General features: G+C 44.2%; 49 protein-coding genes and 3 pseudogenes. 21 read left to right on the top strand and 31 right to left on the bottom strand.

All coding sequences use genetic code 11. The features are described from left to right. Nucleotides 1-900: 900 nt before the first annotated feature. Together AB4180_RS15935 and AB4180_RS15930 are read right to left on the bottom strand one after the other, a co-directional pair. Nucleotides 901-2,529 (bottom strand): ABC transporter ATP-binding protein, encoded by a 1,629-nt coding sequence (locus AB4180_RS15935; protein ID WP_102249927.1) that lies wholly within the window; start codon nucleotides 2,527-2,529, stop codon nucleotides 901-903. Nucleotides 2,530-2,541: 12 nt separating this feature from the next. Beyond that, complete coding sequence (locus tag AB4180_RS15930; RefSeq protein ID WP_009846166.1) at nucleotides 2,542-3,036, bottom strand: hypothetical protein; 495 nt, start codon at nucleotides 3,034-3,036, stop codon at nucleotides 2,542-2,544. 240 nt (nucleotides 3,037-3,276) lie between these two features. Between AB4180_RS15930 and AB4180_RS15925 the strand changes: the two genes are divergently transcribed. Then, nucleotides 3,277-5,637: a Lon protease family protein gene (locus tag AB4180_RS15925; protein ID WP_009846167.1), complete on the top strand. Its 2,361-nt coding sequence runs from the start codon at nucleotides 3,277-3,279 to the stop codon at nucleotides 5,635-5,637. 187 nt (nucleotides 5,638-5,824) lie between these two features. On the opposite strand, the gene AB4180_RS15920 is transcribed toward AB4180_RS15925, so the two are convergent. Continuing rightward, entirely contained in the window at nucleotides 5,825-6,571 is a 747-nt protein-coding gene (locus AB4180_RS15920; protein ID WP_009846168.1) for a flagellar brake protein, read from the bottom strand. A gap of 315 nt (nucleotides 6,572-6,886) precedes the next feature. Here AB4180_RS15920 and AB4180_RS15915 point away from each other — a divergent pair, with 315 nt between their 5' ends. From AB4180_RS15915 to AB4180_RS15905, 3 genes are read left to right on the top strand one after another with little or no spacing between them, the layout of a single operon-like run. Next, nucleotides 6,887-7,171, top strand: a complete 285-nt coding sequence (locus tag AB4180_RS15915; RefSeq protein WP_029223001.1) for a GNAT family N-acetyltransferase — start codon at nucleotides 6,887-6,889, stop codon at nucleotides 7,169-7,171. A gap of 10 nt (nucleotides 7,172-7,181) precedes the next feature. Continuing rightward, complete coding sequence (locus AB4180_RS15910) at nucleotides 7,182-8,357, top strand: phosphotransferase (RefSeq protein WP_102249926.1); 1,176 nt, start codon at nucleotides 7,182-7,184, stop codon at nucleotides 8,355-8,357. Next, on the top strand, nucleotides 8,347-9,528 hold the full coding sequence (locus tag AB4180_RS15905; protein ID WP_009846171.1) for an MFS transporter: 1,182 nt from the start codon (nucleotides 8,347-8,349) through the stop codon (nucleotides 9,526-9,528). The genes AB4180_RS15910 and AB4180_RS15905 overlap by 11 nt, the downstream gene beginning before the upstream one ends. A gap of 108 nt (nucleotides 9,529-9,636) precedes the next feature. Here the strand turns inward: AB4180_RS15905 and AB4180_RS15900 are convergent, their stop codons facing one another. Next, the gene (locus AB4180_RS15900) at nucleotides 9,637-10,551 is read right to left on the bottom strand and encodes a DMT family transporter (protein ID WP_102249925.1); all 915 of its coding nucleotides are present in this window, start codon (nucleotides 10,549-10,551) and stop codon (nucleotides 9,637-9,639) included. A 350-nt stretch (nucleotides 10,552-10,901) separates the two neighbouring features. After that, the gene (locus AB4180_RS15895; protein WP_102249924.1) at nucleotides 10,902-11,792 is read right to left on the bottom strand and encodes a DMT family transporter; all 891 of its coding nucleotides are present in this window, start codon (nucleotides 11,790-11,792) and stop codon (nucleotides 10,902-10,904) included. Between the two features lie 123 nt (nucleotides 11,793-11,915). On the opposite strand from AB4180_RS15895, the gene AB4180_RS15890 reads away from it, so the two are divergent. The 3 genes from AB4180_RS15890 (at nucleotide 11,916) to AB4180_RS15880 (ending at nucleotide 13,700) form a co-directional block, all read left to right on the top strand. Beyond that, nucleotides 11,916-12,398 carry a MarR family winged helix-turn-helix transcriptional regulator gene (locus AB4180_RS15890; protein WP_017099130.1) on the top strand — a complete coding sequence of 161 codons (483 nt, stop codon included), beginning with the start codon at nucleotides 11,916-11,918 and terminating at the stop codon, nucleotides 12,396-12,398. A gap of 28 nt (nucleotides 12,399-12,426) precedes the next feature. Next, entirely contained in the window at nucleotides 12,427-12,828 is a 402-nt protein-coding gene (locus AB4180_RS15885; protein WP_009846182.1) for a hypothetical protein, read from the top strand. 353 nt (nucleotides 12,829-13,181) lie between these two features. Further along, nucleotides 13,182-13,700: a hypothetical protein gene (locus tag AB4180_RS15880; protein WP_029224076.1), complete on the top strand. Its 519-nt coding sequence runs from the start codon at nucleotides 13,182-13,184 to the stop codon at nucleotides 13,698-13,700. 199 nt (nucleotides 13,701-13,899) lie between these two features. On the opposite strand, the gene AB4180_RS15875 is transcribed toward AB4180_RS15880, so the two are convergent. The 6 genes from AB4180_RS15875 to AB4180_RS15850 all read right to left on the bottom strand — a co-directional run bounded on the left by AB4180_RS15875 (nucleotide 13,900) and on the right by AB4180_RS15850 (nucleotide 19,093). Further along, on the bottom strand, nucleotides 13,900-14,427 hold the full coding sequence (locus AB4180_RS15875; protein ID WP_232281801.1) for a hypothetical protein: 528 nt from the start codon (nucleotides 14,425-14,427) through the stop codon (nucleotides 13,900-13,902). 629 nt (nucleotides 14,428-15,056) lie between these two features. Next, on the bottom strand, nucleotides 15,057-15,938 hold the full coding sequence (locus AB4180_RS15870) for an AEC family transporter (RefSeq protein ID WP_102249923.1): 882 nt from the start codon (nucleotides 15,936-15,938) through the stop codon (nucleotides 15,057-15,059). A gap of 258 nt (nucleotides 15,939-16,196) precedes the next feature. After that, nucleotides 16,197-16,883 carry a DNA-3-methyladenine glycosylase I gene (locus AB4180_RS15865; protein WP_102249922.1) on the bottom strand — a complete coding sequence of 229 codons (687 nt, stop codon included), beginning with the start codon at nucleotides 16,881-16,883 and terminating at the stop codon, nucleotides 16,197-16,199. Nucleotides 16,884-17,038: 155 nt separating this feature from the next. Next, nucleotides 17,039-17,554, bottom strand: a complete 516-nt coding sequence (locus AB4180_RS15860; RefSeq protein WP_102249921.1) for an N-acetyltransferase — start codon at nucleotides 17,552-17,554, stop codon at nucleotides 17,039-17,041. Between the two features lie 42 nt (nucleotides 17,555-17,596). Next, nucleotides 17,597-18,223, bottom strand: coding sequence for an HD domain-containing protein (locus AB4180_RS15855; protein ID WP_102249920.1), 627 nt, complete (start codon nucleotides 18,221-18,223; stop codon nucleotides 17,597-17,599). Between the two features lie 210 nt (nucleotides 18,224-18,433). Beyond that, a complete protein-coding gene (locus tag AB4180_RS15850) occupies nucleotides 18,434-19,093 on the bottom strand; it encodes an HAD family phosphatase (RefSeq protein WP_012601146.1) in 660 nt (219 codons plus the stop codon). 410 nt (nucleotides 19,094-19,503) lie between these two features. Between AB4180_RS15850 and AB4180_RS15845 the strand changes: the two genes are divergently transcribed. Beyond that, a complete protein-coding gene (locus tag AB4180_RS15845; protein WP_004732879.1) occupies nucleotides 19,504-20,832 on the top strand; it encodes an anaerobic C4-dicarboxylate transporter in 1,329 nt (442 codons plus the stop codon). A gap of 663 nt (nucleotides 20,833-21,495) precedes the next feature. Here the strand turns inward: AB4180_RS15845 and AB4180_RS15840 are convergent. The 4 genes and pseudogenes from AB4180_RS15840 to AB4180_RS15825 all read right to left on the bottom strand — a co-directional run. After that, nucleotides 21,496-24,687: pseudogene (locus AB4180_RS15840) on the bottom strand (type I restriction endonuclease subunit R); the annotation flags it as partial. Next, nucleotides 24,684-25,919 carry a restriction endonuclease subunit S gene (locus AB4180_RS15835; RefSeq protein ID WP_102249918.1) on the bottom strand — a complete coding sequence of 412 codons (1,236 nt, stop codon included), beginning with the start codon at nucleotides 25,917-25,919 and terminating at the stop codon, nucleotides 24,684-24,686. The pseudogene AB4180_RS15840 and the gene AB4180_RS15835, both read right to left, overlap by 4 nt. Then, nucleotides 25,909-27,615: a type I restriction-modification system subunit M gene (locus tag AB4180_RS15830; RefSeq protein ID WP_102249917.1), complete on the bottom strand. Its 1,707-nt coding sequence runs from the start codon at nucleotides 27,613-27,615 to the stop codon at nucleotides 25,909-25,911. The genes AB4180_RS15835 and AB4180_RS15830 overlap by 11 nt, the downstream gene beginning before the upstream one ends. Nucleotides 27,616-27,691: 76 nt before the next feature. Beyond that, on the bottom strand, nucleotides 27,692-29,419 hold the full coding sequence (locus AB4180_RS15825; RefSeq protein WP_102249916.1) for an N-6 DNA methylase: 1,728 nt from the start codon (nucleotides 29,417-29,419) through the stop codon (nucleotides 27,692-27,694). A gap of 278 nt (nucleotides 29,420-29,697) precedes the next feature. Here AB4180_RS15825 and AB4180_RS15820 point away from each other — a divergent pair, with 278 nt between their 5' ends. The 3 genes from AB4180_RS15820 to AB4180_RS15810 are packed head-to-tail and all read left to right on the top strand — an operon-like array spanning nucleotide 29,698 to nucleotide 31,345. After that, on the top strand, nucleotides 29,698-30,012 hold the full coding sequence (locus AB4180_RS15820; RefSeq protein ID WP_102249915.1) for a helix-turn-helix transcriptional regulator: 315 nt from the start codon (nucleotides 29,698-29,700) through the stop codon (nucleotides 30,010-30,012). Further along, nucleotides 29,997-30,308: a HipA N-terminal domain-containing protein gene (locus AB4180_RS15815; RefSeq protein WP_102249914.1), complete on the top strand. Its 312-nt coding sequence runs from the start codon at nucleotides 29,997-29,999 to the stop codon at nucleotides 30,306-30,308. Before AB4180_RS15820 ends, AB4180_RS15815 begins: the two co-directional genes overlap by 16 nt. After that, on the top strand, nucleotides 30,308-31,345 hold the full coding sequence (locus AB4180_RS15810; RefSeq protein ID WP_102249913.1) for a type II toxin-antitoxin system HipA family toxin: 1,038 nt from the start codon (nucleotides 30,308-30,310) through the stop codon (nucleotides 31,343-31,345). The genes AB4180_RS15815 and AB4180_RS15810 overlap by 1 nt, the downstream gene beginning before the upstream one ends. 79 nt (nucleotides 31,346-31,424) lie before the next feature. Here AB4180_RS15810 and AB4180_RS15805 read toward each other — a convergent pair whose 3' ends face one another. From AB4180_RS15805 to AB4180_RS15795, 3 genes are all read right to left on the bottom strand, one after another. Next, entirely contained in the window at nucleotides 31,425-31,748 is a 324-nt protein-coding gene (locus AB4180_RS15805) for a DUF4144 domain-containing protein (protein WP_017099124.1), read from the bottom strand. Between the two features lie 92 nt (nucleotides 31,749-31,840). After that, nucleotides 31,841-32,632: a CLCA_X family protein gene (locus tag AB4180_RS15800; RefSeq protein ID WP_102249912.1), complete on the bottom strand. Its 792-nt coding sequence runs from the start codon at nucleotides 32,630-32,632 to the stop codon at nucleotides 31,841-31,843. An 85-nt stretch (nucleotides 32,633-32,717) separates the two neighbouring features. After that, nucleotides 32,718-33,419 (bottom strand): flavin reductase family protein, encoded by a 702-nt coding sequence (locus AB4180_RS15795; RefSeq protein WP_102249911.1) that lies wholly within the window; start codon nucleotides 33,417-33,419, stop codon nucleotides 32,718-32,720. Between the two features lie 236 nt (nucleotides 33,420-33,655). Here AB4180_RS15795 and AB4180_RS15790 point away from each other — a divergent pair, with 236 nt between their 5' ends. Further along, complete coding sequence (locus AB4180_RS15790; RefSeq protein WP_026012354.1) at nucleotides 33,656-34,063, top strand: hypothetical protein; 408 nt, start codon at nucleotides 33,656-33,658, stop codon at nucleotides 34,061-34,063. A gap of 208 nt (nucleotides 34,064-34,271) precedes the next feature. On the opposite strand, the gene AB4180_RS15785 is transcribed toward AB4180_RS15790, so the two are convergent. Beyond that, nucleotides 34,272-35,714 carry an N-acylglucosamine 2-epimerase gene (locus tag AB4180_RS15785; protein ID WP_102249910.1) on the bottom strand — a complete coding sequence of 481 codons (1,443 nt, stop codon included), beginning with the start codon at nucleotides 35,712-35,714 and terminating at the stop codon, nucleotides 34,272-34,274. Between the two features lie 233 nt (nucleotides 35,715-35,947). Between AB4180_RS15785 and AB4180_RS15780 the strand changes: the two genes are divergently transcribed. After that, nucleotides 35,948-36,511, top strand: a complete 564-nt coding sequence (locus AB4180_RS15780) for a DUF2975 domain-containing protein (RefSeq protein ID WP_009846208.1) — start codon at nucleotides 35,948-35,950, stop codon at nucleotides 36,509-36,511. Nucleotides 36,512-36,521: 10 nt separating this feature from the next. Further along, on the top strand, nucleotides 36,522-36,755 hold the full coding sequence (locus AB4180_RS15775; protein ID WP_009846209.1) for a helix-turn-helix transcriptional regulator: 234 nt from the start codon (nucleotides 36,522-36,524) through the stop codon (nucleotides 36,753-36,755). A 77-nt stretch (nucleotides 36,756-36,832) separates the two neighbouring features. Here AB4180_RS15775 and AB4180_RS15770 read toward each other — a convergent pair whose 3' ends face one another. Further along, nucleotides 36,833-37,480 (bottom strand): glutathione S-transferase family protein, encoded by a 648-nt coding sequence (locus AB4180_RS15770; protein WP_102249909.1) that lies wholly within the window; start codon nucleotides 37,478-37,480, stop codon nucleotides 36,833-36,835. A 138-nt stretch (nucleotides 37,481-37,618) separates the two neighbouring features. On the opposite strand from AB4180_RS15770, the gene AB4180_RS15765 reads away from it, so the two are divergent. Then, on the top strand, nucleotides 37,619-38,470 hold the full coding sequence (locus tag AB4180_RS15765) for a LysR family transcriptional regulator (RefSeq protein ID WP_102249908.1): 852 nt from the start codon (nucleotides 37,619-37,621) through the stop codon (nucleotides 38,468-38,470). 137 nt (nucleotides 38,471-38,607) lie between these two features. On the opposite strand, the pseudogene AB4180_RS15760 reads toward AB4180_RS15765, so the two are convergent. From AB4180_RS15760 to AB4180_RS15750, 3 genes and pseudogenes are all read right to left on the bottom strand, one after another. Next, nucleotides 38,608-40,314, bottom strand: a pseudogene (locus AB4180_RS15760) (methyl-accepting chemotaxis protein); the annotation flags it as partial. Between the two features lie 144 nt (nucleotides 40,315-40,458). Further along, a pseudogene (locus tag AB4180_RS15755) lies at nucleotides 40,459-40,848 on the bottom strand (methyl-accepting chemotaxis protein); the annotation flags it as partial. A 407-nt stretch (nucleotides 40,849-41,255) separates the two neighbouring features. Further along, nucleotides 41,256-43,043 (bottom strand): sigma-54-dependent Fis family transcriptional regulator, encoded by a 1,788-nt coding sequence (locus tag AB4180_RS15750; protein WP_102249906.1) that lies wholly within the window; start codon nucleotides 43,041-43,043, stop codon nucleotides 41,256-41,258. Nucleotides 43,044-43,370: 327 nt separating this feature from the next. Between AB4180_RS15750 and AB4180_RS15745 the strand changes: the two genes are divergently transcribed. Next, nucleotides 43,371-44,891: an aldehyde dehydrogenase family protein gene (locus tag AB4180_RS15745; RefSeq protein WP_102249905.1), complete on the top strand. Its 1,521-nt coding sequence runs from the start codon at nucleotides 43,371-43,373 to the stop codon at nucleotides 44,889-44,891. A gap of 143 nt (nucleotides 44,892-45,034) precedes the next feature. Here AB4180_RS15745 and AB4180_RS15740 read toward each other — a convergent pair whose 3' ends face one another. The 8 genes from AB4180_RS15740 to AB4180_RS15705 form a co-directional block, all read right to left on the bottom strand. Next, a complete protein-coding gene (locus AB4180_RS15740) occupies nucleotides 45,035-45,772 on the bottom strand; it encodes an NUDIX domain-containing protein (protein WP_102249904.1) in 738 nt (245 codons plus the stop codon). Nucleotides 45,773-46,008: 236 nt separating this feature from the next. Further along, a complete protein-coding gene (locus tag AB4180_RS15735; protein ID WP_102249903.1) occupies nucleotides 46,009-46,410 on the bottom strand; it encodes a hypothetical protein in 402 nt (133 codons plus the stop codon). Between the two features lie 144 nt (nucleotides 46,411-46,554). Continuing rightward, nucleotides 46,555-46,887: a multidrug efflux SMR transporter gene (locus AB4180_RS15730; protein ID WP_012601126.1), complete on the bottom strand. Its 333-nt coding sequence runs from the start codon at nucleotides 46,885-46,887 to the stop codon at nucleotides 46,555-46,557. 161 nt (nucleotides 46,888-47,048) lie between these two features. Beyond that, on the bottom strand, nucleotides 47,049-47,888 hold the full coding sequence (gene fghA, locus AB4180_RS15725; RefSeq protein WP_102249902.1) for an S-formylglutathione hydrolase: 840 nt from the start codon (nucleotides 47,886-47,888) through the stop codon (nucleotides 47,049-47,051). Nucleotides 47,889-48,042: 154 nt separating this feature from the next. Further along, nucleotides 48,043-49,191 (bottom strand): S-(hydroxymethyl)glutathione dehydrogenase/class III alcohol dehydrogenase, encoded by a 1,149-nt coding sequence (locus AB4180_RS15720; protein ID WP_017099110.1) that lies wholly within the window; start codon nucleotides 49,189-49,191, stop codon nucleotides 48,043-48,045. A 557-nt stretch (nucleotides 49,192-49,748) separates the two neighbouring features. After that, nucleotides 49,749-50,927 (bottom strand): diaminopropionate ammonia-lyase, encoded by a 1,179-nt coding sequence (dpaL, locus tag AB4180_RS15715; protein WP_017099109.1) that lies wholly within the window; start codon nucleotides 50,925-50,927, stop codon nucleotides 49,749-49,751. 126 nt (nucleotides 50,928-51,053) lie between these two features. Next, the gene (locus AB4180_RS15710; protein WP_017095788.1) at nucleotides 51,054-51,437 is read right to left on the bottom strand and encodes a RidA family protein; all 384 of its coding nucleotides are present in this window, start codon (nucleotides 51,435-51,437) and stop codon (nucleotides 51,054-51,056) included. A 22-nt stretch (nucleotides 51,438-51,459) separates the two neighbouring features. Next, nucleotides 51,460-52,137 (bottom strand): transcriptional regulator, encoded by a 678-nt coding sequence (locus AB4180_RS15705; protein WP_004732387.1) that lies wholly within the window; start codon nucleotides 52,135-52,137, stop codon nucleotides 51,460-51,462. A gap of 342 nt (nucleotides 52,138-52,479) precedes the next feature. On the opposite strand from AB4180_RS15705, the gene AB4180_RS15700 reads away from it, so the two are divergent. From AB4180_RS15700 to AB4180_RS15680, 5 genes are all read left to right on the top strand, one after another. Beyond that, nucleotides 52,480-53,643, top strand: coding sequence for a Xaa-Pro peptidase family protein (locus tag AB4180_RS15700; protein WP_017099108.1), 1,164 nt, complete (start codon nucleotides 52,480-52,482; stop codon nucleotides 53,641-53,643). A gap of 141 nt (nucleotides 53,644-53,784) precedes the next feature. Beyond that, entirely contained in the window at nucleotides 53,785-54,780 is a 996-nt protein-coding gene (locus AB4180_RS15695; protein WP_017099107.1) for a DMT family transporter, read from the top strand. A gap of 3 nt (nucleotides 54,781-54,783) precedes the next feature. Further along, nucleotides 54,784-55,005: a hypothetical protein gene (locus tag AB4180_RS15690; protein WP_017099106.1), complete on the top strand. Its 222-nt coding sequence runs from the start codon at nucleotides 54,784-54,786 to the stop codon at nucleotides 55,003-55,005. Continuing rightward, nucleotides 54,999-55,517, top strand: a complete 519-nt coding sequence (locus AB4180_RS15685; protein WP_017099105.1) for a DMT family transporter — start codon at nucleotides 54,999-55,001, stop codon at nucleotides 55,515-55,517. The genes AB4180_RS15690 and AB4180_RS15685 overlap by 7 nt, the downstream gene beginning before the upstream one ends. A gap of 24 nt (nucleotides 55,518-55,541) precedes the next feature. Beyond that, complete coding sequence (locus AB4180_RS15680) at nucleotides 55,542-56,690, top strand: M20 aminoacylase family protein (protein WP_102249901.1); 1,149 nt, start codon at nucleotides 55,542-55,544, stop codon at nucleotides 56,688-56,690. Nucleotides 56,691-56,896: the final 206 nt, after the last annotated feature.

The following is a 56,896-nucleotide window of genomic DNA, read 5'->3' as shown; positions in this document are numbered from 1 at the left end:
TGTTTGAAGATCACCGTACCTGCGAATGCCAAAATTGACTACACAGGTCGTAAATGGGTTTGTAATAGTGGTTACCGACAAGAAGGTGATCAGTGTATAGACTATTAAATGGCCAATCGAGCTTGTTCCATGGAAAGTAGTGAACAAATTTCAGCGCTAATATTTTAGCGCAATTTATGATCAAACTTTATCACTCTGAGTGTTGTATATGACCCGTTTCAGGGGCATTTATGATCAAGCTATATTATCCACTGACAGCTTCTACGACTCTAAACGGACAGGCATTGCCAGCTGGGGGAACCATGTGGCTTGCAGGGACAAACTGCAGGATATGCTTAGTGGATATTATCTGAGCAAGGAAACGACTGGATTGATGGGTTTTTAGGCTAATTTCTGATCAAGATACAGGTGCTAACCATCTATCCAGTTGGAAGCTCCAAACCATCATGTGTATTTTAACCTCTTTCCAGTCTTCCAGAGTGACTCAGCACTCGGTCATTTTCGATAATGCATATAAAGCCTGTTTTAATGTAATCAGGCAAAGTATGCACTGTACGAAGGTATATTAATTGGCAAATTTGCCTTATAAAAAGTTATTCATGAATAACTAATATTAGAATTCCTGAAACTCTTTTCTGTCCAAAAACGAGTTGAATGAAGCCGCTCTGCGACTATTACCCGACTACCAGCTACCCCTGTTTAAAGTCCGTCAATTATAGCAAACCTTCATAATCACTGAGTTGATTTTTCATATTCGCCAGAAACGAAAAATGCCGCATCCATGCGACATTTTTCTTTTGGCGGCCAAACCAGTTTTGCTATATCCATTCTAGATTTCAATCCATTAGGAGATTATTCAGAATGTACTTATAAGACGCTGTTAATCTTGATTAGTTCCCTTTACGCGGCATTTTTTTTCGATTTATTTTCTAAGTCGAATGACGCTGCGATTAATTTCTTGGTGTAGTCATTTTTCGGTGCATTGAAAATCTCTTCTGCAGACCCTTCTTCCATCACTTCACCTTTCTGCATCACCAATACACGATCCGATAAGGCTTTGACTACCGAAAGGTCGTGGCTGATGAATAGGAAGCCGATATTGTGCTTGGCTTGAATGTCTTTTAGCAGGTCAATCACCGTCAGTTGTACTGAGCGATCGAGTGCTGAAGTCGGTTCATCCAATAGAATGAAAGATGGTTCAAGAATCAACGCGCGAGCAATCGCAATACGTTGTCTTTGTCCGCCAGAGAACTCATGCGGATAACGGTTTATTGAATTCGGCTCTAAGCGAACTTCAATCAATGCTTTGCGCGCTCTTTCTAAACGTTCTTGCTTGGATAGATGAGGTTGATGCACCGTTAAACCTTCAGTGATGATTTCCCCAACGGTCATGCGTGGTGATAAAGAACCATAAGGGTCTTGGAATACCATCTGTACATCTTTCTTGAGCTTGTGACGTTCTTTATCGGTTAACAAACTCACATCTTGGCCTTTGTAAACAATACGTCCGGTACTTGGCAGTAAGCCGATCAGTGCGCGTCCTAGTGTTGACTTACCTGATCCGGATTCACCAACAATACCCAAGGTTTCGCCCTGTTTAAGATTCAACGAAATGCCTTTTACGGCTTCGAAGTACTGACTTTTACTCTTGATGAAATGTGATTTAACCAAGAATTGAACTCGGATATCGTCAGCAGACAATAGCTCTGGGGCTGACGCCTCAACAGGAACCTTAGCGCCTTTAGGAATCGAGTTAATCAGCATGCGTGTGTAATCGTGTCTTGGATTCTCGAATAAGGCTTGAGTCATCCCTTCTTCAACTAGCTCACCTTTGCACATCACCAGAACACGGTCGGCAAAGTGTTTCACTACACCGAGATCATGGGTAATGAACAAAATCGCCATGCCCATCTTGCTTTGAATTTCTTTGATAAGAGAAAGCACTTCAGCCTGAACCGTTACATCTAAAGCCGTAGTTGGTTCGTCTGCAATCAGAATGTCTGGTTCATTGATCAGAGCCATTGCGATCATGATGCGTTGCAACTGGCCGCCTGAAAACTCATGTGGGTATTTTTTGTATGCTTGTTCTGGCATTGGCAGATGCACAAGGTTGAAAAGCTCAAGCACACGCTGCTTCGCTTGAGATTTCGATACATTACGATGACACATAATGGCTTCAGCCACTTGTGTGCCCACGCGCAGGTATGGGTTGAGAGAGGTCATTGGTTCTTGAAAGATCATTCCGATCCTGTCACCACGAATTGACTGCATCTCTCGTTCAGTCTTTTTGAGTATCGACTGACCTTCAAATTCGATTTCCGATTGAGCATCAATAATGGCGTTGTCAGGAAGCAAACGCATCAAAGCGTTGGAAGAGACAGATTTACCAGAACCCGATTCGCCAACAATGGCCAAGGTTTCACTAGAATTAAGAGTAAAGTTAATCTTTTTTACCGCATCAATGATTCCATCATTGGTTATGAATTTAACGGAGAGATTATTAACTTTAAGAATGGCCCGGTCCGACATGATATATCCTTATCAATTTAAGACATTAGGTGAAGATTGAACTTCTGAAGTGGTTTTAAGTTGCCCAAAATGGTGATGAGCGCGTTGAATTTGTTCTAGCTCGAGCATCCAATGTGAGCTGCGCTGAGCACTGCAAAATGCGATCAGGTGATTGAGTAAATCTTCGCTCTGCTTTTCCAATAACCTAAAGGTACGTTGAATCAACTCTGTACCTTCAAGAGAGATAAATTGCATCAATGCATAAGATTGGTTCAAGGTGTCGAAGGCTTGTTGCTGTTGCCCTAAACGATTGAGAATCTCTGATTGAGCGACACTGGCGTCTCTAAGGCCTGAAATTAAGCAAGCAAACTGGCAGGGTTTGATGTCACTTTGGTATGCCGCGTTTTGGATGTGATGAGGAAGAGAGGTGAGAACATCATTATAGAGGCGCTGTGCTTCGGGCCAATGACCTTGTTCCATTAACTGTTCAGCTTTTAGGTAGTGCATCCAGCAGCGTTCAATTTCCATGTCCACATCCTTAATTTTAAATATCCTAAAATGTTAATGATATTTATTATCAATTGCAAATTAAAATCATTCACATGCTAAGTTGGTGAATTAAATCTCTCGTTATTGCTAAAAACGGGGTAAATTGTGTGTTATTTGTTCAGTTGAACAGCTGTGCAGCGTAAGTCACTAAATTTATAGGTAATTACATCTACACTGATTTTATCTACACCCAAGTAATGAAGGACTAAGGAGGCGGCGATGGCGATGCAAAGACTCAATACAGAACAGCTGTATAAGGTAGCGGAACTCGATAAGCTACCATGTAAGTCGACCAAAGAACTGGCTCCAATTGACGAAATCGTCGGGCAAGAACGTGCACAAAAGGCCGTTGAGTTCGCGATGTCAATTAAGGAAAAGGGTTACAACATTTATGCGATAGGTCGAAATGGTCTGGGTAAACGCACCATGATCTTGCGCTACCTAAACCGACACCCTCAAGAAGTACAGGAGCTTTTTGATTGGTGCTATATCGCGAATTTTGAAGACATTCGTACACCTAAGGTGCTGAAATTGCCTCGTGGTGTTGGCAGCAGCTTGAAGCAAGATATTGAAAAGCTGATGCGTAAGCTTCTTAAAGCAATGCCACTCGCATTTGATAACGAGATGTACTTTAACCGCGCTGACCGATTAAAAAATCAGTTGGCCGCTAAGCAACAAGCGGCGTTAGAAGCGATCAGTCAAGAAGCAAAAGATAAGGGCATCAACCTGACGATCACGACTCAGGGTGACTACCAATTTGTCGCGATGAATGGCGATGATCTTCATACCGAAGAGAGCTTCGACTTACTCACGCCAGAAGAGCAAGATCAATTCGATAAAACCATTGATGGATTGGAAGTCGGGTTGCGCACCATTTCTCGTGAACTGACTGAGCTTGAAGAGACGTACACAGAGAAAGTTCAAAAGTTGAATGATGATACGGCGCGAGACGTTATTACCCACTTCATCAAGCAGTTGAAGCAAGATTACAGCCAATATCCTGATATTAAAAAGTACCTGACAGCACTGCGTAAAGACATTGTCGACAACGCAGATATTTTCTTAGAAGAGAGTACAGAGCAAGCAGAAGTTGCGACCGCCTCTTTGGATAAGAAAATGCCACGTCGCTACAAGGTGAACGTGATTGTGAGCCAGAAGGAGGAGACTCTGCCGATCGTGGTGGAAGAGAATCCAAATTATCACTCTCTGTTTGGTTATGTCGAGACGGCAACGTTCAAAGGCACCGTATTTACGGACTTCTCTTTGATTCGCGCAGGTAGCTTACATAGAGCCAATGGCGGCGTCTTGCTGATGGATGCGGTCAAAGTACTTGAACAACCTTATGTATGGGAAGGCTTGAAGCGCGCGCTGCGTTCGCGTCAATTGAGCTTCACGTCATTAGAAAAAGAGGTCACGTTAACGGGGGCGGTATCACTTGATCCTGAGCCTATTCCATTGGACGTTAAGATCATCCTGTTTGGTGATTATCGAACTTATCAACTACTGCAACATTACGATGCGGAGTTTGGTGAATTGTTCCGTGTGACGGCCGATTTTGAAGATGAGATGAAGCGTACTGCGGATTCTGAAATGCATTACGCACGCTTCATTTCAAGCATCGTGCACGACAACAACATGCTGCATTGTGATCGCAAAGCGATTGCTCGCATCATTGAGCACAGTTCTCGTCAGGCGGGTGACCAAAGTAAGTTGTCGTTGCACTCGGCACACATTGCCAACCTGCTTCGTGAGTCAAACTACGTGGCGAAAGGGGCGAAGTCGAACCTGATTCGTGCTACGCATGTCGACCAAGCGCTATCTAACCAACAGATGCGTGTCGGGCGACTGCAAGACAGCGTCATGGAAACCTTCACCAACGGTACAACACTGATTCATGTGGATGGTCAGGCGGTTGGGCAGGTCAATGCGCTGTCTGTACTCAGTACGACTGATCATATGTTTGGCGCACCGAACCGGATCACGGCAACCACGGCTTATGGTGACGGTGAAGTGATTGATATAGAGAGAAACGTAGACCTAGGTGGCAGTATTCACTCGAAAGGGGTGATGATCTTATCGGCTTACCTTTCTTCGGTATTTGGTAAGACAGCAAAAGTACCGCTTACTACCAATATCACTTTCGAACAATCGTATGGTGGCGTCGATGGTGATAGCGCGAGTATGGCCGAGTTCTGTGCGGTAGTGTCTGCATTCTCTAAGCAGCCGAACCGTCAAGACATCGCGATTACCGGCTCGATGAACCAGTTCGGTGAGTCCCAGCCTATTGGTGGTGTGAATGAGAAAATTGAAGGCTTCTTTGATGTGTGCGAAATCAAAGGACGTTCAAATGAGCAAGGGGTGATCATCCCACGTTCAAATGTTCACAACCTGATGCTGCGTAATGACATCGTAAAAGCGGTTGAAAAGGGCGAGTTTAATATTTGGGCTATTGACCATGTGACCGAAGCGATTGAGCTGTTTACAGGCAAAGCCGCCGGTGAGGCGAGTGACGAGGGGAGCTATCCAATCGATACTATCTTTGGTATCGCTCAAGCTAAACTGAACGCACTGCGTAAATAGTCTAATATCTATAGACCCAGCTAGCTTTTTAATTAGATAAGTATTTGAAAGTTAGACAGATAGACAAAACTAAAAAGCCATCGACATAAAAATCGATGGCTTTTTTTGATTGCGACTTTGCTCGCTATTGAGTCGTCTGCATCTGGTCTGCTTACGGTATTCGGTGAAAGCAATGTGCTAAATGACTTTACCTATTTCGCAAACAGAGCTTGGTGCCATCGAACTTCAGCTTCGCCAACAAGTGCTTGGCATTAGAGCGGCCAATATCATCAAATTCTACCCCGTATCGAGCGTAGTGCGTTGATTTTTGGAGATTACAGATGATGCCTTTCAATGGCGGTATAAGTGGGCCATTGTAGTTCTCAGGTGTAACTTCAATAGATACTCGATCGGCAATTTGAATCGCACGAGAAGTCGGTGAGGTAACAAAACGACAACCACTTTTCGATAAGTCTCTAATCTCACAGTTTGCTCGTTGATCGTTGAAGATGATTCTGGAAGCTAAGTTCACCTCGTAGCGTGTCTCTTTACGCAGTTGGGTTACTTGCATCGAGCTTGGTGTTGAAAGCACAAGTATAGGGAAAGGATCTCCGATCCTATGGTGAATTTGGCTTTTAAAGTGGATAAGAGCGCCTTCTCCTCGCAGAGAGTATGCACGGGCTGTCATCCAAAAACCTTCTTGAAAGAAAAAGCTCAGATCATCGTTGGATACGTCGGGAACCTCAACCACAATGCAGTTATCACTGTGTGTACCGATAAATTTGGTGGTGGCGAGAAACTTAGTACCAACTGGAGTCGATACATTTAATGTCAGTTCACTGCCGTGCTCTATCATGGCCAGTGCATCGGTGCTATTTAACGTAGAAACGGTGCGGTTACGAGGATCTTGAAGTGCCTGATTATGCTCCAAAGGCTTCTTCAGTGGTGCGTTCATTATATGTTCTCCATGCGCCAACATGCGTCTGTTTGTTATATTGGTAACTTGCTATTAAGGGGCAAATACGTGCTAGATTTAGCAGGTGCAATTACATAAATTAAGTGCAATTACATAGACTAGGTAGATGTACTCACATAGATTTATAGAGTGCCTTTATCTTTATTGATTCGTTATTAAGCCGATGGCACAGAGTTATTTACTTTGTTTGTAAGTACTTAGTTCTATTTGTATAAGCTTGAGTTAGTCTATTACAAGGAATGAATACTTCAAATTTTTATTGTTTGTCGTATCAATTATTTTCAGGAGTTGAGAATGCAGGCAACAAAATGGGATCAAGATGCGAACCAGATCACAGTTGAGCTAGCACCCAACCAGTTCGCGGTTGTTAAGTATCAAAAGGATGGAGATGTACTACATATCACATCGACACGTATTCCTGATGAGCTTCAAGGTAAGGGCTTCGGTAAGGTGATGATGGAGTCGGTACTGACTGAAATTGAACAAGCAGGTTTTAAAATTGTACCAATTTGTAGCTATGTGATTCACTATATGAATAGGCAGCCACAGTGGGCACACCTTTTATCCGATAAAGCATAGTAACGAGTATATGTCTCAATCAATATCGTCAAAAAATATCGCTCAACCGATAGCGAATTCAAGTCAAAATCAGCCAGAGCTTTATCAACAAAAGTTTTATCAAAATGAGCTTTATCAAAAAATAGCGGCCTCACTGGGTTGTCATCAAGGGTTTGATGTCCAGGTAATTCAAAGCCTATGGGGCGGGTATGGTGAATTAGTTCGTTTGGTTTTTTCTAAAGACAGGCGTTCTTCATTCAACAGTGTGATTGTTAAACATGTCGCATTGCCAGATAAAGCAGAACACCCAAAGGGTTGGAATACCAAACTTTCTCATCAACGAAAGGTGCACTCTTACCAAGTTGAGACCGCGTGGTATCAGTCGTTTACCCAACAGTGGGATGAGCGTTGCCCTGTACCTGTAGGGCTGCAATGTGAGTTGCAAGAGCACGAGTGGCTGATTGTGATGCAAGACTTGGCCGAAATCGGTTTTCCGTTAACTTCTCAGTTTGATGTGCTTGCTGCTTTTGATGATTCAGCAATCCAAGATACTCAGTCTGATCTGGCGTCTGGTTACACACTAGAAGAGCAAAACCAACGCGATGCTTGCCTTAAATGGCTCGCTAACTTTCACGCAAAGCACATCAATGTAGATCAAGAACATTCAGCTTCATTGTGGCAAGTCGGCACATATTGGCATTTAGACACGCGGCCTGACGAGTTAAACGCATTGGCTGATTTATCGCTTAAGAGCCAAGCGCAGCACATTGATAATCTATTAAGGACGTGCCCATATCAAACCTTGGTACATGGTGACGCCAAGCTCGCCAACTTCTGCTTTGATTTAGACAGTGAGCGCGCTGCTGCCGTTGATTTCCAATACGTTGGGCGTGGTTGTGCGATGAAAGATGTGGCCTTGTTCATGAGCAGCGCGGTTAGGCCGCAAGATTGCGCGCAGCTTGAAGCAGAGATCTTGGAGGCTTACTTTCGATACTTGAAAGCGGCACTCATGCACTATCAGCCACACCTTTCATTCGATGATGTTGAAGCCGCATGGCGACCAATGTTTTACGTGGCATGGGCTGATTTTCAACGTTTTGTTAAAGGTTGGAGCCCTGAGCATTGGAAGATCAACCAGTATACCGAGCAACTAACCTTACGAGTGCTTAACCAATTAGACGAACAGGAGTCCGTCAATGTTCGATAAAACCGCGAGCTGGAAAACGCCGCAAAACTTCTTATTACTGATTTCAATTGTTGTCCCTATCGCGTTTTCGAGCTGGATGGCGCTGCTGAATAACTTTGTTATTGAGAAAGCGAACTTTGATGGTGCGGATATTGGTTTATTGCAAAGTGTTCGTGAGATCCCTGGCTTCTTGGCCTTTACCGTGGTGTTTGTGTTGGCGTTCATTCGCGAGCAACGCTTCATGTTGATATCGCTGGCGATGCTCACGGTCGGTACGGCGATTACCGGTTTGTTTCCTTCACTTACTGGCCTATTGCTGACCACCATTTTGATGTCGACGGGTTTTCACTATTTTGAAACGCTCAAGCAGTCTTTGTCACTCCAATGGCTGAGTAAAGAAGAAGCACCTGAGATGCTTGGTAAGATGATCTCCGTTGGCGCGTTGGCCTCGTTAATTACTTATGGCTCAATCTGGGTGATGTTAGAACAGCTAAAGCTCGATTTTGCTTGGGTGTACGGCATTACTGGCGGTATTGGTTTTATTCTGGTTTTGGTGATGACCTTTGGTTTTCCTGAGTTTCAAACCAAGACTCAACAAAATAAGAAATTGGTGCTGAGAAAGCGTTACTGGCTCTACTACGCGCTCACCTTTATGAGTGGCGCGAGAAGACAGATCTTCACGGTATTTGCTGGCTTTTTAATGGTAGAGAAGTTTGGTTACTCAGCTGCTGACGTAACGCTACTGTTCTTAATTAATTACCTGTTTAACTTCTTATTCGCAAAACGTATTGGTCGATTTATCGGTGTGGTTGGAGAGCGCAAGGCCCTGATCTTCGAGTATGTTGGTTTGATTGGTGTGTTTGTCGGTTATGGTTTGGTACAAAGCGCGGAATGGGCAGCGGCGCTGTATGTTGTCGACCATCTGTTCTTTGCACTCGCATTAGCGATCAAAACCTATTTCCAGAAAATCGCCGATCCTGCCGACATGGCATCAACAGCAGGTGTCTCTTTCACCATCAACCATATTGCAGCGGTTGTTATTCCGGTCGTATTTGGGGTGATTTGGTTATCGTCCCCTGCAACGGTTTTCTACATAGGTGCTGCGATGGCGGCGGTATCTTTGGCGTTGTCTTTAAACATCCCCAAGAAGCCCGAAGAGGGCAATGAAGTGCGAATGTTTAGCTGGCGCTAACTCTCGATAAAGACTAATAAAAAGCTCCAATAGTGATATTGGAGCTTTTTTGTATGTACTAGATGGAAATATCTAGTCAGCTTCCGGTAGGGTTAGCTTTCAGTAGGATTAGCTTCTTGCGGTTTTTAATTCACCACGTAACTTGAAGATTCCTTTTGGTGCCTTAGTCAATAAGATGCCACAAAGCAGAGGAATCATCATCACCAGTGACTGTTCAGACAGCACTTCTCCATTGATGTAGCAAGAGATCAGTAGTGCAACCACAGGGAAAATCAGGAAGCAGATAGACGCTTGGAACGGCGTCGAAACTTGTCCGAGTTTAAAGTAGGCAACAATGCCGCCAACACTCGCCACAAAGCCTAGGTAAACTACCGCTGAGATTGAATCCCAAGTGAAGGATTCAACATTCACGTTTTCACCTATCGCCGAAACGGCGAATAAGAATAGAGAAGCGATCAGACTTGGGACTGCGTTGTACGTCAGTACTTCGATGCCTTTACAGTGCTTTTGAACTAACACATACATAACAGCGTGTATTGCCACAGCAAGACCTAAGCAAACGGTACCAACTAGGTAGTCATCGCCACCCATCTGCATTTCATTACCGAGGATCAAACATAGGCTTACAACAGCGGTAGCCAAACCAAATATTTGGTGCTTAGCCAATCGTAGGCCTAGGAATAGGCCTGACATCAACATCACAGCGACCGGCATGTTAGCGAAGATGATCGACGCTAGACCAGAAGAGATGTATTGCTCGCCATAGATCATCAAAGTAAATGGAATCGCAAAGTACATCAGCGCAACAATCAGCAACCATTGACGCTTGCCTTTAGGAAACAGCAGTGGCTGGTTGAAGACTTTCGCTAATACCGCAAGCAGAGGTGCTGCGAGTAAAAAGCGCAATGCAGTAGCAAAAATTGGTGGGATAGAATGCAATGCCACTTCCATTGCGAACCAAGTGGTTCCCCAAATTAGGCAAACAGAGACAAAAAGCAAGATAGTTAGCGACTTCGAATTCATGGTGACTACTCATTAATAATTATTTTAAATCATCGGCTTGTGGCGCCTTAATGACGTGGCACAGTATAAGGAGGTCGTCGGAGAAAAGTTTTGTCTTTTTATCTCTAATTGCAATATTTTGTGGAAAATTAATCTCTAGTATGTCTGTTTTTTAGAAAATAAATTCAATTTAGGTAGCTTGAGTAAAGGCATTGTTCTTTGTAAGGTTTAATGTCGTTTAAGAAACGATCAACTTGGCGAGTATGGCTATTTGGTTTATTGCTGTCAGCGTAGCAACAAAAGGCGCCTTTTAAATCACTGTATAAGATGTAAGGCGCCGTTATTATTCTCAGTACAGTCGGTAGATTCAACTACGTAACAGGCTTAACTTGTTTGGACTGTTTTACCGCAAGAATCAGTTGTGGTAGCAGTGACATCACGATCATGCCTGTCATTAGCGAGTACTGGAGTGGGGTAAAGGATTCACCCATCAACATCATACCCGTCACAATTCCCGCAATTGGGTTAGCGATGCCACCGAAGGTGAAATCCACCACAGACATACGTTGTAGTAGCCACACATACATGCCGTAACCCAGGGCCGTGTTCAGGACAATCACCCAAACAAGTCCTATTGCGTTACGAGTATCGAAATGAGTCACAGCGTTAACATAAGGCTGTGGGTCGATGAGCGCATGAACGCCAGACGCGACAGATAAAATCGTACCGCCTAGAATCAGTTGCCACGTTAATACCTTCCACCAGTGCATGCGATTACCCAGTGACTTGGTAATGCTACTGCCGATAATGATACACATGATTGCAGCGAACATGGCGCCTAAACCTATTGGGTTTAATGCGATTTGACTTGGATTAAACAATATCCACGCCAATGTGATTAATCCAACACCAGACAAGGCTTGAATCAATTGCGGACGCTGTTTCTTTACTACCCAATGGAAGATCATCGCAAACACTGGCACAGAGATCATACCTACACCGGAGATTGCCGAAGGCAACGTCAACGCCATCACGAAAATTAAGCTAAAGAAGGTCGCGATATTGATAAGACCCAATGTGAAAATGATCTGCCATTCGCCTTTTTGAGGCAGTGTCGGTTTTACTACTAGCAATAACAAACCAGCAGGCAACGCACGCAAAGCACCCAATAATAAGGGGGGCCATTCCTGTAGCGTAAATTGCGTCACTGCATAGGTTGTTCCCCAAAAGAACGCGGGAATCATTGCTAATAATATGTTCATATGAAATATCTTTACGTTAAGATAATGGTTGTATGAACTGTATACCTAGATCATATGGTTGTAAAGTATCTTTATGTTAAACTAGTTTGAATTAATCAGACTAATAACGGAGCGAGATCGCAAATGGATGCTATCGACCGCGTAGTAGAGCAATGGGCAAAGGAAAAGCCTGAGTTAGAAACTGAGCCAATGGCAATGATGGGCCGGATTATGCGTATTGCCAAGTATATGGAGACGCAAGTTGCCGATCTGCATAAAAATTACGACATGAAACTTGGTGAGTTTGATGTGTTGGCAACGTTGCGACGTTCTGGGAAGCCTTATCAACTGACGCCATCAGAACTGATCGGATCGATGATGCTGACATCAGGCGCAATGACCAATCGCCTTGATAAACTAGAAGCTAAAGGGCTGATCCGTCGTGAGCACAGCAAAGAAGACAGACGCAGCGTGAGTGTTCAGCTAACCAAAGATGGTCTTATTCTGATCGACCAAATGATGACTGAACATGTCGAAATGCAGAAAAAATTGGTTAAGTCATTGTCTGCGAGCCAGAAGAAGAACACTAACCAACTTCTAAAAGCATGGTTGAGTGCTTACGAATAATTTTTAGGTGACGGAGTAGGGTACGACTATGGACAGTATTCAAAATAATACGGAAAAAACAGATATGCTTGAGAAAGTAGAGCGCGTTGTATTAATTAATGGATTGGAATATGAGGTTAGCGGAAATGTTCTTAATCTTAAGCTAGGCAGAGCGGGTGGAAAGGTAAAAATCAAATACGATTACGCGACGAATTCATACGTCTACAACTGTAATGAGTATGCTATTGGTTTTTCCAGTCTCATCTTCTTCGTTCTTTCGTTCAATACTCTGTATCAAGTTGATCACCAAGCATGGTCTGGTTATGTCGCGGGTTTGATGTTCGCTGGAGCAATATTCAATTTGATCCAATTAGTGCTATCTCACGTCCAAATGTTAGACATTAAAGCACAGCTAAGAGAAGTAGGTATCTACCTCAAGTCTGGCGCGTAAGAGCCTTTAGCATCTTGTGTATCGTGAACAACTGAACAACTGAACAACTTAGCCATTTCTGAGTAACGAGTGGTTAAGCCCTGCCATCGGTGGTTATAGGCCCAAATAAACAGCGTTAACACCAATTCTTAGTGCTGTTTTTACTTTCCTCTTACACACTTTTCTTATATCGAACCTAGTATCAAATTTCTCTTGGTTATACAGGCAAGCTTATCATTATGAAGAACTTTTTCGATAGCGAGCTCATGCTCTCTAGCTCCTTGAACTTCGTTCTGCTGTCACTTGGACTAACGCTCCTCTTACATATTCCAATTTGGTGTGGATTCAACCTGAGTCGGCGAAAATGGAAGCGTATGGATTATTTATGGCCGTTTTTAGCGGGTATCGGAATGCTTGGTGCCGTGTCTGAGATTCGAGCGAAGGTGGCGGGTGATTGGGTTGAAACCGAACAAACCAGAGCGGTGGCGATTTTAGAATCTGTTCAGCAGTTCTCTTTGGATAAGCTGAGAAGTGATACCTGTACAGGTCAGCCATCTTTAGATAATTACGCTCAGTACCACGACGCGTGTTTGTGGTATTTGAATACGGCGATTACGTTTAAAGATGTCGATTTCACCTTGTTACCCAATGCATCGGATTTTACGGTTCCTGCGCCTAGCGTGTCGTTAGTTGAAAGTGATGCGGTGTGGGTGGATGGTATGCTGAGTCAGTATGAAAAGCAGAAAAACCAATATATAAAAACCAGAGAAGCTCAGGTGAAGCAGCCGCTAGAAAGTATCTTTTGGTATGTGAGTCCTTACTTAGTGTGTTTCGCGATTGCATTACGTCTTACTAAGGTGACAGCCGAGCTCAAGTTGGATAAATGCTCATAGTTTACTGAATGTTTGTAGTTCACGGTTCATCGCTATATCAATGGGTAACTCAATAGCTAGGCAAGCGTATAACTTTAGGTAAGCGTATAACTAATAGGATGTGTCTGAATTAGAGATAAAAAAATAGCGTCAGTATTGAATTACTGACGCTATTTTTATGTTAGATCCAACAGTAGCGGAAAGTTGTTTATAAAGGTGGCTACTTAAATTGATATCTAACCGAAAGTTGTAATTGAGGGCCGTAAAGACCGTTGTTTTTGGAAGCAACTGCAAATACGGCTTTATCTGTGGCATGGAACCTGGCTCCAAACGTAAAGATTGAGTGCTCTCCGTTAGAACCCGCAAGCACATGGGCTTCTACTCTCTGAGTGATCCACGCTCGAATACCCGCATTAAATTCGACATAAGCTTTCGTTTCTCCAGCTGCGTATGAGTTTTTGTTGAAATGGAGTAGCAGCTGCGTATTTAAGTCGATCCCTTGAGTTATTGGACCATAAACTTGAGGGCCGATGTACGCATCAAAGTTGCTTTCATCTTCGGCTGTGTTGGTACTAAGGCCGCCCAAAATCGCCAAGCTATCGTTGATGTCGCGTCCACCATCCACGCTTAACCCCATAGGCTTTGCTTGCATCCCAAGTTCTACAAAGTCCGTTGTGAAATTTGCCGCAGATATAGCTTGATGAGAGAAGAGGCATAGCAGTAGAGGTATTACATTTTTAATTTTCATATGACTTACAAAAGATAGTAATAGTGGAGTAAAGCGCTTGGTCATGCTTTATTTATTGTCACGCCAAAGCGATGAAGTTCTTCGAAAGTTAAGTCAAAGAAAATGTCTGTTCTTGTTGTCCATCTTGATTGTGCTGTATAGGGGGGCGATAACCCATTCCTTTGCTTGATGATTGTATATTAAACATAACTGCAATAACCAACAACGATTTTAATTTTTTTTGTATAGCTCTAAGTTCTGGTTCAATTATGGAAATAGTTAATCCTAACTGTATGAATGCAAAAATGGGCAGTTTATCTGCCCATTTTTATAACTGTAATTAGGGCGTGTTGACCTTTCGTGGTTAAATTTCGTTCGAGATAAAAGCGTTTTAATCGCGGCGAGGGGGAAGTCGCCTAGTCATTCTAAGCAAATCTTCCTCAACAAAGAGTAAAGCGCTTTTTGCGGGGGCGCCCAGCTCGAACCCTTCGGGCAGCGCTTGCTGGTCATTTCTACTGTGTTATCGGCTTCTCATGTAGGCTAGCTACACATCAAAGCCTCTGCCTTGTATAAATACCCAGCAACTCGCTGCAAAAATCAGCTCGAAAGTTCAACATGCCCTAGTGACAAATCTTCCCTTAGATGGGGGTTCAACTCGATATAGACAGTGCGAACGACAACAAAATTGGTAGGGTAACCACACTTAGGAAGTTACCAAACAACACCATAGACGCGACCTTAGGGGGCTCGACATTGAACCTCTCTGCAAACAGGTAGTTCATCACAGCGGGTGGCAGCATGGTGAACAGTACCATCATTTGTAAGTGCAGCGTCGGCAGCGGGATAAAGAAGTAGATGATGGTAAAAGCGATCGCCCCTGTAAATAGGGATTGAGCCGTACACAACAAGCCGACCTTTAATCCGCTCAGTCTCAAGTTGACCATTTGCGAACCTAACGACAATAGCATGATAGGAACAGCAGCTTGCCCAAGCAGTGATGTGGCTTCGTAGATTGGATTCCACACGGTAATTCCAGACAGGTTGAGCGTCATCGCTAACGCAGCCGCTAAGAAGATTGGCATCTTGAGGATCTGTTTGATCGGATTACCGTCGCTCAATAGCGCCAACCCCACACTGATATGGACACATGCCGATACCACAAATAGTAATACCGCAGGGGCTAATGCGCTCTCGCCAAAGGTATAGGTGAATAGGGGAATGGCTAGGTTGCCACTATTACGGAACATGTGTGGCGGAGCCCAAGCCTTGAAATTGAGCTTAAAGATCTTACAGATCGGAATCATCAACAATGCAGGCACTAACACTGCGATCAAAGAAGCGGTTATGAGTGGCAATTGCTCTGTGTCGAGAGGCATGGTGGTCAGCGATGCAAACACTAGCGCAGGGATACACACATCCATATTGATGCGATTGATCGGTTTGAAATCGGGCTTGAGCCAACGACCGACCGCAAAGCCAGCACTGGCTAAAGCAAAAACGGGAAACAGAATGCTGATGACCTGTTCGAACATAGAATTCCTTTCTAGGTTTAGTACCTCCATTTAGCGGAGAAACGAATGTTTTAGAGAGCGCTATAGATATGTTTGAAATCGAGATGTATAAACATTAACCTATCAACATAATGACTTGGCGTCACCGAAGATCGTTGTCTGTCAGCGGTTAATTTACATTTCTTTGAATGAAGCACAAAAAAAGACCAGTGGCATCCGCAACGGGTCTTTAAAGGCTAGATAAATCTGGACGGGTTCTTTAATTAACTACGATGACCACTAGACGCGATTATCACCACAGCTGTAGGCAACGATCTGGCTGATTTCGCTCAGGCTACGACCTGACTGTTGCTGCCATTCGTTGAAGGCTTTACCCGCTGCCAGTTGTGCTCGCTTGGTGTTACGGCCGCTATCTACCACATCGGTACTGCGTAGGTGCGCTTCAACATCCGACGACAAGATGAAAGTGTCTTTACCCATTTGACGCAGAGTGTAGGCACCAGTATTACCACCTAATCGCTTGCCGTGTTTTTTCAGGTAATCCCACAGATCTGTGATACGTTCTGATGGCCAGTCGGCAACCATTTGCGAGAATGAATCGGCTTCACGCTTGGCATTGTGGATCATGGTGGCATTAGCAGGGATGGTCATCACTTTAGTGAGGTGGCGAATAATGCGCGGGTCTTGCGCTTTCTGTTCCCACATCTCATTTGGCAGCATCAGCATTTTCTCGATGTTGAATTCAAAAAACACTTCTTCAAATTGCGGCCACTTCTTTCTCACCACATTCCATGAAATACCACACTGGAATACTTTTTCAGTAAAGGCGGCTAGCCAACGATCGTCTGTGATTTGCGATAGCTCGGCTTGGGAAAGGGGTGCACGAACAATTTTTTCGAGTTCGGCCGCTCCGCCTTTGCGGTGAGCAGCACGTTGATAAATAGTGTCGAATTTTTCTTGGGTCATTGGAGGTTCCAAATTACATCTGTGTATCTTGAGTATGTAGCTAATGCTCAATGATATGGGGTCAAATCTGGCAATTAAAACAAGTCGATTAACTAAATAAGTCTGTTAATTAAAACAATCCTGGTAACTAAAATTAACCTGACAATTAAAATGAACTAGCAGAGCTTTAATTCCATCTGATACAAGGGCCACGTTTTGCCATTGAACTCTTTCACGCTCGGCTCTTTGTCGACTACCTGAAATCCCGCTTTGTCGTAGCAGCGTTTTGCTCCGTAGTTTTGCTTAAATACGGCCAAGGTGATGGTGGTGATATTTGGGATTTCTTTCGCCGCCTCTAAGGCCGTTTCAAGCATCAATTGCCCTAATCCTTTGCCTCGTTGGTTTGGGTGAATCGCGACTCGGCAAAAGCGAAGTTCATTGTCTGACATGCGTTGAAACTCCATAAAGCCAAGCAAGTCATTGGCGTTTGAATCGGTATTCGGTTCAGAGTATGACTTAGATGCAGAAAAGGTATAAAGCTCGACATGTGACTCTTGAGATCGTTCGATGATGGAGGCTGTTTCTAACGGCCAGCCAAAGGTTCGTCCGCCCCATAGAACGTAGTCTTCTTGGGATGCAAACCAAGTGACGATCTCGTCGGCGTCGGATGCTTTAAAGCGGTTTATTTCCATATTCTTATCTCTTCCTTATCGTGTGTCTTTTTTTATAAGCCGCTAAACTTCCGCACCCAACTGATCAAGAAAGTCACGCATGTACTCGGTGCGCTTGTTGGCTTCCAATTTGGCTGATTTTGTATTCATGGTTTCAGCGAGCTTAAACAGTTTCACGTAGAAATGGTCGACGCTGTAATGCTTGTCATCCAAGTCACGCTGCTTCGCAAACGGGTCTTCGTGGTTATAGAGTTCGGCATCGAAGCTCTGCCCAACGTATAGGCAGCGAGCAATGCCAATCGCACCGAGAGAATCTAGGCGATCTGCATCTTGAACAATCTGTGCTTCCAAGGTTTCTGGTGTGATGTTGGCGCTGTAACTGTGAGTGACAATAGCGTGATGGATTTCGTCGAGGTAGGACGCAGGATACTCGATAGATTTGAGATAAGAGATAGCCTTGTCTGCCGCCATTTTTGAGCTTTGGGCTCTGTCTGGGTGGTTCTTAGGGAAGGTGAAGCAATCATGAAGGTAAGCGGCAGGAAGAACGACCTCAAGCTTAGCCTGTTCTTGAGTACACAAAACCTCAGCAGTTTTGACTACTCGCTTGATGTGGCTGATGTCGTGCGCGGCATCCTGTGTCATCTCTTGCTGAGCAAAATCAAGCAGTTGGCTTTCAAATCTTTTAATCACGCGTCCCTTTCTCCATCTGTAGACGTTATCAATCTTGCTTATCGATTAGTATCGTTTCATATCGACTGTAACAGTTTCTTGCGCGATTTTTTATCTTTTATAAAAGGAATATAAACAAAAAAATCGACTCAGTGAGTCGGTTTAATAGAGAGGCTTGTCTACGTATTTTAGGACGAGATAGATAAAAGTATTATCAACGGTAATTAGAGCTTAAGCGACGGCTTGTTGAAGCTGCGCTAACACATGATGTAGGGAAGGGCTGATGGTGTGACCAAGCGCTTTCACTTCGTCACATGGTTCTACCAAATCTGGGATTTGGAAACTGATCATGTTGGCAGCCATAGATGCGCGAATACCGTTGTTTGAATCTTCAAACGCTAGGCAATTTTCAGGTGCAACACCTAAGCGCTCTGCCGCTAGCAAGTAGATCTCTGGGTGAGGCTTACCATTGGTGACTTCACAGCCTGTGCTTAGTGAGGTGAAGTAAGAATCTAGGCCAGCCAGTTCAAGCTTCTTTTTCGCGATATCAAGCTGAGTGGAGGTCGCTACCGCGATTGGAATGTCGTTTGCTTTGAGCCATTCAAGTAGTTCGATAACACCATCTTTAACTGGGATTGCTTGGTGCTTAACAACCGCATTGTAGCGAGTGCGCCATTCGGTGTTCAGCGCCGGGTAATCTAACCCTTCGCCGTAGCCCTTTCTAAAAATCTGTTCGATGGTTTTTGCGTTACAACCAATGATGCCTAAGTAAACATCTTGCAAGAACGGAACATCTTGCGCGTGACATGCTTCTTCAAAAATCTGCATACAAAGTCTCTCGGTGTCGAGTAACAGTCCATCCATATCAAAAATAGCAGCTTGAAAATTCATATCCGTGGTTCTTTATGTGTTGTCATCGTGAGGGCGAGTATTTTGACATAGTGTCTCGGGATAGGCGAGTCAGTGTTCAGTAAGAATATGCTTAGTTAGATAGGAAGTATGCTTCTGAATGACTTTGTATATGATTGATTATGAATGAAATAATATCGTTAAGTTATGAATCTGGCACTTTATAGGCCATACAGATCTAACAGTCACAATAATGGTTATCGTACATAACAAATTTAGATTTAGAGTCTGTCTTCCTATTACATTTCATAAACTTACGGTTCAGTTAGCGTGACCATAATCTTAGAAAAAACAATTTGCGAGAGTCTGCAATCATAGTGTGACCAAGCGATAAGTAAATAGCGGAACTTAGGGACAAAATATCATTAGTCCACATTTTTAGAGGGTTGCTTATGTTGTATTTTGAGTTTCTATTTTTATTAGTCGTTCTTTATATCGGGTCTCGATATGGCGGTATTGGCTTAGGTGTTGTTTCTGGTATTGGCTTGGTTATCGAGGTGTTTGTCTTCAAGATGCCACCAACGTCTCCACCTGTCACCGTAATGCTGATCATCCTCGCTGTTGTTACCTGTGCTTCTATTCTTGAAGCGGCTGGTGGCTTGAAATACATGCTGCAAGTGGCCGAAAGGGTACTGAGAAAGAACCCGAAACGCGTCACTTTGATAGCACCGTTCGTGACTTACTCGATGACTTTCCTATTGGGTACTGGTCATGCGGTTTACTCCATCATGCCTATCATCGGCGATGTTGCACTGAAGAATGGTATTCGTCCTGAGCGCCCAATGGCGGCTGCATCTGTTGCGTCGCAACTGGCGATTACTGCATCTCCAATCTCGGCAGCAGTGGTTTATTACCTCGCGCAACTTTCTGATATCCAACACTCTATTACTCTGCTTTCTATTTTGATGGTGACGGTTCCTGCAACGCTGTTCGGCACACTTTTACTTTCTCTGTATAGCTTGAAACGTGGTAAAGAACTGAACGACGATCCTGAATACCAAGCGCGTCTAAAAGATCCTGAGTGGAAAAAGCGCATCGAAAGCACCACTGCGACGTCTTTGGATGAAGTGCTGCCAACTTCGGCGCGTAATGCGGTATTGATTTTCTTATTGTCGATTGTGGTGATTGTTATCGTGGCGATGGTGCCTGAGATCAGAACCATCGTAGACGGCGATAAGCCAATTAAGATGTCGGTGATCATCCAAATGATGATGCTCTGTTTCGGCGGTATCATTTTGTTAGCGACCAAAACTGACCCGCGTGACGTGCCAAACGGCGTGGTATTCAAATCGGGTATGGTGGCGGCGATTGCTATCTTCGGTATCGCTTGGATGTCGGATACCTATTTCCAATACGCAATGCCTCAGTTCAAGTCGGGCATCGTGGAAATGGTGACTAACTACCCATGGACGTTTGCGCTAGCGCTATTCATCGTATCAGTTGTGGTGAACTCTCAAGCCGCTACTGCACGTATGATGCTACCGGTTGGCCTTGGCTTAGGGTTAGACCCAGCATTGCTTATCGGCTTAATGCCAGCGGTGTACGGCTACTTCTTCATCCCGAACTACCCATCAGATATCGCAACGGTGAACTTCGATGTGTCTGGCACCACTAAGATTGGTAAGTGGTATTTCAACCACTCATTCATGTCAGTGGGTTTAATCGGTGTCGTCGGCGCATGTTGCTTAGGCTACGCTCTCGCACAGATTTTTATCGCTTAATTAAGCGATAGCGAAATAACAAACAAAAACAGCGCCTAATTTGGCGCTGTGTATTATTGAGGGTGTTTTGAGAAAAAACGCCCCCGAAGTTGGAGGCGTTAACTTGCTAGATTAGTGCTTGTTCTTATCAAGCTGTTCTAAGTCTTTTTTCGCTTTATCTGAAAGTCTTACTTTTATTTTGTCTATCATCACTTTGGTACCAGATAAGGTTTTGATTAATCCTTTTCCTGTATCTTTAAACGCCGATATTGCGCCGTACCAAGTTGCTACAACCGTCGCCATTTCATAAGCTGACATTGAAGCAACTAATTCATAAATAGAACAGCCTTCGCGGACTTCTTTGATAGACCAAATCACACCTGGAGTCGTTAAAGAGTATTCGGTTACATCGTACTTATTCAATTCAGCTTGAAGCGTAGATGTAATAACAAAGTACTCTTCTAATATCTCGCGGTTTATGATGCCTACCTGAATCAAATCTTGATAAGCCCCCAGCATATTAAGCTCTGGTATTCTCGCTTCAAACTCAATATCAGCATGGATGGTAAAGGATGCAATATCGACAACGCCAGGTAATGCACTCACTTCATCATAGAAATAAAGCTTTTTATCGCCAAGGGTAAATGGTCGCAATGTGGGCACTTGAACGCTGTCGTCATTCGCCCAACCATCTGCAAGCGCTTCGGCTTGCTCTAATACAAGATCAATGGCTTCTTGAACATCTTCCGGTGGGTATTTCCAGCGTTTGAGCAAACGACGAACCAGATTGCGCATTCGAGCTCGAACACTCTCGCGTTGATTCCAATCCACCGTGGCGGATTTTCGTAGCTCGCGTGTCAATTCAATAGCTAACTGACGAAGGTTATCATCACCGAATACTCGTACCGACTCTTCATTAAGCACAAGCGCACGATAGAAAGAAATTTCATCAGTCGACAAATTTAAACGACTGGCCATTTCAGCATCAATCGCCATCTCTTTTGCCCAAGAGATCAGCTCTTCAATCACTTGCGCCGTTTCAACACTGCGATTGTGGTATTTTTGCAGAGTCGACAAGATACGTTCGGAGTATTTCTTCTCCTGCACGGCATCACTGGCCATTTTGGCCCTGACCTCGTCTTTCAGCAGCTTTTCTAAAAGCTCAACGGCTAAGTTCTGCTGTTGCATGTTTTTGACGTCTTCGAGGAACTCTTCCGACAACAAGGCAATATTAGGCTTATCTAAACCCACCAAACTGAAGATGTCATCAACACCATCTACACTGAGCGCATTATCGAGTAAGGCTTTAAAAACACTACTGTGCTCGGCTGCACTGCGCTTTTTATCAACATTAAACAGCTTCACATACGCCGCTTTCACCGCCACATAAAAAGCAATTTCCGTTTTATAAGGCTCAATTTCATCGAGTGCGTTACACAGTGAATACGCTTTGGTTAACGCGGCCATTGCGTCAAGGTAACGACGTTTACCATCACGTTTGTCATCAACCCCAACTAAACCGGTTAAATGGTTAACCGCGGCAGGAAGCAGTTCCATGGCGTTGCTTTCGAACGTGTCTAAGTATTCAAACACTTGCCCATCGACTGGCGTTGCAAACAAATCACGGATGAGATGGATCTGCTGTTCGGCTTTTTCAAACGCTTGGCGTGCATTAATGGTCGGTTTGTCTTTTCGAGAGCGGCTATTGGTATAGGTTTTTAACGCCTCTTTGAGCTCGCCAGCAATACCAATGTAGTCAACGACTAAGCCGCCTTCTTTGTCACCAAATACGCGGTTAACACGAGCAATCGCCTGCATTAAGTTATGACCACGCATTGGCTTATCAATGTACATGGTATGGCAGCATGGGGCATCAAAACCGGTTAGCCACATGTCACGAACAATGACAATCTTCAGTTCATCACTGATGTCTTTATAACGATTTTCAAGATCTTTTTTTGTCTTCTTGTTGTAAATATGAGGCTGGAATTTCGGTATATCTGAGCTACTGCCCGTCATGATGATTTTTAATGCCCCTTTCTTCGGGTCATCACTGTGCCATTCAGGGCGGAGCTTAATGATCTCGTTGTATAAATCGACACAGATCTCACGGCTCATTCCGACCACGATCGCTTTGCCAGGGAAAGTCTCACAACGCGTTTCGTAATGCTTCACTAAATCGGCCGCCACGGATTTTAAACGCGGCTCACTGCCCACCAGTTTCTCAAGGGCAGCCCATTTGGCTTTAACACTCTCTTTTTGGGCGATCTCTTCGTCTTCGTCAAACTCTTGCTCAACCTGAATATTAAGACGATCCAGCTCCGCTTCATCAACATCTAACTTAGCAATACGTGATTCATAATAAATAGGTACGGTTGCGCCATCATCAATGGCATCTTGTATGTCATACACCGACACGTACGGGCCAAAGACCTGCTGAGTATCCTTATCTACCTCTTCTATTGGCGTACCAGTAAAACCAATGAATGAGGCTTGCGGTAAGGCTTCTCGCATGTATTTTGAATAGCCATAAACGAACTTTTGGCCAATCACATTGCCGTCTTTATCTTTGATCTTTTTTAAGCGCGCCGTATTACCATATTGGCTTCGGTGCGCTTCATCGGACATCACAATGATATTTGAGCGATCTGACAGTTTTGGATGGCTGTCTTCATCATTTTCTAACTGAAACTTTTGTACTGTAGTGAAAATTATCCCGCCAGATTGAACTCTAGATAACTCATCACGCAGACTATCGCGACCATCCACTTTGATCGGCATCTGCTTGAGTGTGTCTGTCGCCATACAAAACGTATCATACAGCTGTTGATCCAGATCGTTACGGTCTGTCACGACCACAATGGTTGGGTTACTCATCTCTGGGCGTTGCAGTAACTTACTGGCGTAACACACCATTGAGATACTTTTCCCTGATCCCTGAGTGTGCCAAACCACGCCCGCTTTACCGGAGCCTTGATCTGTTTTCAGCTTATCGGTTCGGGTAATCAAGCGACCTGTTTTATCAGAGGCAATCACCGTAGAATCGACCGCAGCACGCACCGCGTGGAACTGATGGTAACCAGCGATTTTCTTGATTAACGTTTTTTTGCTTGGCTCAAACAGAATAAAGTAACGGATGTAGTCGAGAATGTGCTCTTTTTTGAAAAAACCTTGCACTAAGGTTTTCAGTTCAAATTCAAAGTTTGGGCGGTCTTCTTCATCATCCACCACACGCCACGGAACAAAACGTTCTTCATTGGCGGTTAACGAGCCCACGCGTGCATTCAAGCCATCACTGATAATCAGTGCTTCGTTGTATACAAACAGTTGTGAGGCTTGATCTTTGTAGGTTTGCAGTTGGTTAAAGGCATCCCAAATATCCGCTTGTTCATCGGCTGGATTCTTTAGCTCAATCACGCTGATCGGCAAGCCGTTGATGAACACCACCATATCGGGAATCAATTCGCCTTTAGTGCCAATAACCGAAAATTGGTTGGTGACCAGAAAATCGTTCTTGTCGATATTGGCAAAGTCGATAAGCTGAACGTAGTCCGGCTCCGTAGTTTCGTTACCCTCGGCATCCAATACTTTCGCTTCGACCTTTACCCCTTCCAGTAACCATTTGTGGAAAGTACGGTTACTTTTGATCAGCACTGGTGAGTCTGGCTTGCTCAGTTGCTCAACCACGTCCTCTAGGGTCGACTTCGCGATGTCTGGGTTGAGCGCCTCTAGGCGCTCAAGCAGAATGTCTTTTAAGATGATTTGATGGTTACTATTGCCACGCTCACGCTTCACCTCTGCCGCAGTAAGGTAGCGGTACTCCATCGACTCAAACCAGTCGATACAGTTCATTTCTAATTGGTGTTCATCAATCATACATCCTCCTTGATTGATTCAGAATTTGTCTTACCTAAGTCGATTTCGCCGGAAAGCAATTTAGGAAGTAGCGTGTCACGTACACTTGCTAACTCAATATTTTCAGCATTTTTGCTGTACTGCCCATCGAGCAAACTACCAACTAACTTGCAGAACTCTTTCTGAACATTTGACGGTGGAACCAATATATCAATCGTATCGAGATCTTTACGCTTGATACTGGATTGCACCGTTGTAACTAACCTTGCATCCATATCGTGTTGAAAGCGGTGAGCTTTGATTGTGTAAAACATATATTCAGGCTCAACGACTTTTCCAAAGCGCAGACCTAACACATTCTGAGCAATACCAAAATTTGTATTTTTAACAAATGATGTCCGACCTATGGTGCCAACTGTCGAGATAAGAACATCTTTAGGTTCTACATGGACTCTGAACCAAGTATTAAACGTTTCTTCAGTAACTCGTTTATCTGTGTTCAAATTTGGAAATGCAGAGTTTTCAGGCAAGTGCTTCACCTCAACAAGAGGTATTCCATCCTCTACGACAGGGGGGGTCTTTCCTCGGTTATCAACATACTTATCGATGACTTTCTTGAATGGTTTAACTGTCCACCCTTCAGGAATCAAACCCAGCTCAGACTCAACTAGCTTTTCTGAGAATAGCGAGGCAGTAGCCGCATCCATTCCCTCTGGTTGCTCACCGTTCATCTTGGCTTTGACTGGGTCGAAATCGACAAACCATGACTTGAAGATGGCTTGCGCCATTTGTTCTAGGTTTTGGTTTACTTGAGTATTCAGGTCTATTTTGTCGTCTATATCACCTAAATATTTAGCGATACTTTTTTCTTTATCCACTCCGAGTTCATTCACCAGTAAAGAACTAAGGTGGTTTCGATTCAGTGTTGGAACTCCTGAACCCACATTGAACTTAGTGAAATCAATACTTCGCATCAGATAATAGACATAGCGAGGATCGTGTCCTTTAAAGTCTTTTATCCAAAGGGTTGTATTAAGCGGCCAGAAATCATCAGTAATATACTGCCCACCACCAATACTTCCACTTCGGCCAATAACAACTCCGGGAGCCTTAACTTTAGACTCATTGTGATATCCTCCGACCCCTGTTGATGCTACGACAGGGATACCACCTTCAACCCTATCACCTTTAGGCAAATCAAAGCCTCTTTGTAAGGTGATAAATTCATTAAGGGGAGTTTGTTTAAAGCTCATAACCTAACCCCGCTAGGTTCTTCTTGATTTCTGCTTCTAGTGTCGCAGACTCAGCAAACTGCTCGCTCAACTTCGCGGTTAGCGTTGCCATTTTCTCGCCAAACGGAATGCCGTCATCTTCTTCTTCAACGGCACCGACATAACGACCCGGGGTTAATACAAAATCATGCTTGGTGATTTCTTCAATGGTTGCTGATTTACAAAAACCCGCTTGGTCTTCATAAGTCACACCATTGACGGCTTCGCCGGTTTTCCACGCATGGAATAGATCAGCAATTGGGCGGGTGTCTTTTTCAAAGTCGAAATCTTTTAATACGCGATCTTTCATGTAACCCATATTACGCGCATCAATAAACAGCACTTCGTTGTTACGGTCACGCAGTTTGCGACCGGCTTTGTCGGTACGCGTCCCTTTGTTGTGAGTTAAAAACCAGATACAAGCCGGGATTTGGGTATTGGTAAACATTTGACCTGGCAGTGCCACCATACACTCCACTTTATTCTCTAAGACAAGCTGCTTACGGATTTCACCTTCATTATTGGTGGTCGAACTCATCGAGCCATTCGCCAATAACAAGGCTTGTGAGCCATTTTTATCTAGGTGATAGAGCATGTGCTGCAACCACGCAAAGTTGGCATTGCCGCTTGGCGGCGTACCGTATTTCCAGCGCGGGTCGCCGTCTTTTACGCCAACATCCCACTCTTTCATGTTGAATGGGGGGTTAGCCATAATGAAATCAGCACGCAGATCATCATGTTGGTTTTGGGTGAAGGTATCGCCGGGCTCTTTACCAAATTTAAAATCGAGCCCACGGATCACCATGTTCATGCCCGCGAGCTGCCAAGTGGTGTGGTTATACTCTTGACCGTAAATCGAGACTTTTTGTTTTTGCTCAATCGCATCGTAGCGGTTTTGGTGAGCGTAGCTTTCAATGAATTTTTCTGATTGAACAAAGAAGCCGCCAGAGCCCATTGCTGGGTCATACACTCGGCCTTCAAACGGTTCAATCATTTCAACAATCAAAGAAACAATACTGGCTGGCGTGTAGAACTGACCGCCTTTTTTGCCTTCCGCTAAAGCAAATTCGCCCAACATGTATTCATAGACATGACCCAGAATGTCTTTGCCCTTTAATGCCCCATGATTAAACGGAATTTTAGCAATCAAGTTGATCAGGTCTTTCAACTTCGCTTGGTCAATTTTTAATGCGGTGTAGTGTTTATTCAAAAAGCCTTTCAGCTCTTTATTATCACGTTCGATAGCGTCTAATGCATTATCGATCAGGTGACCTACCGATTTGATTTTCTTCTTTTCACCATCAATATCCAGCTCAACAGTACCAATACAGAGTGGTGCATTGTCTTGCAGGAACTGCCAGCGCGCCTCTGTTGGCAGCCAGAAGACGTTCTTTTCTTTGTAGTAATCTCGCTCTTCGAGCTCACTCAACACTTCGGCTTCGTACGCTTCTGGTGTTAAGCCGTCGGATTCGAGGTGATACTCATGGTTTTGATCAGCGAACTGTTCGCGTAGTTCTTTTTGGCGATCCGCAAAGGCGCACGAAGTGTAACGAATGAAAATTAAGCCTAACACCGCGTGTTTATAGTCTGCCGCGGAGAGAACTGATCGAAGTTTGTCTGCTGCGGTCCATAAGTCTTTATTGAGACTTTTTAGAAATTCTTGTTCTGTTTGGTTCATTACTGCTATTCCAAATTCTTTTGATTAAGTACATCGTATTATTTCAGGCATGATACGCTATGAATATCATGTCTCACTATGATTTAAACCATACGGTCTCATTTAACTGGTTAATTTCATTGCGGAGCTGCTCAAGCTGCTGATGTTTTTCGACCACTTGGGCACGAATCTTCTCAGCGTTCTGCATGTCAGACAGGGAAAGCTCTGGGATCTGCAACGCCTTTAAATCTTTCGGTGATAATACCGGTTGAATAGTCCCAGAGACCAAGTTACCTATCTGCCACTGCCCTAACTCACTGACTAGATATTGATAGAGAAACTCAGGGGTGATGGAGACGTAAGGTTTGATACGAATGACGGTAAACACTTGACTTGCCAAGACGTGGCTATCATCAGCCTCAACCAAACCGACTCGACCCACAGTGCCGCGACTAGAAAGTAAAATGTCACCTTTTCTTAACGCCTGTTTTGAGGCTTTGTTGAGGTTTTGCTTTACCATCACCAGCTTTAGTTCACCGGTAATTTGACCAATTTCATTGAGATTAGAGAGTACAACCTCGCTGAAGGTTTCGCCTTCATCTTCTGACTTGAGCATTTGCGGCCTGATGAACTCTGCAACGTCAGCCAAATTAATCATTTTGAGATCGGCAAGCTCGCGCATCATTGTTCTATCTTCTTGCGTCATCACGTAACGACTTGGTATCCAGCTCATGTTGTTTTGCTGGATTTGCTCTGCTGTCACTCGTGCAGAGTAATCTGACTCTGTGCGCTCATGGTATAGCTCTAAGATTTGATCGATGCCTTTGAGCTTCTTTTGCACTCGATTCAAGCTTTCTGTAAAGGTAGAGTCATCACTTGCATCAATCATCAAAGTCGAACTGCCATCATGGCTCTTGTCTAGCACAATCACACTAAAAGGAATCATGGTTGAGTTAAGCAGTTGACCGGGTAACGAAATCACCGCTTTTAGCCACCCCTTATCAAGCATATCTTGCTTAAATGAGGCTTCTGCAGAAACCGAAGACGTTAAGAAGCTATTCGCGACACATACCACCACATGACTTTGGCTATGGGCCAGCATATGACGCAATTGATAAACGTAACCGTTAGAGGACTTTTCAACAAAGCGCCCCCACAGATCTTTGGGCGCTTCCTTGCCAAGCTTTAAGTTAAACGGTGGAAAGCCAATAGAATGTTCAAATTGCTCTAAGCCACCGTGTGTGACGAATTTAGGGTTAGAGAGTGGGTCTGATTGGCGAATGTCATAGCCCGATTTATTGAGCAGTTCGCCACGAGTGAGAGCCATTGTTATTGAGTCTATAGATTGAGCTTCATACCCCACCTTTCCATCCATGACTTCGGCAAAAGCATACGAAGCCTCAAATGGGCAGTAAACCGCTTCTGTCGTGTTCGGTAATAAACCTTTTCCTAATTGAACCACTTCTTTTGGGATGACCGTTACCATGGCCTTTTTAGCAAGTGCCAAATATTCAAAAGCGTTCAATAAGTCTTGATCATTGACGGCTTCAAGTTTGTATAGCTCGAGCAAGTTTTTAAAAAACTCCCCAATGAAGGGGTGCAGCTTTTTAACATCGATAGCAGGTAAGTTATAACCAAACTCCTGATACTGCTTATTTAACTCATCAAACTCCATCCAAAGCATGTCACTAGCAAGGCTATCGCTTAAATGGTCAACACCAGAGCGTTTCAGTAGTAAAAAGCTTTGTGCGACTACAGGCACTAACTCACAAAAAGCAAGAGGGCCTCGTAAGTCTTCAATCAATTTAGTTATCGGGTTGTTCATGTTTGTTCTCCCATGCACTTTATGGTGGAAATAATAACACCAATAAAGAAAATAACAATCAATAAAGCAAAAATAATTTAATTATTTTTTTGGTTTGGGTTGTTATTTTTGGTTTTGTGCTGACATGAAAAGTCACATTTGAATATTTGGGCTTTTTAAGTGCGAGAAAAATTCACATATAACATGTTGTGGTGTAGTATTTACTCAATAAATTCATTTGTGGGTAAGTTTGTGTTATTTGCTCTGTTTTAATTCATATTTAATTTTAAGGGTGTCAAATGGCTAAAGACGCAGATGAAGTGCAAGTGCAATTGAGAAAGCTCTACCAAGAGATGCAAGGGCTTTTAGATGAAATCATGGTGTTAAGGGAAAACCCACATAATCAGGCCTCCTTAAATGAGAGTATCGACCTTGCTGAGATCCTTCAACTCAAAAGGCGAGAGCTCGACATTTCAATTGAAGATTTAGAGCTACAAACTGACATCTCTTTTTCAACGGTGCAAAGAACATTAAAGGCCCCACAAAACGCTAAACTGGGCAACGTTTTGAAAATCTGTAACGAATTAGGAGTCAAACTATGGATCGAAAAGTAAAAGTCTTTCTCTATAACCACTTGGCAGGCGTTCTAACTCAAAAAAATAGCACCTTTACTTTTACTTATGATGAGAACTACAGAGGAAAGCCACTGTCATTGAGCTTTCCATTAGCCCAAAAAAGCTTTTCTCAAGAACAACTTCACCCTTTTTTCGCCAGCTTAGCCCCAGAGGGATGGTTAAAGAAAAGGTACTCAGAAACACAAAGAATCGATGAAAACGATACTTTAGGAATGTTGATACAAAATGGGAAGAACCTGATTGGAGCCGTTCGAATTGAGAGGTTTGATAACTGATGTTTCCAGAAAATAAATGCTTGATTAGCTTAGTCGCACTGAATGATCGAAACCGATTTCAAGACGAATATACCAAAGCCACTGTCAAAGACTTAACAGGTGATTACTCGGTAACAGTACGTTTACCCTTTACTAAAAGTGAATTTGGCTCTGAACAACCTAAGAAACAAAAAGGGATGAGTATTTCTGGCTATCAGCCTAAGTTATCTCTTGTGATCAACGATAACCAGTTTGAAGTCGTTGAAAATGAAGCTCAGTATATTTTAAAGCCATCCCCCAACGAGTTTCCTCATTTAGCGGAAAATGAACACGCCACCATGTTAGTGATGAAGAAGCTAAACTTTGATATTCCTAAGTTTGGTCTTACTCGATTCAAAAAAGATAGCGACGGTAACGAAGAGAAAGCTTTTGTTATCCAACGATTTGATCGTACTTCCGACAGAGAAGCGATTCATCAAGAACAATTAGATGGCGCAATGAGTATTGCCGAGAAGTACGGCAAGACCAAGGACGACGACGAAGGCTACGTTAGCTATGAGAGAATTTGGAAGTTTCTTTCTCTGCATATAGAAGACACATTAAAACTGAAACAAGATTTCTTTCGCAGAATATTTACAGCCTACTTATTAGGTAACAACGATTTGCACCTTAGAAATTTTGGCATTTTAAGGCCAGAGGTTGGTCCTGATACGTTAGCTCCGATTTATGATTACGTATCTGTAGCACCTTACAAAGACTACATTACCGATCAAATGGCATTGCCTTTGTTGGAATTAGAAGAAGGCGGAGAAAAACAAACCAATGGATTCGCTACATACTCCAAATACACAGGATACGACTTTATTCAATTTGGTTCGGCTATTGGTTTAAAGCCTAAAATGACAGAAAAATTACTGGATGACATCCTTAAAAAAATTCCCACAATTTTAGAAATATATAAGAATAGTTTCGTTCCAGAAGAACACTACCGTGCTATTAATAAATGGATACTTTCTATTGAATACTACGCGAACAAACGCGATGAGTTTAAAGGGTAAGTATTAAAGATATGAAAAAGCGCGCCGTTTCTGTTTGGACGTATTAATTCGAACCTAGGTTTCGAATTAATAACTAATATTAGCGAGCCTCAAAAGCCAAAGACTGAATCGCTTCTTCTATCGTTAGGAAGTGGATTTTCATTAGGCACACTTCTGCTTTCTGGAACTCGTGGTTTCGAATCAGTTTGGTCACGCTTTCAACCGAATACTGGTCTGCTCGTTTCGCTAGAGACAGTTGGTTTGAGCTCGATTCAAGCGAGTAGCTATCGCCCACTGAATCAATGAGGTAATCATCTTCGCCCAAGATCATGTCTGAGCATTCTGCTTGAAATTCGTGTTCGGATGCGACGTAAATAAGCTCATCGTCCCCGTCGAGTTTTACCAAAGATGGCCAACTGATCATTAGTGCCTCTCAATCATGGATGTTGAAGTGTATGTCTGGACTATAAACACTTTTCGCTGATGGATCATCTCTTAGCCCTAACGACTCTAACGTTACTTACTTAGAGATCGACCCAACGGCGCGAAGTAACCTTGCAGCGCTTTATTAATTTCTTTGCGATGCTTGAGGTCTGGATAGAGAGGGAACATATCTGGTTTGGTCGTGCCATCGACTAAGTAAGCATTCTCGATATCTGAGCAGGATTCAATCGTAGCTTCAAAGGCTCGCGCCATCATTTCTGTTGGTAGTGAGAAGTAACGGGCCGACATCGCTTTGTCGGCAATAACACTTCGCGCCACGTAATCGTGTTTATCTAGGTTGTTGTCATTGAGTAGTGTGGCATCGAACACAGACATCAAACTTTCGTTTAATGGGTGAGGCCTTACCTTTCTATCATGTAGCCAACAGTCACTGGCGAACAAGATTTGCTTGCGAGGACCGGAGGTGTCACCAATCTCAAACGCCTTTTCGGCAATGTAGTGGTCAAATGCATGCCAGAACTCATGCGCTAACGCACCAGCCCCTGCGTTTTTAGCGAGGGCTAACTCTCTTTGATTTGGTGCGTAGTGTGCTTGTACACCTTTTCTGCCACCACTGCCGAACGCTAAGCCTAATGTGCCACGTAAGCCAATCGCTTCTGGTGGCAAAGCCAAGATGTAAGCCAAGTCTGCTAACGAGTCGAATATCAGATTTGCAGCGAGCTCTTTCTCTTCTTTCGTTACCCAAGCGCCTACACGAATGCTGCCCATACCGAAGGTCTGTTTGATGTCCATGAATGACACCTGATCGCCATGTCGGTAGTCTGGGCCTTTGCGCGTTTTGTATTTAAAGTGGGTTAACTTCAAAAGGGTCCTTGGAAATAGATGTAGTTTAGCGCTGTTGTGTGGTGCACAGGGTGAAGTTGAGAAAGTTAGCACCTTTGTCCGTAAATTACCGAACAAAATGAGTGAGATTGTGTTCGAAAGCCTCCCATGAGGTTGGGTTACCTTCGTGGGTCAGTGGAAATAGTGACCTATTTGGTTTTGCATAGCTTAAACGATGTAGCCTCTGCGTGACATGATAACTGTCTAGCCCTGAAATCGTGACCAAATCTAACGCTTCTAAATCTAGGTAGCCGTCCGGCATCACAGCTCGTTTTGGCGCGTGAACCGTAACAACTTCACCAATCAACATTTGAGTTTGGTTACTTTCAATTGTTATCTGCTCTTTGAAGGCTAAGCCTATTTTTAGAGGGCTTTCCAAAACAAACGGAGCAGGGAACACATCATCGTAGTAGGGCGTGAGACCGACCGCGTTAAATTCTGAGACTGATTTAGGGTAACGAGCGGAAGTTTGATGGGCTTTTTGAACAAAGCCCGCCCCGATACTATTGATAGTGAAGTGTTGAGTTTCTAGGATATTTTCTAATGTATGACGGCGACTTTCCGCAGGCCGGATGATGAAGCCAAGTAAAGGTGGATTCGACCCCAAATGAACCACAGAGCTCACTACTGCAAGATTTTCTAGCCCTTGCTTGTCGCATGTGCCAATAAGGTTGGCGCTTTTAAACCCCGATAAGGAGTTAATTAAACGAGCGCGCTCACGCTGGTCCATTGCTTGGAGATCTTGTCTTGAAAGGATCATTGCCTTCATATCTTCTCTTCTTCTCACTTTTGTTTTCGACGACTTGTTCATTAACTAAAACATATCTACGCAGCATCACTTTATTCCGATCATCCACTTTGAATAAGTGGTAGTGAAAGGAGGATTCTTTTAGAAAATTGTAGTTTTCTTGAAATTAAATGTGACACTGTAGCTTAATTTGTTGTTGCAGCGGTTTGCTATTGAGCGATACCATGTACGGCTATTTCTTTGGTAAAGATGTAATTATGTCAGATGAAAAGCTCGCGCTAGAGTGGATGCGCCAACAAGCGCATAGAATTGATCCATATGTTATAAATCCATCATTTGATGAATGCGTTGAGTTGCTTGAGCCTGCCTTTAAGAAGGGCAAGAGTGTCGCGCAGCTAAAATATCTATTATCAGAAGCGGATCGCCGAGCGGGAGCTGCCGAACGTAAACATGCTGCTTTAAAGTTTGCTAAAGAAAAAAGCCCAAAGGCAGGTCAAAACCTTCGTCTGCAAAGCAAACTTCAACAAGTTCAATTGGCATTAAAGTTAGCAACTGGCGATAACAACATGACCATATCGCAGTTCTGCTCTGAATATGATGTCAGTAAGCGAGACGGCAACGAAGCGTGGAATGAAAAGTTGGTTGAGCAGAATAATAAGAAGTGATTTCGTGATGCCGTATATGGTTTAACTGAAGATCCGACAAGATTAACTTGCTTATGTATTCATTTAAAATCCTACCAATAAATGTTGCTCAACGGTATTTCAAAAGCCTGAAGATCTTCTTTTCAGGCTTTGCTAACGGCTAGCTACTCATCAGCTCCGTCTTAGTCGTTAACCACTTCTAAAAATACCGATGAGTGAATATCAGGTATTAAGGTCGAATGTTGTTGAAACTGACCTTTTGCGTTCCATCGCTCTGATTCTCTAATTTAAGTACATCTCCTTGATAGTAATAAGGTTCCATTGGCATCTTGCTGTTAGTTGGCCTTGCGTAGTGAAGTACAGCGGGTTTACCTTCCTCTTGTCGAGCATATAAATAGCCAATCAGCGCATGTTCAAATTGGTGATAGCCACTGCCCCAATGGAAGGCTTTAGTACGCTTAGGCTCAAGCCCAACGCCACCGTATTTATGATCTACCCATACATCATGAAAGGTGGGCAGGGTGTATTGCAGTACGTCTTTCATTGAACCATCGATAAGCGATACCGTCATCGCAGCTTGATCAAGCTCAGCCCATTCCCATGATGACGCCCATTGGCTGTACGGTCTGCTTTGCCAGCCCGTGATATCTTGCCCTTGCCACATCTTCTGAAGTCGCTCGCCAAAGTAGTTAGATACATTGGCAAAATCTTTTTGATATTGCGCCTGAGCCAAAGTGTGTTTCATACCGTCTAAACCAAACTCAGACCAATCGGAATTTTTTAATGCATGACCAGTTAGATAGGTCATCCAATACGCTTTAATGGTGTGCCCAAAATCATTGTGATTGGCATTCTGCATCATTGCCGCTTTGTCGTGAATTGCGCCGTAGAAGCGTTGTTCATCTTCAGAGTGGTAGTGATCAATCATGGCTTGCGTGAGCCAGTTTAAGTCATCAAGCCATTTGGCTTTGACGGGCTCTTTGAGCAGAGGAGCGACTAACAACAGGTAGCCGTTTATTTGATCAAGTTGCGCGACCAGTTCACGTCGTTTTGCACTGCCATCTTCACCGTCGGCGAGTACCCAAGCAAGACCGCTGTTGTCGCTAAGTCTATATTTATCAAAGATAAAAGCTTGTTGGGCGATGAGTGCTTCTTCTACCTTTTTGTCTTGGGTCAGGTAGTAGTACATCGCGAGTCCAACCAGCGCATACGCTTGATCTTGAGAGGTACGTTGCTGCCAATCTTGACCCGCTTTTCCCTCTTTTGTGTAGCCAATAAAGCCACCATTTTTCTTATCTTCTAGTTGATCAATGAGGTAGTAGGCACCTTGCTTGGCAAGCGCTAAAGCTTGTTTGTCTCCAGTAAGGTGATAGAGCACGCCGTAGGCATAGGTTTGGCGTGATTTCATACGCGTAAACTCCTTGCCAAAGTGGGGAGTGATCCAGCCTCTGTTCAATTCAGGACACACATCAGATACATCGAGCAAGGTACCATCATCGCAGCGGAAAGTAGGGAAATTGCCTATCGGTTCTCCCTGTGCGCTCGGCATAAGCCAGTAAGGTGCGAGCCCTTCAGAAGCATGATTGATCCAGTCTTCTCCAGAGGGAAGGGTGACATTGGCAGATACGGCCAAGCTAGTGACACTGAGTAATACGATGGTTGCTCGTAACATAACGTTTATCTTAACTATTTGAATTTAGTTGAATATAAACAATCACATCTGCACATTGTGATTAGGCGATCACAATCGACCAAATTATTTGTGGTGTAGATGTAGGACTATCTGGGTCTTACTCATTTTAATATTGCAAATAAACAATAATTTATCGTTTATCGATAAATTGTTGTTGATCATCGTTTGTTTTGATCTTAATATTCTTCCATCAACTCAACAGGAATATAAGTATGTCTAAGATTCAAAAACAAAGTCGCCGTGTGCGAATGCTACTGCAGTCCTTTCTTGCACTCACTCCGATCATGGTGTGTTACTTCTGGCTAACTGTTCAAACACCCTATGACTTTCTTAGTGAGATGGGCATTATTCAGTTTTCCATCGAGATGGATTACTTTATAACCTCTCCACTCACAGTCTCTCCACTTACTACGACAACAAGAATCATCGCAATGTTCACCAGTTTGGCGATGTCGAGCATTCTTATGTATGCATTAACGGTTCTGATACGCCTATTCCGTAACTATGAGCGAGGTGAAATCTTCTCTTTAGAAAACGCAATGTCCTATCAGAAACTCGGATATAGCTTGTTCTATTGGGTATTAGGTTCAGTTATCTATGGTTCATTGATGTCAGTGATTCTGTCGTTCAATAATCCACCAGGTGACCGTATCTTTGAGATTAGTTTCGTTGGTATGGACTTTTTAACACTGATATTGGGTATAATTATTTTGATCATCTCGTGGGTGATGAAAGAAGGTTATATTCTGGCTGACGAACATAGCCAAACCATTTAAAGGACTTGTCATGACTATCCGCATTAATTTAGACATTATGATGGCCAAACGGAAAATGCGATTAAAGACATTGGCAAAAGAAGTTGGGATAACAGAAGCCAACTTGTCCGTATTAAAAAATGATAAAGCCAAAGCCGTAAGGCTATCGACGCTCGACAAGCTATGTGAAGTTTTAGAGTGCCAACCTGGTGATATTTTAGAATTTGAACCGAATGATCATAAAGACGGCGTTGCGGCAGAGTAGCCAGTAAGGAAATCGCTTTCAAATCATCTAATAGTGAACGAGTCTCGATATCGCATCGAGACTCTTTTTTAATCTATTTATACCGACTCTCCCGCCTCGTCCTCTTCAACCACATCGGTTTCTAAGCTCGCTTCTGCCAACCATTTTTGTACTGATGGGCTGTTGAGCACACGTTGCTGATACTGTGATGCCTTCTCTGAAAGTTTGATGCCATAGGTTTCTACGCGTAATGCCACAGGTGCAAACATCGCATCGGCAATCGACCATTCACCAAACAACCAACCTTCTGGATATTGTTCCATTTGCGTCGACCATATGGCATCAATACGGGCGATGTCTTTCAATGCCTCTTCACTCAAAGCAAGCTTTCGTTGAGCGCGGCAGTTCATCGGCATTTCATTTCTTACGGCAAAAAATCCAGAGTGCATCTCTGCAGAAATTGCTCGGGCATGGGCGCGTTCTTTCACTGATTTAGGCCATGCTGCGCCGTCCAAGTAGGCTTCGTTGACGTATTCGAGAATCGCCAGTGAATCCCACACCGCAACGTCACCGTCAACCAGGGTTGGAACTTTGGCTGTTGGTGTCACTGAAGCTAGTGTGTCGTAAAAATCAGACGTGAATAGCTTGAGCTTGATGATTTCTGCATTCAGGTTGTAGTTGTCGAATATTAGCCATGCACGCAGTGACCAAGTTGAGTAGTTCTGGTTTCCAATATAAAGCTGCATAGTTGCTTCCTTGCGTTTAGTGTGGATGCTTTGAGACTTAGGGTAAGGTATTGAGCCTTAGGGGCATGCATTTGAGCTTAGGGGATTGTATTGCGGCGCACTAACGGATAATTTTGATGCAATACATTAATAAAAACGATGGGTGGTGATTTCAATATGGATATTGATGCTTTGCGAGGCTTTCTCGCGTTTGTAGAAACCAGTAGCTTTACTCGTGCAGCGAAACAGATCAATCGCACCCAATCGGCATTCAGTGCGCAGATGCGCAAACTGGAAGAAGAACTCAACGTGACCCTTTTCCAGAAAGAAGGCCGTAATCTCGTGCTGACAGAGGCTGGCTTAGCGCTGCGTTCTCATGCGGAGCAGTTGGTCGCCCTCCACAATACCGCCCTCAAGCAAGTAAAGCGTTACGAAGACAAACAACCTCTAAGACTCGGTTGCCCTGAAGACTACAATGACACTATTCTGCCAAAAGTGATTCGCCTGTTGCAGAAAGCAGAACCCACCTGTTCTATTCAAGTATTCAGCCTACCAAGCATTACGCTCAGAGAGTGGTTGGATGATGGCAGGCTTGATGCTGCAATTGTCACCCGAGCGCCTGACAGTGAAGAGGGCTATTGGCTGACCAGTGATGTGGGTGTATGGATAAGCAGCCCAGACTATGTGTTCGATGATTCTAAACCCGTCCCACTAGCCTTGTTTCAGACCGATTGTAAGTATCACGCAGCGGCAGTGAATGGCCTAACTAAACAGGGTACGCCTTATCAGTTGTTGGCGTGCAGTAATACCGCTTCGGCGCAACGTGCCATTGTTAAAGCAGGTTTAGCGATTGGCGCGATGGGTAAGCTGAGTGTGACTTCTGATCTGAACATTCTGGAAGATATGCCACCACTGCCTTCGGTGGATATTGTGCTGATTTTAGCGAGCAAACATCACCCAGTGTTAGACAAAGAAGTGCTTAACCAACTTGTGGAGTTGGACTCCAATTAGATTTTTGCTCGGTGAGGGTAATGTTGAGTGCGGAGCTAAAATAGATAGGCCGAGAACATGGTGTTTCACGAAGAACGTTGCGTTTCTCCGAAAACATAGTGTTTCTCGGCCTAGTTATTGTTAGACGTTGTTGGTAATTAAGAAAGCTTGAACTTACTCAGTTCACCGTGTAAATCACCGGCTTTCACTGTCAGCTCATTACTGATTGCTACTGATGATGTCATGGTGTCCATCACTTCCACTGCTGTGTCATTGATGATAACGACATTGCGGTTAATCTCTTCTGACACAGAGCTTTGCTCTTCAGCCGCGGAAGCGATCTGATTGTTCATGTCATTAATCACTTCAATCGCTTGGTTGATTTCAGACAAGGCTTGATGTGCAGCTTCGGTTTCACTTTTTGTGTTGTTCGCTTGGTTCTGGCTTTGCTCCATCAGTACCACAATAGATTGAGTCTCTTGTTCTAAGCGAGCCAACATAGAGCGAATCTCTTCTGTTGAACCTTGAGTTCGATTCGCTAGGTTACGAACCTCATCAGCAACCACTGCAAAGCCTCGACCAGCCTCACCTGCACGAGCTGCCTCAATCGCTGCATTCAGTGCAAGTAAGTTAGTTTGCTCTGCAATGCCACCAATCTCGCTCAAGATACCCTGAATAGCGGTGCTCGAATCGACTAAGTTCTGTGTTTGTTGCTGCGCATCGTTAACCTGCACAGCTAAGCTGTCTACAGCACTGGCGGCATTGTCCATGCGCGTCATACCATTGAGACTGTTGCTCTGCACTTGGCTTGCTGCTGCCGCTGCTTGAACCGCTGAGTTCGCCACTTCTTGCGCTGTTGCACTCATTTCATTGATAGCGGTGGCAAGTGAGTTCACTTCGTTAACTTGAGAATTCAGCTGGTCACGTGAAACTTCAGCACGAGCTTGGCCTTCTGTCGCGTTTTTATCCACTTGGTCAGCCGTTAGCATCACGGTAAGTAGCATCTCTTGTATGCGAGATAGGAAGGTATTGAACCAGTGTGCAAGCTGAGCGGTTTCATCCTTACCTTTCACTTCAATGCGATAAGTTAAGTCACCTTCACCCTGTGCTGCATCTTTAAAGCGTTCCACTAAGTTGTTCAAAACCTTGCCCAAAGAGTTAGCAATGAATGCCATTGAGGCAATGCCTAGAAGAGCGGCGATGATTCCCGCCCACACACCTTTTTCAAGTGCTTTTGAATTCTGAGCATCACTCCACTCGGTGTAGTCATTGACGCTTTTGGCTAGGTGACTACTAGGAACAGACACCATGACTACCCATGGCGCATCACTGGTATCAATGGCAGTAATCGCGTACTCATCGCCGCCGAAAGTCACAAGACCGGCGCCTTCTCTGTTAGCGATAGACTGAATCTTTGACCATTCAGATTCCAATTCAGAAGAGACTTTTTTACCCACCATATTTCCAGCTCGGCTGTTGGCCAGTGTAATGCCTTTCCATGAAGTGATTAGGATTTTTCCTTGGCCATCAAACAGGTTACGCGCAAGTAACTCACTTTGGCTTTGGAGTTCATGTAGGGATAAATCAAAGCCTAGCGAGCCGATGATTTTTCCGTCATGTTTGATTGGTTGGCTGATGGTGGTAATGAGCTCTTGTTTGCCGCGCACTGAATAAAAATACGGTTCCATCACAAACGTTTTACCCGTTTGATATGGCATTAAGTGCCAGTCATCTTTGCGCTCACCGTTGCTGTTGAGCTCGGTATTGCTAAAGCTTTCCATTGCGACAGCATCAAAGCTGTTCTGGTCATTGGGAGAGAAGAAAGGCGCAAGGTAGCCCTGACTGTTAAAACCTAACTCAGTGTTTGAGCTTAACTCGATGTTTGAGCCAGATTCGATATTCGAGTCTGATTCTGTGTTAATGCTCAGTTCCGTGTTCGAGTCTTGTTGGTTATCTGAAATCAGCGACGTCTCTGAGCCATTTTCGCTGTTCACGTTGAGCTCGTTATTCAAGACAGACTGTTGTGACCATGTCTTATCTTCCCAAACCATGTAACCCGCAAATACAGCTTTGTTTTGTGCTTCCAATGCCGCAGTAAACTGTTTCACGATAAGCTCTGCACTTGCGTCGGTTTCTGAACTTAATTCGATGATTGAGCGCACTTGTTTAAGGTTCGCTAATACGGGGTTGAGCTGGTTAGCGATGTTCAAACCTTGTTGAAGTGCCGTGTTTTGTAAATCCGTAGCAGTGGCCTCTGTCAGCTGCGTTTTTACTTTTTCAGTGACTTGTTTATTCACATCGGTAAATGCGTTGGTCGTCATTCCCATGGCGATTAACAGAGTGAAAGCCATCGCTCCGCCCGCACTCACCGCAATTCGCGTTCGTATACTGTTAAACATATTATCTCTCTAACCAAATAGTGGTAGTTTTTCAGAGATTTTAAACAAGATACGTGAATGGAAAATTCTAAATAATGAACACAATAAGAATAGGGTGATTAAAAATATAAATAGGATGGTATAACGCTCCGGATTATGTCTTTTAGAGAGGAGCTATAAGATAGGTGTATGGCTGTTTTTATTCTATTATCTAATTGTATTTGTTGATATTTTATACTTGATGCCGTTTTTAATTTCCGGGTAAATCAGGAGGTTGTAGTTTGAGGGTGTTCTGGATATATATTACTCATTATATGACATCAGTCACATTTTAATTTCATCCGAAGTGTGGAATACCCACTTAAAAAGTATGTATTTATACTTTGCAGACTAAATTCAAGTAACTGGGCCATTGATCATCTTGATTATTAAAGAATCCCCAAGCTCTTTAGCTTTCGATAAATGGTATTGCGGCTGATCCCCAGTATTCTCGAAGTCTTGCTGATGTTGCCTTGGTTCGCTTGATAGGTTTGTAGCAAAGTTTCCTCAACGGTACTTCTTAAATCGTTATTCGTTGTGCCTTTGGTGGTATTTTGAGTCGTCAGTTGATGCTGATTATCTTGCGCTAATAACGTGAGATGTTGAGCAAGGTGGCTAGGCACATGCTCGAGTGTGAGTTGTGGTTCATCATTCGCCAGTAGGGCAGCAACCTTAAGTAAGTTGTCCAATTCGCGGATATTACCCGGCCATGAATAGGCGCACAGCAAACTCATGAGGTGTGGGCAAATTGATTGTTCACCCTCGGCGTATTTACGATGAATATGCTCGATTAAGGCGTGCTTGTCTTGTCGATGTTGCAGGCTTGGTAAAGTGAAGGCCAAGCCATTCAGGCGATAAAAGAGATCTTGTCGAAATTCTCCAGTTGCGACTAGCTGCTCTAGGTTTTTATGAGTCGCGGCGATGATCTGACAATCGACTTGGTAGCTTTGGTTCGAACCCACAGGCACAACGGACTTATCTTGCAGAACATGCAGCAAGCGACACTGAGCCTCCAATGGCATGTCGGCAATTTCATCGAGAAACAGAATTCCCTTGTCTGCTTGGCGGATCTTACCTTGGAAACCTTTGTGGCTTGCGCCCGTAAAAGCGCCCGGCGCGTAGCCAAACAGCTCAGATTCGATAAGATCTTTCGGCAGCGCACCGCAATTTACCGCCACCAAGGGCGACGATTTACGTTGGCTTTGCTTGTGTAACGCTTTAACAAACTCGCCTTTACCAACCCCTGTTTCTCCTAAGATTAATAGGCTGATCCCTTTGTCGATTACCTTGTTGGCTTGCTGCCAAGCATGTTCAATTTGTTGTTCGCCATGGTGCAAATCGCACGATGCTGAAATGGAACGCGTGCGTTTTGCAGTTGGTTGTTTGAGGTGCTGTTTCTCAAATACAAAGGGTGCATCAAATGAGTCTCGATTGAAGAGAGTCTCGATGCATTCGCCAACGATCGAGGTTTGATCCAACAGTTGAGAGGCAACCTGATTGTGCGCTACTACTTCGCCAGCTTCATTGGCTATCACAATTCCTTGCCAACCACTGTGTAATAACGATTTCTCACACGCGAGGTCGATTCGAGTGGTGCCTTGTGGGATATGACTTAACATCTGATTTTCAATAAGCTGAACCATATTTTGAACCAGCAATTGCACTGAACTGTCGTGTTGCTGCTGATCACTGGTGATGTCCAATACCCCAACCATTTGACCTTGATGATCGAATACCGGGCTTGCTGAACAACTGATAAATCGATGCTGGTGGATGAAGTGTTGTTCGCCAATGATGGATACGGGCTTGGCTTCAACAATGGCGGTGCCAATCGCGTTAGTGCCTTTGAGTTGTTCCTGCCAACACGCTCCAGAGCTGAGTGCAATTGACGTCAGCTTCTCCTTAAACCGCTCCTGTCCCCAACTCGCAAGAATAACGCCCTCAATATCGGTCAAAATCAAACGACTGTCAGTGCGTGCAAACATCTGATTAAACAGAGGTAGAGCATTACGTTCGACTATTTGAATTAAGTCAGACGATTGATGACGTCGCTGTTTAAGAATCGATTGTGGTAGGCGAATGTCGTCGGGAAGTCGTCTCTGTTTTAGACCCGCTTCTGTGCTGCGGTGCCAAGAGGATGAAAGCCAATCTGAGGTGTTTGCTTGTTGAAGGTGCATGACTGTTCCATGTCGTAACAGTGAGGGTGTACCAATTTGGAACAGTTGAACACTGGAGTACTTTCCAGACGTCCGTTCAATGCCAACTCACTTAGGGTTGTAAACGTTTGGTAATCATAGTTTTACAATTTATTAACAACAAGTTTTGAAGTTCTGGCGTGTGATTTGCGTTGTTACTGTTGTGAAGAAAACACGAAGTATCAGTGTTTTAAACAGAAATTATAAACATGGGCGTCTTGTCATGAGTTCTTTTCTCAAGACGAGCAGCCACAAAAATAAGAAAGCTCTAGCTCAATAACGAAGAACAAATCAAAGAAGGATCTAACTATGATTTACGCACAGCCGGGTAGTGATAACGCAGTGGTTAACTTTAAAGCGCAATACGATAACTTTATCGGTGGTGAGTGGGTGAAGCCTGTCAGCGGCGAGTATTTTGATAACACTTCCCCAGTAAATGGTCAGGTGTATTGCCAAGTCGCGCGCTCAACAGAGGCCGACATTAGCTTGGCACTCGATGCCGCGCATGCTGCTCGTGCAAGTTGGGCTTCGACCTGTGTGACTGAGCGTTCGAACATTCTGCTTAAAATTGCCGACCGCATTGAAGCGAACCTAGAAGAAATCGCAGTCGCCGAGACGTGGGAAAACGGCAAGCCTGTGCGTGAAACTTTGGCAGCAGACATTCCTTTGGTTGTCGATCACTTCCGTTATTTCGCGGGTTGTATTCGTGCGCAAGAAGGCAGCGCAGCAGAGCTCGATTCAAACACGGCGAGTTACCACTTCCCTGAACCAATTGGTGTAGTCGGCCAGATCATTCCTTGGAACTTCCCGATTTTAATGGCGGCTTGGAAACTGGCACCTGCACTGGCTGCGGGCTGTTGTGTGGTGATGAAGCCAGCCGAGCAAACACCGACCTCGATTTTGGTGATGATGGAGAAGATCGCCGATCTTCTGCCTGCAGGCGTAGTCAACATCGTGAATGGTTTTGGTCGTGAAGCGGGTCAAGCGTTAGCAACCAGCGATCGTTTGGCGAAGCTAGCATTTACCGGTTCGACAGAAGTCGGTCACCACATTCTGAAATGTGCCGCAGAAAGCCTAATTCCATCAACGGTTGAGCTTGGCGGTAAGTCTCCAAACATCTACTTCCCAGACATCTTTAACCATGAAGACGAATACCTTGATAAGTGTGTTGAAGGCATGCTGCTTGCGTTCTTCAACCAAGGTGAAGTGTGTACTTGTCCATCACGTGTGTTGATTCATGAATCGGTATACGACAAGTTCATCGCCAAGGTGGTCGAGCGTGCTCAAACGATTAAACAAGGTAACCCGCTAGATACCGAGACTCAGGTTGGCGCACAAGCTTCAAAAGAGCAGTTTGATAAGATCTTGAGCTACCTAGAAATCGGTCGTCAAGAAGGCGCAAAAGTGCTAACAGGCGGTGAAATCGCGCAGCAACCAGATGATCTCGGCAACGGTTACTACATTCAGCCAACCATGCTGGAAGGGCACAACAAGATGCGTGTATTCCAAGAGGAGATCTTTGGCCCTGTTATCGCAGTAACGACGTTTAAAGACGAAGCGGAAGCGTTAGAAATCGCTAACGATACCGAGTATGGCTTAGGTGCAGGCGTATGGACGCGTGATGCAAACCTAGCGTATCGCATGGGTCGTAACATTGAAGCGGGGCGTATTTGGGTGAACTGTTACCACGCTTACCCAGCTCATGCCGCGTTTGGTGGTTACAAAAAATCGGGCATTGGCCGTGAGACACACAAGATGATGCTCGACCACTACCAAAATACTAAGAACCTGTTGATCAGCTACGATACTAATCCGTTGGGCTTCTTCTAATACAGGTTCGTTCTAAAAGTATGAGAATGAATCATGGGTACAAAGAATAACTAACAACGCAGTAGGCTTAATTAAGAAAAACAAAAGCTAGAAACCAAAACGCCCAATTCAATTGAGTTGGGCGTTTTTATGCTTGAATCGTTCTAGTTTTGCGAAAAGAAGATCTCGGGCTTGTGAGTTGGGCCAGAATTACCTTCTAGATGAGTAAGCTCTAATCCTTGTTTCCCTATCAGAGAACCGACTAATTGGCGGTTAAACGGGTAACTGTCAGGGTTGTTAATGTACTCTTCAACATCAACCCATTTAGCCTCTGCAATTTCATCAGTGTCTTGAATCGCGATCTCTTGAGTTTGAGCAATAAGGTGACAAATAAAGTAGAGGTTCGATTTGCCAAATTGATATGGGTGTCTTGTTGCCATGCCAACCACAGAAACGAACGTTGCCTCGATACCTGTCTCTTCCAAGGTTTCACGAACAACCGATTCCTCAATACCTTCACCCAACTCAATATGGCCGCCAGGTAATTTGTAGCCCGTCATACCGTGCTCTTTAATCATCAGCACTTGATTGTGTTCGTTAGTGATCAATGCGCCTGCACCCAAGGTGTGGGTGGGGATGAAAGGCACAAACTCGACAATCTCAGATTTATGGATCAGCGTAATTTCGTCTTCCAAACAGTTGTGAAACACAAAGCCAAGCTCAGTCGCCACAGGAATAAGGTGCGAGAGAGAAATAGGCAAACTAATCCAAATGATGCCTTTGTTATTCTGCTTTGAAAATTCGGTGATCTCGCTGAGTTCGGCATTGAATGAATCAGCATCGTGAGGGGCGGTTGCTGGGTCAATGATGATGCCGTTAAATTTGTCGAGCGTAAATTCCACGAGTGATCCTTTGTTATTTTTGATTTATTGAGCGTCGAGCATAATCTGAGCTTATAACATCTTAAGGGCTTATAAAACCTGCTCTGCTTGTAGCATTTTTAAGAGCACGGCAGTGGTGGGTAAAAAGTGAGGGAGAGTTTAAGGCGGGCGGCTTGAAACAAAAATTTCGCTAGAAACAAAAACTGCGCTTGGAAGCCAAAGCGCAGTTTTAAAATAGGGTTTATTTGGATTCGACTCTAACGAATATAGTTCGCATCAACACTCACGTACCAGTGCTGCAGTTTGCCGTCTGCCTTTTTGATCCACAAATCGTTGGTGTAGCTTTCGATCTTACCGTTAACGGTTAAACTGAACGTGTTCTCGTCGAATTCGCCAAGCTTCACGAACTGGTCTGTGGTAATCAGGAACGGGTCCATGTCGTCCACGCCAACCACATCTGAAATCACATAGTAGTGGTAAGTCAGCGGCTTGCTCGCATCATTCGGGTTGCTGCGATACGCCACAAGCTTGAATGGTTCCGTTAATGGAAGGTCGAGCGTTTGCTTGTCCATGATCGCTGGAGTCGGGATAAACAGCCAAGCGGTAAACAGACCGCTTAATAAAACCATCAGGAAGAAAAGAGTCTTAATTGCTTTCATAGCAACCTTCAAAATAGGTGATGTAGAAGACGCTATGGTAACAGGTTTGATTTGCCGATTGTAAGAGTATGAATAAGTGAAGGCGACACTGTCTGTTAGGAAACTTGAACGAATTGACACACTGTTCATAAGTCACTATCTACACTAGTGCGAGTGACCTTGAGATAGGTTGATCATCACAACACCTGCTGCCACAAATAACATACCAACCCACACCATAGTATCGAGGTGCTGGCGGTAAACAAACGTAGAAATCAAGCTCACGGTTACGATAGCCAAGCCCGCCCATAAAGAGTGAACCACACCTACAGGCATCCCTTTCATTGCTTGGCTCAAAAATAGAAATGCCGCCAAATGTCCTGAAATCACCAATAGAGCAGGGATGGGTTTAGATAAGCTGAAACCGTCGGTTGCTTTAAGTGCTACGTGAGAAAGTGCTTCCGCCATCACGCCCATCATTAAGAAAAACCAGCTCATAGTCGTACCTTTTCGTTGTATTGTTTTTTGTTGGTATAGCGGGGTATTTGAAAGTGTTAATCGTTGTTGCTGCTCTTTAGTAACAGCGTATTTGGCCAAACAGCAGGCACAAAAAAGCCCACACCTCACGCTTTTGCAAGGTGTGGGCTAAATCGGTGTGACTACTTGTTTAGGTAAGCAGCATGGAACTCAATGTGTTCATCAATAAAGCTAGAGATGAAGTAGTAGCTGTGGTCGTAACCTGGCTGCATACGTAGCTCTAAATCGGCATTGGTTACCTTAGCTGCTTCGACCAATTGCTCAGGCTTTAGCTGCTCAATTAGGAAGTTGTCCGCTTCGCCTTGGTCTACCAACATTGGCAGCTTAGTGCCTTTGGTTTTTAGAAGCTCAAAGGCATCGTAGTGTTTCCATTCTTCAATATCTAAGCCTAGATATTGGTTGAATGCTTTTTGTCCCCAAGGGCATTGCATTGGGTTGGTGATTGGGCTGAATGCCGAGATAGAACGGTAGTTATCTTCGTTCTTAATACCAATCGTTAGGGCACCGTGTCCGCCCATGCTATGACCAGAAATCGATTTCACTGAAGTCACAGGGAAGAAAGACTCAATAAGTGCTGGTAGCTCTGTTACCACGTAATCGTACATGTGGTAATGGCTGTCCCATGGTGCTTGAGTGGCATTCACATAGAAGCCTGCACCTTGGCCGAGATCGTAGCTTTCATCGTCGGCAACGCCTTCGCCGCGTGGGCTTGTATCAGGTGCAACAATAGCAATGCCTTGCTCAGCCGCGGCTTTGAACGCGCCGGCTTTTTGCATGAAGTTTTCATCGGTACAGGTTAAGCCTGATAACCAATACAAAACAGGAACTGGGTTTTCTTTGCTTGCGTTAGGCGGCAAGAAAATCGCAAAACGCATGTTGCAGTCAAGCGTTGCAGAAAAGTGGGTGTATTGTTTGTGCCAACCACCAGCAACCTTTGCTTGGCTAATGTTTTCGATTGTCATCTATTGTGCTCCGTTAGGTTGATGGTTTTAGGAGTAACTTGTCTATGTCATTTAAAGTTTCACCACCCACCGGGCAGGAGGTGGTGAAGACAGTTTGTTGCTTTTCATTTATAACTTTGGCCTCGATGCTCGAAAGAATCGAGGCCAAGGAGAATTATTTATCCATGTGTAGAACAGTACGGATAGATTCACCTTTGTGCATTAGGTCGAATGCTTCGTTTACGTCTTGCAGACCCATTGTGTGAGTGATGAACTCTTGAAGACCAAACTCACCTGCCATGTAGCGGTTAACGATTTCTGGAAGCTCAGAGCGGCCTTTAACACCACCGAAAGCAGAACCACGCCATACACGACCAGTCACTAGTTGGAATGGACGAGTTGCAATCTCTTGACCTGCACCCGCAACACCAATGATTACTGATTCGCCCCAACCTTTGTGGCAGCACTCAAGTGCTTGACGCATCACGTTTACGTTACCAATACACTCAAAAGAGTACTCAACACCACCGTCTGTCATCTCAACGATAACGTCTTGGATTGGTTTGTCGAATTTAGTTGGGTTGATGCAGTCAGTCGCGCCAAGCTGTTTTGCTAGCTCGAATTTGCTCTCATTGATATCAACACCGATGATGCGGTCAGCACCAGCCATGCGAGCACCAATGATTGCAGAAAGACCGATACCGCCTAGGCCGAATACAGCAACGTTGTCGCCTTTTTCAACTTTAGCTGTGTTTAGTACAGCGCCCATACCTGTTGTTACACCACAACCTAGAAGACAAACTTCTTCAAGTGGTGCTTCTTTGTTTACTTTCGCTAGAGAGATTTCTGGAAGTACTGTGTACTCAGAGAAAGTAGAGCAACCCATGTAATGGAAAATCGTTTCGCCATTGATAGAGAAGCGGCTTGTACCGTCTGGCATTAGGCCTTTACCTTGCGTTTCACGAACCGCTTGGCATAGGTTAGTTTTACCAGATTTACAGAACTTACATTCGCCACATTCAGCTGTGTAAAGTGGGATAACGTGGTCGCCAATCTCAACACTTGTAACGCCTTCGCCGATCATCTCAACGATACCGCCACCTTCGTGACCAAGGATTGAAGGGAAGATACCTTCTGGATCGTCACCTGATAATGTGAATGCGTCAGTGTGACAAACACCAGTAGCAACGATGCGAACTAGAACCTCACCAGCTTTAGGAAGTTGTACATCAACTTCTTCCATTTTTAGTGGCTCGCCAGCTGCCCATGCAACCATTGCTTTTGATTTGATATGAGTTTGACCAGGTTTAATTTCGATTGTCATTGGATGTTTCCTATATATGTCAGTACAGCGGATAACCGTGCAATTAAATTCAACCCGTTAAGCGTAGTTGAGCTTAATTGTTTCCGCTCTCTCGTTTTGTTGGAGCCAGTATAGGTGCGAGTGAATGTTTTGATAATCCCCTTAAATAGAAAATTATTATTACGTATTTGTAATAATCGGTGTGTTCAGAGGAGTTCGGAGAGAGGGGGATTACTCAGAAAATCTAAGGACACAGTAAACAGGAACTATGTAGGTAAGACATTTATTAGAAACAAATGGGACGTAATTTAATAGCCTATGTGATTTGGTGTGGTGGTCATCAACTTGTTTAGAGTTTTGTGAGTTATTAAGGGCTCTAACTCATTTCTGCCCCAAAATCATTTAGAGTAAATGCTCATCTCGAAACCAGTATGATCTGCCTAGCCAATATTTTCTAATGTTATGTCGCGTGTTGTAAAATATGTGAACATCAGTCCAACTTGGTGATGAGACAAAGATTTAACGAAAAGCCACAGTGAATACCGTGGCTTTATTATTGAAGTTGTGGAGTTTTTTAGTTAGCTAGAGTGGTGTAAGCCGTTCCAAACAATGTCTCGGTATCGCGGTTGGTTGGTGTCACCTTCAGTGCTAAATAGCATGATGGTTGCGTCTTGGTTTAAACCTAGCTCATCACGTACTGCTTGGTCTGCGCCCTCTCGGCAAAGTTGGTAAAGAAGGCCTAGTGTAATCGCACCTGACTCACCGCTGATGATTTGGCTGTCACCTTGTAGTGGGTTACCTAGAACACGCATCCCGTTTGCTGAAATACTGTCATCAACCGAGATAAAGTAGTTACTGCAATCACGCAATACTGGCCATGTCACTGGGTTTGGTTCACCACACGCAAGGCCCGCCATGATTGAGTTCAACTCACCAGTTACGTTGACCATTTCGCCTTTCTCGCCTGAGCGGAAAATACAATCTGCGGCTGCTGGCTCTGCAATGATGGTTTCAAATGTATCTGCGCCTAGCTTGTCTGCAAGGTAGCCTAATATGCCGCCTGCCATTGCACCTACGCCTGCTTGTAAGAATACGTGAGTTGGAGCGCTAAATTCTTGCTCTTGAACTTGCTCGACGGCTTCGTCTGCCATGGTCATGTAACCTTGAGAGATCCATGTTGGGATCTCTTCATAGCCATCCCATGCTGTGTCTTGAACTAGCATCCAACCGTTGTCTTGAGCGGTTTGGTTTGCCATGCGTACCGTGTCGTCGTAGTTAACTTCCGTCACGATACACTCTGCACCTAAACCTTGAATGCGGTTAACACTGGCTTGAGACGAGCCTTTTGGCATATAAACCACAGCTTTTTGGCCCATTTCACGAGCCGCCCACGCGACACCAGTGCCATGGTTACCCGCTGTTGCTGTCGTAAATACAAGTGGCTTATCCAGTTTTGAAGCAACGGTTTTAAGGTTGATCTCAGAAATATCAATGCCAAGGTGTTTTGCCAATTGGCGACCCAGAGCGTAAGAACCGCCGAGTACCTTGAATGCATTCAAACCGAAGCGTTTTGATTCGTCTTTTACTAGGAGCGCTTTAACACCAAGGTGATTAGCAAGATTAGGAAGAGAGACAAGTGGCGTTGGTTGGTAACCTTCGATCTGACGGTGAAACTCACGCGCTTGTTGCGCTTGAGATGCAGTGAATAGCTCGCAAACTTGTCCAGTGTAGAATGAATTTTTTGATAGTTTTAACATAGGGCACACTTAGATACAGGCAGAGGAATTAAAGGCCATCAAGCGATGTTCAATGACCTTACTTTGTCGTTAATAACATTACATAGTTATTTTTTGCTATACGCAGTCACTAAAAGCAATACGTGATTACTTGATGTAAGCGATCGCTTCAACTTCGACTAGTGCGTCTTTTGGCAAACGAGCGGCTTCAACACAAGAGCGTGCTGGCGCGTTCTCTGTACCAAATACTTCCGTGTACACCTCGTTAAATGCAACGAAGTTTTCCATATCAGATAGGAAACATGTGGTTTTAATAACGGTATTCAGTGAACCACCACTTTGTTCCAAAACTGCTTTTAGATTTTCTAGTGACATACGAGCTTGCTCTTTGATGCCACCTTCAACAAACGCCATTGTTTTTGCATCAAGCGGTAATTGACCTGAAGTGAAGATTAGGTCTTTGAATGCCATACCTTGAGAGTAAGGGCCGATTGCTGCTGGTGCTAGATCTGTATGGATTTTTGTTTTCATTTCGTTTCTCTTTATAGGATTTCTATGCTCTAAACTCGCGGATGTATTTGTAAATAGCGTGGCGAGTAATACCAAGACGCTCAGATACGAATGCTGTCGCCTCTTTTAATTCGAAAATACCGTTCTCAAGCAACTGCTTAGTAATGGCTTTGTTTCGACCTTTTAAGTTGACTGACTCATCGTTGTCGACTTCAAAAATAGCGTGCTCAAGCGCTTGCTCAATCACTTCTGTTGTTGAAGCTCCAAAGTTCTCATGCACACCCACAGGGGCATGAGCCATGTCTGGCATTAAAGTTTTTATGATCTCAGGAAACGGGTGAGACAAGTTCATATTGATACAGAACAGCCCAATTGGTTTGCCATTTTCTCCAGCTAGCACACAGGTCGTAGACTTAAGTAACGATCCATCTTTGCTGGTGGTGAAGTAACTCTTTGGCGTGACCTCACCAGTGCTCTCAAACACACTCAGCATCTTCAGCCCCAAATCGGTGATAGGTGACCCTACTTCTCGACCCGTGTGGTGTCCGTTCACTATCTTCACTACCGACTTTTCAAAGCTCTCGAATGAATGAATCACAACCTCACAGTGCGGACCAATAAAGTCGGCAATGGTTTCGGCTAAGCGAAAGTTCAGTGCGAGATGCTCTCTGTCATTGTCGGTGAATTCTACGTTAAACGATTTATATGCTGATGCGTTCATTTTAGACCACTATTGTTAACTTTAATTGCCTTTCATTATCTTTGGTTACTCGATGCATTTCAAGTTGCCAATTAACTTTATGTAACTATAAGACTATATATCCGCTTCCTACACAAGTCTAAAGTTACAAATAAGTACCTAAAGTTGATCGTAATCAACTATATTTCCAGTTTTAGATGTTTTCTGATCACTATAGTTAACCCTAAGATCTTGGTCACATTATTTAACTTAAATGTCAGTAAGATGCTCACCGTAACGTAAACAAAATTGAACTATAGGGTTGGTTACTGGTTGTGAAGAGCAGCCGAAGTGCCTACCTAAATACAATAATTAGAGGTTCCAATGACTAACTACCTAAACCGCGGCTTCAAACAAGCTGAGTTTGAACACAGAACATCACGCGCTCAAAAAGTCATGCATGAGATGAATCTGGATGCGATGATTTTCACAACCGAGCCAAACGTTCGCTACTTCACTGGCTTCCACACTCAGTTTTGGCATAGCCCAACTCGTCCATGGTTTGTCATCGTTCCTGCAGAAGGAAAGCCGATTGCGATTGTTCCTGAAATCGGAGCAAGTGGTATGGCGGGAACATGGGTCGACAACATTATTACTTGGCCTTCTCCTCGTCCTGAAGATGATGGCATTAGCTTAGTTGCTAGCGCATTGAACTCTTTGCCTTGTCGTCATGGCCGAGTAGGCGCAACGCTGGGCATTGAATCTCACCTACGTATGCCGGTGAACAACTACTTGAAATTAACCACCATGGTTAAGAAAGACTTTGTTGATGTGTCTTTAGCAATGCATGAACTTCGTCAGATCAAATCACAAGCTGAAATTGAGAAAACACGTGAAATCTGCCGCATTACTAACGTTGGGTTTAGCAAGATTCCGGGTTACGCAAAAGCCGGCATGACCGAGCGTGAAATCTGTAAACAGTTCCGTATCGATATGTTGTTAGAAGGTGCGGACGAATGCCCTTACATCATCGCAGGCTCAGGGCCAGATGGTTATGACAGCATCATCATGGGTCCTACCGATCGCATCATTGAACCGGGAGATGTGTTGATCATCGATACGGGTGCTGTACGCGATGGTTATTTCTCTGATTTCGACCGTAACTGGGCATTTGGTCATGCAAGTGAGCAAACCAAAGCGGCATACCGCGCTACTTACGAAGCGACCACGAAAGGCTTTGAGGCTGCGAAACCGGGCGCAACCACGACTGACATCTACAACGCGATGTGGGGAGTATTAGAAGCCAATGGTGCATTGGGCAACGACGTTGGTCGTCTTGGTCATGGTTTAGGTATGGAGCTGACAGAGCGCCCGTCTAACACGGCTACCGACAACACAGTACTTAAGCCGGGTATGGTGATGACATTAGAACCGGGCATGGTTTACGCACCGGGTAAGTCAATGGTTCACGAAGAGAATATCGTGATTACTGAAGACGGCGCTGAATGGTTAAGCAAACGCGCAGAGCCAGAACTGATCATTATTTAGCTCAAAACTTAACACCTTACAAATTTAACACCCTACAAAAGCTGGCTCTGGACTCCAGAGTCAGCACATAAAAATTATAAAAAAACTGGGCGGTGATGCATCGCTCTTATTCAATAAGAAATAAGATTACGGAAGATAAAAATGAACACAACAAACAGAGACACATTTTTAGGATGGACTGCCGCCATTGCCGTTGCCTGTATCTGGGGCGTAACAGGGGTGGTCTCTAAGCCGCTTTCTATGGCTGTTGATCCGATGACATTGGTATTTTTCCGCTACGTTACCGCGGTAATTGGCCTATCAATCATTTTCTTTTTTACATCACGTAGCAAAAACTTAAGTGCAGACTTAGGTTCTTCATTAAAGATCGATACCAAAGATATTGGACGTATTGCGCTTTGCGGCATCGTGGGACAAGGGGTTTTCTCACTTTTTAATTTCCTTTCTCTTTCTCATATTGGTGCGACTGAAAACGGTGTTATCCAAGGTATGCAGCCGTTCGCGACAGTCTTCTTCGGTATGATGTTTATGAACTTCCGTATGAACAAGATTCAGTGGGGCGCTTTCATCGCATCTGCAGTTTGTATTTACGCAATGAGTGTCGGGCCAACAAACACCATTGAAGGCGGTACTCCGCTGCTGGGTTATGTTTACGTGACATGCTCGATGCTGGCTTTAGCGTGGACGGCACATTTACGTGCTAGCTTAGCGGACAAATACGGCTCAGTGGTTTCCATGCTGTACCAATACATTTCGGTTGCTGTGATGGGCATTATCGTTGTGTTGACCATGGGCTTGGACTTGTCTCAGATTTACATTATTTTCTCTAGCCCGCTGTTGATTGCACTGCTTATTTTCTTAGGTACAGGCATTTCTGGTGGTAGCTACTTGATTCAATTGTATTCTTTCAAGCGTATCGGTGTAGAAAAGGCAACGATGGCATTAAACCTCATGCCTTTGGTTGGCTACTTAGTGGCGGTTTTAACACTTGGCGAACAGATGGCAATGGGCAAAACCATCGTTGTTTCATTAATTGTGGTCGCACTTTACGTGTTCACGAAGTTTGAGACAAAGCAGGAAGAACAATCTTCAGAAAATTTAGCGTGCGATAAAAAAGCAACACCAGAAGCGAGCTAAGTGATGAAATCAGTGACTAAAGGTTGGATTGCAGCGATTGGAGTAGGGTTGTTATGGGGTTCAGAGGGCGCATTAGCTACCTTGCCATTACAAACCATTGATGCGCGATTGTTGGTGTGGCTACGCTACATGATGGCATTCTTTGTTTTATCTTTAGTCCTGATTTTCTCGGCAATGATCCACAAGAAAACTCAAAGCAAACCGAAGTTGGCGTCAGCATGTTAGTGCTAGCTCCTCCGTTTACGTCTCAAGATAGAGGAGTAAACATCGGGCTCCTGATTTGTCTATTGAGTGTGCTGAGCTTTGCGTCGGTGACTCATTTGCGCGCTCAGCTTGCAGAAAAATACGGTGCAACTTGCACCATGCATTATCAATTTGGTTTTGCGGCGGTTGGATTTTTCATTTACTTACTGGTTGCAGGCCCCGATGTACCAAGCCTGTTACTAGTGATTCACCCTTCTTGGTCGTTACTCTGCATTATCGTGCTAGGTGGCTTTGTATCAGGGCTGGGCTACATCGCATACATATACGGCATAGAGCGTGTTGGTGTTGAAGGCAGCAGTATGGCTTTAAACCTCATCCCTATGTCTGCATTTTTCATCGCTGTTTTGGTGTTTGGCGAACCCATCACACCTTTTAGGACGCTGGCTGCTGGCTTGATTATTGTAGCAATGATGCTGTTTGCAGCATCCAACAAGTCCCGCGGGATGACACCTAAAACAGTTTTAACAAATTAATTTTAAGTATTTATTGGAGTTTCCATGACTAACATTGCCAACGTTACAGAATGGCGCCGCCATTTACATCAGTATCCAGAGTTCGGTACTGAAGAGTTCATAACATCTGAATTCGTAGCGAACAAGCTCGAAGAGTTCGGCATTGAAGTTCACCGCGGTATTGGCGGAACAGGTGTGCTTGGAATTCTGAAAAATGGCACAAGCGATCGCTCGATTGGTCTACGTGCGGATATGGATGCGCTGCGCATTCATGAACAGAACACTTTTTGTCACGCTTCAAAACATGAAGGAGCGATGCACGCTTGTGGACATGATGGCCATACCGCGATGCTACTGGGTGCGGCGCAAGAGTTAGCAACCAGTAAGCAATTTGATGGCACTGTATACTTCATTTTCCAACCAGATGAAGAGCGAGGCACAGGAGCGAAAGCGATGATCGCTGATGGCCTGTTCACTCGTTGGAATATGGATGCGATTTACGCTATGCATAACTTACCGGGTATCCCAGAAGGTAAATTTGTGACTCGTCCAAGCTCGCTTATGGCAAGTGAAAGCAGTTTTGAGATTGTGATCAAAGCGACGGGCGGCCACGCGGCGATGCCACACATGGGAACCGATCCGATTGTTGTTGGAGCTCAGGTGGTCACAGCACTGCAAACCATCGTTTCGCGTAATTTGAGCGCCATTGATGAGACGGCGGTTATCTCGGTGACTAACTTTGTTACCAATGGAACCGTGAATGTGATTCCTTCGCAAGTGACTATTTCTGGTGACACTCGCAGCTTTACCGATCAAGCATTGCATAAAATTGAGAAAGCGATTGAGCGTGTCGTCGCTGGCCAGTGCATGTCAGCAGGTGTTGATTATCAATACCACTTCAACAACAGCTTCTTATCAACGATTAACACGCCTGAAGAGACGGCTCATGCAGTGAAAGCGGCACAAGCGGTTGTTGGTGAAGATAATGTGAATGGAGCTTGTGAACGCTTCACCATCAGTGAGGATTTCTCGTTCATGTTACGCGAAGTAAAAGGGTGCTATGTGCTAGTTGGGAATGGTGTTGGTGAATGTGGAGGTACTGCTCTTCATAACCCGCATTATGATTTTAACGATAATATTTTGGAACACGGTGTTGGGTTCTGGAAGACGCTTGTAGAGCAACAGTTATCATAACAAGCAGATATCCTTGAGTCTGTATTGCTCATAATGCAACTTAGGCTACTGTAACGAAAACTAACTGTGGCATACTAAAGTTAGCGGCTTTCTGCAAAATTTTGCAATACTTGATGTTATTTATGGTTTGCTAAATTAGGGAGGTCGTTAACTGGCTTTGTTGCGTAATTAAATTTAAAGATAGAACTACCCCGTTTCGCGTATTT

The organism is Vibrio sp. 10N.286.49.C3 (genome assembly GCF_041469545.1).
GTDB lineage: Bacteria > Pseudomonadota > Gammaproteobacteria > Enterobacterales > Vibrionaceae > Vibrio > Vibrio tasmaniensis_A.
Note: the sequence above shows the minus strand (reverse complement) of the source record. Positions and strands in the feature narration are given on the sequence as shown.

What these genes read in the sequence shown, in the direction of transcription:
- AB4180_RS15935 (WP_102249927.1), bottom strand. Translation starts at nt 2,529, where the DNA reads ATGTCGGACCGGGCCATTCTTAAAGTTAATAATCTCTCCGTTAAATTC.
- AB4180_RS15930 (WP_009846166.1), bottom strand. Translation starts at nt 3,036, where the DNA reads ATGGAAATTGAACGCTGCTGGATGCACTACCTAAAAGCTGAACAGTTA.
- AB4180_RS15925 (WP_009846167.1), top strand. Translation starts at nt 3,277, where the DNA reads ATGGCGATGCAAAGACTCAATACAGAACAGCTGTATAAGGTAGCGGAA.
- AB4180_RS15920 (WP_009846168.1), bottom strand. Translation starts at nt 6,571, where the DNA reads ATGAACGCACCACTGAAGAAGCCTTTGGAGCATAATCAGGCACTTCAA.
- AB4180_RS15915 (WP_029223001.1), top strand. Translation starts at nt 6,887, where the DNA reads ATGCAGGCAACAAAATGGGATCAAGATGCGAACCAGATCACAGTTGAG.
- AB4180_RS15910 (WP_102249926.1), top strand. Translation starts at nt 7,182, where the DNA reads ATGTCTCAATCAATATCGTCAAAAAATATCGCTCAACCGATAGCGAAT.
- AB4180_RS15905 (WP_009846171.1), top strand. Translation starts at nt 8,347, where the DNA reads ATGTTCGATAAAACCGCGAGCTGGAAAACGCCGCAAAACTTCTTATTA.
- AB4180_RS15900 (WP_102249925.1), bottom strand. Translation starts at nt 10,551, where the DNA reads ATGAATTCGAAGTCGCTAACTATCTTGCTTTTTGTCTCTGTTTGCCTA.
- AB4180_RS15895 (WP_102249924.1), bottom strand. Translation starts at nt 11,792, where the DNA reads ATGAACATATTATTAGCAATGATTCCCGCGTTCTTTTGGGGAACAACC.
- AB4180_RS15890 (WP_017099130.1), top strand. Translation starts at nt 11,916, where the DNA reads ATGGATGCTATCGACCGCGTAGTAGAGCAATGGGCAAAGGAAAAGCCT.
- AB4180_RS15885 (WP_009846182.1), top strand. Translation starts at nt 12,427, where the DNA reads ATGGACAGTATTCAAAATAATACGGAAAAAACAGATATGCTTGAGAAA.
- AB4180_RS15880 (WP_029224076.1), top strand. Translation starts at nt 13,182, where the DNA reads ATGGATTATTTATGGCCGTTTTTAGCGGGTATCGGAATGCTTGGTGCC.
- AB4180_RS15875 (WP_232281801.1), bottom strand. Translation starts at nt 14,427, where the DNA reads ATGAAAATTAAAAATGTAATACCTCTACTGCTATGCCTCTTCTCTCAT.
- AB4180_RS15870 (WP_102249923.1), bottom strand. Translation starts at nt 15,938, where the DNA reads ATGTTCGAACAGGTCATCAGCATTCTGTTTCCCGTTTTTGCTTTAGCC.
- AB4180_RS15865 (WP_102249922.1), bottom strand. Translation starts at nt 16,883, where the DNA reads ATGACCCAAGAAAAATTCGACACTATTTATCAACGTGCTGCTCACCGC.
- AB4180_RS15860 (WP_102249921.1), bottom strand. Translation starts at nt 17,554, where the DNA reads ATGGAAATAAACCGCTTTAAAGCATCCGACGCCGACGAGATCGTCACT.
- AB4180_RS15850 (WP_012601146.1), bottom strand. Translation starts at nt 19,093, where the DNA reads ATGAATTTTCAAGCTGCTATTTTTGATATGGATGGACTGTTACTCGAC.
- AB4180_RS15845 (WP_004732879.1), top strand. Translation starts at nt 19,504, where the DNA reads ATGTTGTATTTTGAGTTTCTATTTTTATTAGTCGTTCTTTATATCGGG.
- AB4180_RS15835 (WP_102249918.1), bottom strand. Translation starts at nt 25,919, where the DNA reads ATGAGCTTTAAACAAACTCCCCTTAATGAATTTATCACCTTACAAAGA.
- AB4180_RS15830 (WP_102249917.1), bottom strand. Translation starts at nt 27,615, where the DNA reads ATGAACCAAACAGAACAAGAATTTCTAAAAAGTCTCAATAAAGACTTA.
- AB4180_RS15825 (WP_102249916.1), bottom strand. Translation starts at nt 29,419, where the DNA reads ATGAACAACCCGATAACTAAATTGATTGAAGACTTACGAGGCCCTCTT.
- AB4180_RS15820 (WP_102249915.1), top strand. Translation starts at nt 29,698, where the DNA reads ATGGCTAAAGACGCAGATGAAGTGCAAGTGCAATTGAGAAAGCTCTAC.
- AB4180_RS15815 (WP_102249914.1), top strand. Translation starts at nt 29,997, where the DNA reads ATGGATCGAAAAGTAAAAGTCTTTCTCTATAACCACTTGGCAGGCGTT.
- AB4180_RS15810 (WP_102249913.1), top strand. Translation starts at nt 30,308, where the DNA reads ATGTTTCCAGAAAATAAATGCTTGATTAGCTTAGTCGCACTGAATGAT.
- AB4180_RS15805 (WP_017099124.1), bottom strand. Translation starts at nt 31,748, where the DNA reads ATGATCAGTTGGCCATCTTTGGTAAAACTCGACGGGGACGATGAGCTT.
- AB4180_RS15795 (WP_102249911.1), bottom strand. Translation starts at nt 33,419, where the DNA reads ATGAAGGCAATGATCCTTTCAAGACAAGATCTCCAAGCAATGGACCAG.
- AB4180_RS15790 (WP_026012354.1), top strand. Translation starts at nt 33,656, where the DNA reads ATGTCAGATGAAAAGCTCGCGCTAGAGTGGATGCGCCAACAAGCGCAT.
- AB4180_RS15785 (WP_102249910.1), bottom strand. Translation starts at nt 35,714, where the DNA reads ATGTTACGAGCAACCATCGTATTACTCAGTGTCACTAGCTTGGCCGTA.
- AB4180_RS15780 (WP_009846208.1), top strand. Translation starts at nt 35,948, where the DNA reads ATGTCTAAGATTCAAAAACAAAGTCGCCGTGTGCGAATGCTACTGCAG.
- AB4180_RS15775 (WP_009846209.1), top strand. Translation starts at nt 36,522, where the DNA reads ATGACTATCCGCATTAATTTAGACATTATGATGGCCAAACGGAAAATG.
- AB4180_RS15770 (WP_102249909.1), bottom strand. Translation starts at nt 37,480, where the DNA reads ATGCAGCTTTATATTGGAAACCAGAACTACTCAACTTGGTCACTGCGT.
- AB4180_RS15765 (WP_102249908.1), top strand. Translation starts at nt 37,619, where the DNA reads ATGGGTGGTGATTTCAATATGGATATTGATGCTTTGCGAGGCTTTCTC.
- AB4180_RS15750 (WP_102249906.1), bottom strand. Translation starts at nt 43,043, where the DNA reads ATGCACCTTCAACAAGCAAACACCTCAGATTGGCTTTCATCCTCTTGG.
- AB4180_RS15745 (WP_102249905.1), top strand. Translation starts at nt 43,371, where the DNA reads ATGATTTACGCACAGCCGGGTAGTGATAACGCAGTGGTTAACTTTAAA.
- AB4180_RS15735 (WP_102249903.1), bottom strand. Translation starts at nt 46,410, where the DNA reads ATGAAAGCAATTAAGACTCTTTTCTTCCTGATGGTTTTATTAAGCGGT.
- AB4180_RS15730 (WP_012601126.1), bottom strand. Translation starts at nt 46,887, where the DNA reads ATGAGCTGGTTTTTCTTAATGATGGGCGTGATGGCGGAAGCACTTTCT.
- fghA (WP_102249902.1), bottom strand. Translation starts at nt 47,888, where the DNA reads ATGACAATCGAAAACATTAGCCAAGCAAAGGTTGCTGGTGGTTGGCAC.
- AB4180_RS15720 (WP_017099110.1), bottom strand. Translation starts at nt 49,191, where the DNA reads ATGACAATCGAAATTAAACCTGGTCAAACTCATATCAAATCAAAAGCA.
- dpaL (WP_017099109.1), bottom strand. Translation starts at nt 50,927, where the DNA reads ATGTTAAAACTATCAAAAAATTCATTCTACACTGGACAAGTTTGCGAG.
- AB4180_RS15710 (WP_017095788.1), bottom strand. Translation starts at nt 51,437, where the DNA reads ATGAAAACAAAAATCCATACAGATCTAGCACCAGCAGCAATCGGCCCT.
- AB4180_RS15705 (WP_004732387.1), bottom strand. Translation starts at nt 52,137, where the DNA reads ATGAACGCATCAGCATATAAATCGTTTAACGTAGAATTCACCGACAAT.
- AB4180_RS15700 (WP_017099108.1), top strand. Translation starts at nt 52,480, where the DNA reads ATGACTAACTACCTAAACCGCGGCTTCAAACAAGCTGAGTTTGAACAC.
- AB4180_RS15695 (WP_017099107.1), top strand. Translation starts at nt 53,785, where the DNA reads ATGAACACAACAAACAGAGACACATTTTTAGGATGGACTGCCGCCATT.
- AB4180_RS15690 (WP_017099106.1), top strand. Translation starts at nt 54,784, where the DNA reads ATGAAATCAGTGACTAAAGGTTGGATTGCAGCGATTGGAGTAGGGTTG.
- AB4180_RS15685 (WP_017099105.1), top strand. Translation starts at nt 54,999, where the DNA reads ATGTTAGTGCTAGCTCCTCCGTTTACGTCTCAAGATAGAGGAGTAAAC.
- AB4180_RS15680 (WP_102249901.1), top strand. Translation starts at nt 55,542, where the DNA reads ATGACTAACATTGCCAACGTTACAGAATGGCGCCGCCATTTACATCAG.